56 protein-coding genes, 4 tRNA genes and 1 other annotated feature (1 of these 61 running past the window's edge) are annotated in these 57,671 nt (G+C 53.8%); of the genes, 14 read left to right on the forward strand and 46 right to left on the reverse strand.

Annotation, left to right across the window (positions count from 1 at the left end):
• Positions 1–186: 186 nt before the first annotated feature.
• The 3 genes from clpB to rluD form a co-directional block, all read right to left on the reverse strand.
• Positions 187–2,763 (reverse strand): ATP-dependent chaperone ClpB, encoded by a 2,577-nt coding sequence (gene clpB / locus C8D90_RS19700; RefSeq protein WP_115460183.1) that lies wholly within the window; start codon positions 2,761–2,763, stop codon positions 187–189.
• A gap of 122 nt (positions 2,764–2,885) precedes the next feature.
• Complete coding sequence (gene yfiH, locus C8D90_RS19705) at positions 2,886–3,617, reverse strand: purine nucleoside phosphorylase YfiH (protein ID WP_115460184.1); 732 nt, start codon at positions 3,615–3,617, stop codon at positions 2,886–2,888.
• Positions 3,614–4,594: a 23S rRNA pseudouridine(1911/1915/1917) synthase RluD gene (gene rluD / locus C8D90_RS19710; protein ID WP_115460185.1), complete on the reverse strand. Its 981-nt coding sequence runs from the start codon at positions 4,592–4,594 to the stop codon at positions 3,614–3,616. The genes yfiH and rluD overlap by 4 nt, the downstream gene beginning before the upstream one ends.
• Positions 4,595–4,726: 132 nt before the next feature.
• Here rluD and bamD point away from each other — a divergent pair, with 132 nt between their 5' ends.
• From bamD to pheA, 4 genes are all read left to right on the forward strand, one after another.
• Positions 4,727–5,470 carry an outer membrane protein assembly factor BamD gene (gene bamD, locus C8D90_RS19720; protein ID WP_115460186.1) on the forward strand — a complete coding sequence of 248 codons (744 nt, stop codon included), beginning with the start codon at positions 4,727–4,729 and terminating at the stop codon, positions 5,468–5,470.
• 298 nt (positions 5,471–5,768) lie between these two features.
• On the forward strand, positions 5,769–6,107 hold the full coding sequence (raiA, locus tag C8D90_RS19725; protein WP_115460187.1) for a ribosome-associated translation inhibitor RaiA: 339 nt from the start codon (positions 5,769–5,771) through the stop codon (positions 6,105–6,107).
• Positions 6,108–6,227: 120 nt separating this feature from the next.
• Positions 6,228–6,350 (forward strand) — a sequence feature (Phe leader region).
• Positions 6,229–6,276, forward strand: coding sequence for a pheA operon leader peptide PheL (pheL, locus tag C8D90_RS19730; RefSeq protein ID WP_115460277.1), 48 nt, complete (start codon positions 6,229–6,231; stop codon positions 6,274–6,276). Its footprint overlaps the feature before it by 48 nt.
• Positions 6,351–6,371: 21 nt before the next feature.
• Positions 6,372–7,535 carry a bifunctional chorismate mutase/prephenate dehydratase gene (gene pheA, locus C8D90_RS19735; RefSeq protein ID WP_115460188.1) on the forward strand — a complete coding sequence of 388 codons (1,164 nt, stop codon included), beginning with the start codon at positions 6,372–6,374 and terminating at the stop codon, positions 7,533–7,535.
• A 50-nt stretch (positions 7,536–7,585) separates the two neighbouring features.
• On the opposite strand, the gene tyrA is transcribed toward pheA, so the two are convergent.
• Positions 7,586–8,707, reverse strand: a complete 1,122-nt coding sequence (gene tyrA / locus C8D90_RS19740) for a bifunctional chorismate mutase/prephenate dehydrogenase (RefSeq protein WP_115460189.1) — start codon at positions 8,705–8,707, stop codon at positions 7,586–7,588.
• A gap of 5 nt (positions 8,708–8,712) precedes the next feature.
• Positions 8,713–9,789, reverse strand: a complete 1,077-nt coding sequence (locus C8D90_RS19745) for a 3-deoxy-7-phosphoheptulonate synthase (RefSeq protein ID WP_115460278.1) — start codon at positions 9,787–9,789, stop codon at positions 8,713–8,715.
• Between the two features lie 235 nt (positions 9,790–10,024).
• Between C8D90_RS19745 and btsR the strand changes: the two genes are divergently transcribed.
• The 7 genes from btsR (at position 10,025) to C8D90_RS19780 (ending at position 17,450) form a co-directional block, all read left to right on the forward strand.
• Positions 10,025–10,741 carry a two-component system response regulator BtsR gene (btsR, locus tag C8D90_RS19750; protein ID WP_115460190.1) on the forward strand — a complete coding sequence of 239 codons (717 nt, stop codon included), beginning with the start codon at positions 10,025–10,027 and terminating at the stop codon, positions 10,739–10,741.
• A 31-nt stretch (positions 10,742–10,772) separates the two neighbouring features.
• Complete coding sequence (locus C8D90_RS19755; RefSeq protein WP_115460191.1) at positions 10,773–11,153, forward strand: DUF2799 domain-containing protein; 381 nt, start codon at positions 10,773–10,775, stop codon at positions 11,151–11,153.
• Between the two features lie 207 nt (positions 11,154–11,360).
• Complete coding sequence (locus C8D90_RS19760) at positions 11,361–12,704, forward strand: anaerobic C4-dicarboxylate transporter (protein WP_115460192.1); 1,344 nt, start codon at positions 11,361–11,363, stop codon at positions 12,702–12,704.
• Positions 12,705–12,876: 172 nt separating this feature from the next.
• Positions 12,877–13,632, forward strand: a complete 756-nt coding sequence (locus C8D90_RS19765) for a DUF481 domain-containing protein (RefSeq protein WP_115460193.1) — start codon at positions 12,877–12,879, stop codon at positions 13,630–13,632.
• Between the two features lie 431 nt (positions 13,633–14,063).
• Positions 14,064–14,426 (forward strand): GtrA family protein, encoded by a 363-nt coding sequence (locus C8D90_RS19770; protein WP_115460194.1) that lies wholly within the window; start codon positions 14,064–14,066, stop codon positions 14,424–14,426.
• On the forward strand, positions 14,423–15,445 hold the full coding sequence (locus tag C8D90_RS19775) for a glycosyltransferase family 2 protein (protein ID WP_115460195.1): 1,023 nt from the start codon (positions 14,423–14,425) through the stop codon (positions 15,443–15,445). Before C8D90_RS19770 ends, C8D90_RS19775 begins: the two co-directional genes overlap by 4 nt.
• A complete protein-coding gene (locus C8D90_RS19780) occupies positions 15,432–17,450 on the forward strand; it encodes a hypothetical protein (protein ID WP_115460196.1) in 2,019 nt (672 codons plus the stop codon). Before C8D90_RS19775 ends, C8D90_RS19780 begins: the two co-directional genes overlap by 14 nt.
• A 103-nt stretch (positions 17,451–17,553) precedes the next feature.
• Here C8D90_RS19780 and rplS read toward each other — a convergent pair whose 3' ends face one another.
• The 5 genes from rplS to ffh form a co-directional block, all read right to left on the reverse strand.
• Positions 17,554–17,901: a 50S ribosomal protein L19 gene (gene rplS / locus C8D90_RS19785; RefSeq protein WP_115460197.1), complete on the reverse strand. Its 348-nt coding sequence runs from the start codon at positions 17,899–17,901 to the stop codon at positions 17,554–17,556.
• A 51-nt stretch (positions 17,902–17,952) separates the two neighbouring features.
• Positions 17,953–18,717 carry a tRNA (guanosine(37)-N1)-methyltransferase TrmD gene (trmD, locus tag C8D90_RS19790; RefSeq protein ID WP_115460198.1) on the reverse strand — a complete coding sequence of 255 codons (765 nt, stop codon included), beginning with the start codon at positions 18,715–18,717 and terminating at the stop codon, positions 17,953–17,955.
• Between the two features lie 45 nt (positions 18,718–18,762).
• Positions 18,763–19,293: a ribosome maturation factor RimM gene (gene rimM / locus C8D90_RS19795; protein WP_115460199.1), complete on the reverse strand. Its 531-nt coding sequence runs from the start codon at positions 19,291–19,293 to the stop codon at positions 18,763–18,765.
• Between the two features lie 18 nt (positions 19,294–19,311).
• Positions 19,312–19,560: a 30S ribosomal protein S16 gene (rpsP, locus tag C8D90_RS19800; RefSeq protein ID WP_115460200.1), complete on the reverse strand. Its 249-nt coding sequence runs from the start codon at positions 19,558–19,560 to the stop codon at positions 19,312–19,314.
• Between the two features lie 167 nt (positions 19,561–19,727).
• Positions 19,728–21,089 (reverse strand): signal recognition particle protein, encoded by a 1,362-nt coding sequence (gene ffh, locus C8D90_RS19805; protein ID WP_115460201.1) that lies wholly within the window; start codon positions 21,087–21,089, stop codon positions 19,728–19,730.
• Between the two features lie 217 nt (positions 21,090–21,306).
• On the opposite strand from ffh, the gene C8D90_RS19810 reads away from it, so the two are divergent.
• Both C8D90_RS19810 and C8D90_RS19815 read left to right on the forward strand, forming a co-directional pair.
• Positions 21,307–22,098 carry a cytochrome C assembly family protein gene (locus C8D90_RS19810; protein WP_115460202.1) on the forward strand — a complete coding sequence of 264 codons (792 nt, stop codon included), beginning with the start codon at positions 21,307–21,309 and terminating at the stop codon, positions 22,096–22,098.
• Between the two features lie 69 nt (positions 22,099–22,167).
• The gene (locus tag C8D90_RS19815) at positions 22,168–23,442 is read left to right on the forward strand and encodes an HlyC/CorC family transporter (RefSeq protein ID WP_115460203.1); all 1,275 of its coding nucleotides are present in this window, start codon (positions 22,168–22,170) and stop codon (positions 23,440–23,442) included.
• Positions 23,443–23,493: 51 nt separating this feature from the next.
• Here the strand turns inward: C8D90_RS19815 and C8D90_RS19820 are convergent, their stop codons facing one another.
• From C8D90_RS19820 to mltB, 29 genes are all read right to left on the reverse strand, one after another.
• Positions 23,494–24,945 carry a capsular polysaccharide export protein, LipB/KpsS family gene (locus tag C8D90_RS19820; protein ID WP_115460204.1) on the reverse strand — a complete coding sequence of 484 codons (1,452 nt, stop codon included), beginning with the start codon at positions 24,943–24,945 and terminating at the stop codon, positions 23,494–23,496.
• Between the two features lie 174 nt (positions 24,946–25,119).
• Positions 25,120–26,007, reverse strand: a complete 888-nt coding sequence (locus C8D90_RS19825) for a glycosyltransferase (protein WP_115460205.1) — start codon at positions 26,005–26,007, stop codon at positions 25,120–25,122.
• On the reverse strand, positions 26,004–27,158 hold the full coding sequence (glf, locus tag C8D90_RS19830; protein ID WP_115460206.1) for a UDP-galactopyranose mutase: 1,155 nt from the start codon (positions 27,156–27,158) through the stop codon (positions 26,004–26,006). Before glf ends, C8D90_RS19825 begins: the two co-directional genes overlap by 4 nt.
• A gap of 24 nt (positions 27,159–27,182) precedes the next feature.
• Entirely contained in the window at positions 27,183–29,078 is a 1,896-nt protein-coding gene (locus C8D90_RS19835; protein WP_115460207.1) for a DUF4422 domain-containing protein, read from the reverse strand.
• 101 nt (positions 29,079–29,179) lie between these two features.
• The gene (locus tag C8D90_RS19840) at positions 29,180–29,926 is read right to left on the reverse strand and encodes an ABC transporter ATP-binding protein (protein ID WP_115460208.1); all 747 of its coding nucleotides are present in this window, start codon (positions 29,924–29,926) and stop codon (positions 29,180–29,182) included.
• Positions 29,926–30,693 (reverse strand): ABC transporter permease, encoded by a 768-nt coding sequence (locus tag C8D90_RS19845; RefSeq protein ID WP_115460209.1) that lies wholly within the window; start codon positions 30,691–30,693, stop codon positions 29,926–29,928. Before C8D90_RS19845 ends, C8D90_RS19840 begins: the two co-directional genes overlap by 1 nt.
• Positions 30,694–30,889: 196 nt before the next feature.
• A complete protein-coding gene (locus tag C8D90_RS19850; RefSeq protein WP_115460210.1) occupies positions 30,890–32,035 on the reverse strand; it encodes a glycosyltransferase family 4 protein in 1,146 nt (381 codons plus the stop codon).
• 1,350 nt (positions 32,036–33,385) lie between these two features.
• Positions 33,386–33,901, reverse strand: coding sequence for an S-ribosylhomocysteine lyase (gene luxS / locus C8D90_RS19855; RefSeq protein WP_115460211.1), 516 nt, complete (start codon positions 33,899–33,901; stop codon positions 33,386–33,388).
• Between the two features lie 150 nt (positions 33,902–34,051).
• A complete protein-coding gene (gshA, locus tag C8D90_RS19860) occupies positions 34,052–35,614 on the reverse strand; it encodes a glutamate--cysteine ligase (RefSeq protein ID WP_115460212.1) in 1,563 nt (520 codons plus the stop codon).
• Positions 35,615–35,678: 64 nt separating this feature from the next.
• Positions 35,679–36,116, reverse strand: coding sequence for a YqaA family protein (locus C8D90_RS19865; RefSeq protein WP_115460213.1), 438 nt, complete (start codon positions 36,114–36,116; stop codon positions 35,679–35,681).
• Positions 36,113–36,679, reverse strand: coding sequence for a fructose-1-phosphate/6-phosphogluconate phosphatase (yqaB, locus tag C8D90_RS19870; protein ID WP_115460214.1), 567 nt, complete (start codon positions 36,677–36,679; stop codon positions 36,113–36,115). Before yqaB ends, C8D90_RS19865 begins: the two co-directional genes overlap by 4 nt.
• A gap of 160 nt (positions 36,680–36,839) precedes the next feature.
• Positions 36,840–36,916 (reverse strand) — tRNA-Arg (locus C8D90_RS19875).
• Between the two features lie 106 nt (positions 36,917–37,022).
• Positions 37,023–37,099 (reverse strand) — tRNA-Arg (locus tag C8D90_RS19880).
• A gap of 51 nt (positions 37,100–37,150) precedes the next feature.
• Positions 37,151–37,227, reverse strand: a tRNA-Arg gene (locus tag C8D90_RS19885).
• A 4-nt stretch (positions 37,228–37,231) separates the two neighbouring features.
• Positions 37,232–37,324 (reverse strand) — tRNA-Ser (locus C8D90_RS19890).
• A gap of 327 nt (positions 37,325–37,651) precedes the next feature.
• Positions 37,652–37,837: a carbon storage regulator CsrA gene (gene csrA / locus C8D90_RS19895; RefSeq protein WP_004091602.1), complete on the reverse strand. Its 186-nt coding sequence runs from the start codon at positions 37,835–37,837 to the stop codon at positions 37,652–37,654.
• Positions 37,838–38,092: 255 nt separating this feature from the next.
• The gene (gene alaS / locus C8D90_RS19900; protein WP_115460215.1) at positions 38,093–40,720 is read right to left on the reverse strand and encodes an alanine--tRNA ligase; all 2,628 of its coding nucleotides are present in this window, start codon (positions 40,718–40,720) and stop codon (positions 38,093–38,095) included.
• A gap of 139 nt (positions 40,721–40,859) precedes the next feature.
• Positions 40,860–41,276 carry a regulatory protein RecX gene (locus C8D90_RS19905; RefSeq protein WP_196238526.1) on the reverse strand — a complete coding sequence of 139 codons (417 nt, stop codon included), beginning with the start codon at positions 41,274–41,276 and terminating at the stop codon, positions 40,860–40,862.
• Positions 41,277–41,418: 142 nt separating this feature from the next.
• On the reverse strand, positions 41,419–42,477 hold the full coding sequence (gene recA, locus C8D90_RS19910; protein ID WP_115460217.1) for a recombinase RecA: 1,059 nt from the start codon (positions 42,475–42,477) through the stop codon (positions 41,419–41,421).
• 74 nt (positions 42,478–42,551) lie between these two features.
• Positions 42,552–43,040 (reverse strand): nicotinamide-nucleotide amidase, encoded by a 489-nt coding sequence (gene pncC, locus C8D90_RS19915; RefSeq protein ID WP_115460218.1) that lies wholly within the window; start codon positions 43,038–43,040, stop codon positions 42,552–42,554.
• Between the two features lie 230 nt (positions 43,041–43,270).
• Entirely contained in the window at positions 43,271–43,777 is a 507-nt protein-coding gene (locus C8D90_RS19920; protein ID WP_115460279.1) for a DUF1993 domain-containing protein, read from the reverse strand.
• Between the two features lie 102 nt (positions 43,778–43,879).
• Positions 43,880–45,208, reverse strand: coding sequence for an MATE family efflux transporter (locus tag C8D90_RS19925; protein WP_115460219.1), 1,329 nt, complete (start codon positions 45,206–45,208; stop codon positions 43,880–43,882).
• A 35-nt stretch (positions 45,209–45,243) separates the two neighbouring features.
• Complete coding sequence (locus tag C8D90_RS19930) at positions 45,244–45,669, reverse strand: MarR family winged helix-turn-helix transcriptional regulator (RefSeq protein ID WP_230473063.1); 426 nt, start codon at positions 45,667–45,669, stop codon at positions 45,244–45,246.
• 103 nt (positions 45,670–45,772) lie between these two features.
• Positions 45,773–46,567, reverse strand: a complete 795-nt coding sequence (locus C8D90_RS19935; protein ID WP_115460220.1) for a YdcF family protein — start codon at positions 46,565–46,567, stop codon at positions 45,773–45,775.
• Positions 46,568–46,659: 92 nt separating this feature from the next.
• Entirely contained in the window at positions 46,660–47,277 is a 618-nt protein-coding gene (locus C8D90_RS19940; protein ID WP_115460221.1) for a DUF3156 family protein, read from the reverse strand.
• Positions 47,278–47,614: 337 nt separating this feature from the next.
• Positions 47,615–48,301, reverse strand: coding sequence for a response regulator transcription factor (locus C8D90_RS19945; protein ID WP_115460222.1), 687 nt, complete (start codon positions 48,299–48,301; stop codon positions 47,615–47,617).
• Positions 48,282–49,820 carry a sensor histidine kinase gene (locus C8D90_RS19950; protein ID WP_162844431.1) on the reverse strand — a complete coding sequence of 513 codons (1,539 nt, stop codon included), beginning with the start codon at positions 49,818–49,820 and terminating at the stop codon, positions 48,282–48,284. Before C8D90_RS19950 ends, C8D90_RS19945 begins: the two co-directional genes overlap by 20 nt.
• Positions 49,821–49,880: 60 nt before the next feature.
• Positions 49,881–51,215 (reverse strand): vWA domain-containing protein, encoded by a 1,335-nt coding sequence (locus C8D90_RS19955; protein ID WP_115460223.1) that lies wholly within the window; start codon positions 51,213–51,215, stop codon positions 49,881–49,883.
• Positions 51,216–51,388: 173 nt separating this feature from the next.
• On the reverse strand, positions 51,389–52,465 hold the full coding sequence (gene mltB / locus C8D90_RS19960) for a lytic murein transglycosylase B (RefSeq protein ID WP_115460224.1): 1,077 nt from the start codon (positions 52,463–52,465) through the stop codon (positions 51,389–51,391).
• Positions 52,466–52,715: 250 nt separating this feature from the next.
• Here mltB and gspS point away from each other — a divergent pair, with 250 nt between their 5' ends.
• Positions 52,716–53,081, forward strand: coding sequence for a type II secretion system pilot lipoprotein GspS (gspS, locus tag C8D90_RS19965; RefSeq protein ID WP_115460225.1), 366 nt, complete (start codon positions 52,716–52,718; stop codon positions 53,079–53,081).
• On the opposite strand, the gene C8D90_RS19970 is transcribed toward gspS, so the two are convergent.
• The 7 genes in view from C8D90_RS19970 to gspJ are tightly spaced (at most 1 nt apart) and all read right to left on the reverse strand, a layout consistent with a single transcriptional unit that may run on beyond the window.
• Positions 53,059–53,844, reverse strand: a complete 786-nt coding sequence (locus C8D90_RS19970; RefSeq protein ID WP_115460226.1) for a prepilin peptidase — start codon at positions 53,842–53,844, stop codon at positions 53,059–53,061. The genes gspS and C8D90_RS19970 overlap by 23 nt on opposite strands.
• Positions 53,841–54,287, reverse strand: a complete 447-nt coding sequence (gene gspB, locus C8D90_RS19975; RefSeq protein ID WP_115460227.1) for a type II secretion system assembly factor GspB — start codon at positions 54,285–54,287, stop codon at positions 53,841–53,843. The genes C8D90_RS19970 and gspB overlap by 4 nt, the downstream gene beginning before the upstream one ends.
• A complete protein-coding gene (locus tag C8D90_RS19980; protein WP_115460228.1) occupies positions 54,266–54,997 on the reverse strand; it encodes a type II secretion system protein N in 732 nt (243 codons plus the stop codon). The genes gspB and C8D90_RS19980 overlap by 22 nt, the downstream gene beginning before the upstream one ends.
• A gap of 1 nt (position 54,998) precedes the next feature.
• Positions 54,999–55,439, reverse strand: a complete 441-nt coding sequence (gene gspM, locus C8D90_RS19985; protein ID WP_115460229.1) for a type II secretion system protein GspM — start codon at positions 55,437–55,439, stop codon at positions 54,999–55,001.
• On the reverse strand, positions 55,436–56,551 hold the full coding sequence (gspL, locus tag C8D90_RS19990; protein ID WP_115460230.1) for a type II secretion system protein GspL: 1,116 nt from the start codon (positions 56,549–56,551) through the stop codon (positions 55,436–55,438). The genes gspM and gspL overlap by 4 nt, the downstream gene beginning before the upstream one ends.
• A complete protein-coding gene (gene gspK, locus C8D90_RS19995) occupies positions 56,548–57,474 on the reverse strand; it encodes a type II secretion system minor pseudopilin GspK (RefSeq protein WP_115460231.1) in 927 nt (308 codons plus the stop codon). Before gspK ends, gspL begins: the two co-directional genes overlap by 4 nt.
• A protein-coding gene (gene gspJ, locus C8D90_RS20000; protein ID WP_115460232.1) for a type II secretion system minor pseudopilin GspJ crosses the window boundary here: on the reverse strand, positions 57,471–57,671 show its 3' end. It continues 396 nt past the right edge of the window; only the last 201 of its 597 coding nucleotides appear in the window; its start codon lies beyond the right edge, outside the window — the gene reads right to left on this strand; it ends in the stop codon at positions 57,471–57,473. The genes gspK and gspJ overlap by 4 nt, the downstream gene beginning before the upstream one ends.

Here is a 57,671-nt window from a genome sequence, read left to right on the forward strand (position 1 = left end):
TGGGCTGCCTCGCTGCTGAGCCGTGCTGTTTGCCGGTCAGTGGAGGCGCATTATAGGGACTTCCTGATGGCTGACAAGTGTTAATTTAAAAAAAATGTTTGATCGCTGTTTTTGTGAGCAATAACTCGTTTTAACCCCCTCATAAAACAAAGGCGGCCAACCGGCCGCCTCTCAGGGCAAATACGCTTACTGCTGTTTTGCCACAATCGCATCGTTTTCTACATCCAGGGTAATCACCGGCCCCGGCAACAACTTCCCGGACAGGATTTGCTGCGCCAGCGGGTTTTCGATTTCCTGCTGGATGGCGCGTTTCAGCGGACGCGCGCCATATACCGGATCGAACCCGGTTTTCGCCAGATGATCCAGCGCCGCATCGCTGACTTTGACCAGATACCCTTTCTCTTCCAGGCGCTGATACAGGCGCTGCAACTGGATGTGGGCAATCGCCTTGATATTCTCCTGACCCAGAGGGTGGAAAACCACGGTTTCATCAATACGGTTGATAAACTCAGGGCGGAAGTGGTGCGACACCACGCTCATCACCAGCTCTTTCATCTCGTCGTAGTTCAGTTGACCGAAACGATCCTGAATCATATCGGACCCCAGATTCGAGGTCATGATAACCACCGTATTACGGAAGTCGACGGTCCGGCCCTGCCCGTCGGTAAGACGCCCGTCATCCAACACCTGCAACAGGATATTGAATACGTCAGGATGCGCCTTCTCCACTTCATCAAGCAGAATCACCGAGTATGGACGGCGACGCACGGCCTCCGTCAAATACCCGCCTTCTTCATAACCGACATATCCCGGAGGCGCACCGACCAGACGCGACACCGAATGTTTCTCCATGAATTCAGACATGTCGATACGCACCATCGCATCGTCGCTGTCGAACAGGAAGTTAGCCAACGCTTTGCACAGCTCCGTTTTCCCGACCCCGGTCGGCCCGAGGAACAGGAATGAGCCAATCGGACGGTTGGGATCGGATAACCCGGCACGGCTGCGGCGAATCGCGTTAGATACGGCCTCAACCGCTTCATTCTGCCCGATCACACGTTTATGCAGTTCATCTTCCATACGCAACAGCTTGGCCCGCTCACTCTCCAGCATTCTGGAGACGGGGATACCGGTCCAGCGCGCCAGCACTTCGGCGATTTCCGCGTCGGTGACTTTGTTGCGCAGCAGCTTCATGCTCTTGCCTTCGGCCTGGGTTGCCGCCGCCAGCTGTTTTTCCAGCGCGGGAATTTTGCCGTACTGAATTTCCGACATCCGGGCCAGATCGCCCATACGGCGCGCCTGCTCCAGCGAAATCTTAGTCTGTTCCAGTTCGGCTTTAATGTTTTGCGTGCCGGTCAGCGACGCTTTCTCCGCCTTCCATTCTTCTTCCAGTTCAGAGTAATCGCGCTCTTTTTGCTCTAATTCTTCATTGAGCATATCAAGACGCTTTTTACTCGCCTCATCCGACTCTTTCTTCAGCGCCTGCTGCTCCAGCTTAAGCTGGATAACGCGGCGCTCAAGACGATCCAGCGCTTCTGGTTTAGAGTCGATCTGCATACGGATGCTGGACGCGGCTTCGTCGATCAGGTCGATCGCTTTATCCGGCAGTTGCCGGTCGGCAATATAGCGGTGTGAAAGCGTTGCCGCCGCCACGATGGCCGGATCGGTGATCTGGACATGGTGATGCAGCTCATAACGTTCTTTCAGGCCGCGCAAAATCGCAATGGTGTCTTCGACTGACGGCTCCGCCACAAATACTTTCTGGAAACGGCGTTCCAGCGCGGCGTCTTTCTCGATGTATTGGCGGTATTCGTCCAGCGTCGTCGCGCCGACGCAATGCAGCTCGCCGCGGGCTAACGCGGGTTTGAGCATGTTACCGGCATCCATCGCGCCGTCCGCTTTACCGGCGCCGACCATGGTATGCAGCTCATCAATGAACAAAATGACGCTGCCTTCCTGTTTCGCCAGGTCGTTGAGTACGCCTTTCAGGCGCTCCTCAAACTCGCCGCGATACTTCGCACCGGCCACCAGCGCCCCCATATCCAGCGAAAGAACCCGCTTGTTCTTCAGCCCCTCAGGCACTTCACCGTTGATGATACGCTGGGCCAGTCCTTCAACGATCGCCGTTTTCCCGACGCCCGGCTCCCCGATCAACACCGGGTTGTTCTTGGTACGACGCTGCAATACCTGGATGGTGCGGCGGATTTCTTCATCACGCCCGATCACCGGGTCCAGCTTGCCCATCTCTGCCCTTTCGGTCAGATCGATGGTGTATTTTTTCAATGCCTGGCGTTGATCCTCGGCATTTTGATCTTCCACTTTTTCACCTCCCCGCATTTGATCGATGGCCGCGTTGATTTTGGCTTCAGTCACACCCGCCGCTTTAAGCAAATCGCTTAAGCTGCCGCGATCGTCCAGTGCGGCCAGAACAAACAACTCTGAGGAAATAAAGGTGTCATTACGCTTCTGCGCCAGCTTGTCGCACAGATTCAACACCCTGATTAGTTCGTGGGAGGGCTGAACATCGCCGCCGGTCCCTTCCACCTGTGGCAGGCGACCAATCGCCTGCTCGATTTCGTTACGTAAATTCGCCGCGTTCACGCCGACGGCTGTTAATAACGGGCGAACCGTGCCCCCCTCCTGATTCAGCAATGCGCTCATCAGATGCAACGGTTCTATAAACTGGTTGTCGCGCCCAAGGGCTAAAGATTGGGCGTCAGCGAGGGCAAGCTGGAACTTGTTAGTTAAACGATCCAGACGCATAACTCCTCCAATGGCATGTCAAACTTCTACTGGCTAATAGATGAGGCCGGGCAAAAATTTTTCAAGTTAATTTTGGCACTGAGTCACACTTTTTTTGGCTAAAAAATCACAATTTCTTGAAATTATTTTATCCAGATGAAAGACGCCATGCGGCCGGTCACCCGCTCACGGCGATAAGAGAAGAAGTCCTGCGGTTGGCTCACGGTGCAATATTCGCCCCCGCTGATGGAATGAACGCCGAGCGCCCGCAGGCGCTGGCGCGCCAACAGGTAAATATCGGCCAGATATTTGTCGCCACGCGGAACAAAGGCCTGCGCAGCCTGCGGGTCGCGGTGCACAAAGCCCGCCCTCACTTCCGCGCCGACCTCAAAGGCCGTAGGTCCGATGGCCGGCCCCAGCCAGGCGACGATCTCCTCCGGTAAGGCGGAGAAGCACGACACCGTCTGCTCCAGCACGCCGTCACACAGCCCGCGCCATCCGGCATGCGCCGCCGCTACCTCATCCCCCCGGCGGGAGGCGAACAGTACGGGCAGGCAGTCCGCCGTCATCACCGCGCAAACCTGCCCGGCTAACCGGGTGTAGACGGCGTCGGCACGCGTATCGGCAACCGGCAGCCCGTCCAGCGTCACTACCCGTGTGCCGTGGATCTGCTCCAGCCAGCACGGCTGCGCGGGGAGCGCCGCCATACCTGCCAGCAGACGACGGTTCTCCTCAACATCGTCAGGCTCATCGCCGACATGCGTTCCCAGATTCAATGAATCATAGGGCGGACGGCTGACGCCGCCCCGGCGCGTAGAGCTGTATGCCATCACCCCCGCGGGCGCGTCCCAGACGGGGAAAATCAGCGGACTCATAGCCAGTCAAGCTGATCGCGGAAAGCTTCGGTGTCGGCTTGCAGCGCTTCAATCAGCTCCACCATGTCCTGCGGGAGCGGAGCGTGCCACTCCATTTGAATGCCGCTGATCGGATGATATAAGCGCAGCATGGTGGCATGCAGCGCCTGGCGATCAAACTTGCGCAACACGCTGATAAACTGTTCCGAAGCGCCTTTGGGCGGACGCGGACGACCACCGTAAAGCGGATCGCCCACCAGCGGATGGTTGATATGCGCCATGTGGACGCGGATCTGGTGCGTACGCCCGGTTTCCAGGCGCAGACGCAGGCGGGTATGGGCGCGGAAATGTTCCATGATGCGGTAGTGCGTCACCGCCGGTTTCCCCATCGGATGCACCGACATATGCGTACGCTTCGTCGGGTGGCGCGAAATCGGTTCGTTGACCATACCGCCGGCCGTCATGGTGCCAATAGCCACGGCCTCGTATTCACGGGTGATCTCGCGCTCCTGCAATGATTCCACCAGGCGGGTCTGAGCCGGAACGGTCTTCGCTACCACCATCAGGCCGGTGGTGTCTTTGTCCAGACGGTGCACGATGCCGGCACGCGGCACGTCGGCGATTTCAGGATAGTGATGCAGCAGCGCATTCAGCACGGTGCCGTCCGGGTTACCCGCCCCCGGATGAACCACCAGGTCGCGCGGCTTGTTGATCACGAGAATGTCTTCGTCTTCATATACGATATCGAGCGCGATATCCTGCGGTTCCCAACGCGCTTCTTCTTCAATCAGCGCGTCAATGGCGATATCCTCCCCGCCCAGCACTTTTTCCTTCGGCCGATTGATGATAATGCCGTTAACCGTGACGCGATCGTCTAAAATCCACTCTTTTATGCGTGATCGTGAATAATCAGGGAACAATTCGGCCAAAGCCTGATCTAACCGTTGGCCGAGCTGTGATTCTGTTACCGTCGCGGTAAGCTGTACTTGTTGTGCCATATGTGATTTCTTCAGTTAACGTTGGGTTTTCTCAGCGTTGCCGTTTAAAATAGTGTGCTATTGTAGCTGGTCTTTGTCGGGAGCTTAACGGAGAGACTCCCGGAACAACACAAAAAGGGTAATCGAAACGTCATGACGCGTATGAAATATCTGGTGGCTGCCGCCACATTAAGCCTGATGCTGGCAGGTTGCTCCAGTTCCAAAGATGCGGTGCCTGATAGTCCGCCGGCGGATATCTATGCCACCGCGCAGCAAAAGTTGCAGGACGGTAACTTTAAAGGCGCGATAACGCAACTGGAAGCGTTAGATAACCGCTATCCTTTTGGTCCGTATTCCCAGCAGGTGCAGTTGGATCTGATCTACGCCTACTATAAATCTGCGGATCTGGCGATGGCTCAAGCGTCCATCGATCGCTTCATGCGTCTGAACCCGACTCACCCTAACATTGATTATGTACTCTATATGCGCGGTCTGACCGACATGGCGATGGACGACAGCGCATTACAGGGCTTCTTCGGCATCGATCGCTCCGATCGCGATCCCGAACACGCCCGTCAGGCTTTCCGCGACTTTACTCAGCTGGTGCAGAGCTACCCGAACAGCCAATACCGGGCTGATGCAACCAAGCGCCTGATCTTCCTGAAAAACCGTTTATCAAAGTATGAGCTGTCCGTGGCGGAATACTACACCAAGCGCGGCGCCTACGTCGCCGTCGTTAACCGCGTAGAGCAGATGCTGCGTGATTATCCGGATACCCGGGCAACGCGTGATGCGCTGCCGCTGATGGAAAATGCTTACAAGCAGCTGCATCTGTTCAGTCAGGCAGAGAAAGTGGCGAAAATTATCGCCGCCAACCCGGGCACGTCGGGGAGCTGAAACATCCCCGCTAAAACGCAAAACGGCAGCCATCGCTGCCGTTTTTTATTCTGTACAATTATTATACCCGCAACAGACACAAAAATAACCGGAACCGCGCCGTACCTTTGCTCCAATCCAACCACTATGCGCGATTCCGCGCGTCGGCTCAAGCGCTAAATCATCAGGATTTATGCGGAATCACAATTCAACTTAACTTTGCAAAAACTGAAGAAAATTCGTGATTTTACTCTCACATTTTCGTCCGGGTAGCGCTATGCTGAATTCAACGAGACGGAAAGACAGAGAGGTAGACTCTATGACAATCAATATCACCAGTAAGCAAATGGAAATCACCGCTGCAATTCGCCAACATGTCGAAGACCGTCTGAGTAAACTGGAGAAATGGCAAACGCACCTAATCAATCCACACATAATTTTGTCTAAGGCGCCTGACGGCTTCATCGCCGACGCAACGATCAACACACCGAACGGTACGCTGGTCGCCAAAGCCAAACATGGGGATATGTACACGGCCATCAATGAGCTGCTCAACAAGCTGGAGCGGCAGTTGAACAAGGTACAGCACAAAGGTGAAGCCCGCCGGGCCACCATGAGTGTGAAAGAAGCGAATTTACAAGAGGAAGACGCCGAATAATCCTTTCTTTCCTGACGACGAAACTGTGGATAAACGCGCCAGCCGGCGCGTTTTTTGTTGACACGGCAAAAGCCGGACGGGTAAGTTAAGTGCAGAATTTTATGTAAAGTTAAGATTACCCATGACGCATGTACCGTTTTTCTTCGCATTCTTTTTTACCTTCCCCTGACTGGGAGGCGCTTTTTCGCGTAAGAATGCATGCGAAGAAAAACAAAAAGCCTCCCAAAGGGAGGCTTTTTTTATACCCGGAACAAGGCAGACATTATGACAGATAACCCATTACTTAACCTGCGCGAACGTATCAGCGCCCTGGATAAAAAAATTCTCGCACTGCTGAGCGATCGCCATGGACTGGCGCTGGAGGTTGCCCGGGCCAAGCAGGCAACGCATCGCCCTATTCGCGACAAAGAGCGCGAGAAGGAGCTGCTGAGCACGCTGGTCGAAGAAGGCAGGAAGCTGCACCTCGACGGTCACTACATCACCCGCCTGTTCCAGCTTATCATTGAAGACTCCGTGCTGACCCAGCAGGCCCTGCTGCAGCAACAGCATAACCAGACCACGCTGCGTTCAGCCCGTATCGCCTTCCTCGGCCCGAAAGGCTCTTACTCGCACCTTGCGGCCCGCCAGTACGCTGCGCGCCATTTTGAGCAACTGATTGAATGCGGCTGCCTCCGATTTCAGGATATTTTTTCCCAGGTGGAAACCGGGCAGGCAGACTATGCCGTCGTACCGATCGAAAACACCAGTTCCGGCTCCATCAACGATGTTTACGATCTCCTTCAGAACACCAGTTTGTCCATCGTTGGTGAAATGACGATCCCTATCGATCACTGCGTACTGGTCACCACGCCAACCTCATTGAATGAGATCCGCACCGTTTACAGCCATCCGCAGCCCTTTCAGCAGTGCAGTCAGTTCCTGAACGGTTTTCCGGACTGGAAAATTGAGTATTGTGAAAGCACCGCGGCCGCGATGGAAAAAGTTGCCGCCGAAAACTCCCCTCACGTTGCCGCGCTGGGCAGCGAAGCCGGCGGCGCCCTGTATGGACTGCAGGTGCTAGAGCATAACCTCGCCAATCAGCAACAAAACATCACCCGCTTCATCATTCTGTCGCGTAAAGCCGTCGACGTGGTGTCGCAGGTGCCGGCCAAAACCACACTGCTTATGGCTACCGGACAGCAGTCCGGCGCACTGGTCGACGCGCTGATGGTGTTCCGCAATCACGGTATCGTGATTACCAAGCTGGAGTCCCGCCCGATCTACGGCAACCCCTGGGAAGAGATGTTTTATCTGGACGTACAGGCCAACCTGAATCACAGCGACATGAAGAACACGCTGGAGGATCTCAAGCCCATAACCCGCTCACTGAAGGTGCTCGGCTGCTATCCGAGCGAAAACGTGGTTCCTGTGGAACCCCGCAGAGCATAAAAAAACCCCGGCGATATCGCCGGGGTTTTTGCTTTATTCATCCGCCGCCATTATGCCCGGCTGTCGTTAGCCTGACGCAGCAACGAACGGCTCTCTTCCTGGAAACGGCGCGCATAGTCGCCGAACCAATGCTCCACGCGGGAAAAGCTTTCAACAAACGCAGCCTTGTCGCCGTTTTCCAGCAGGGAAATGGCTTCGCCAAAGCGTTGGTAGTAGCGCTTGATCAGCGCAATGTTATTCCCCGACGACATGATGATATCGGCATAAAGTTGGGGATCCTGCGCAAACAAACGCCCTACCATCGCCAGCTCCAGCCGGTAAATCGGCGAGGAAAGCGCCAGCAACTGCTCCAGTTGAACGTTTTCTTCCGCCAGATGCAGCCCGTAAGCGAACGTGGCGAAGTGACGCAGCGCCTGAATGAACGCCATGTTCTGATCATGCTCGACCGCGCTGATGCGGTGCAGCCGCGCGCCCCAGACCTGCAATTGCTCCAGCAGCCATTGATAAGACTCCGGCTGACGTCCGTCGCAATACACAATGACCTGCTTGGCAAAGCTGCCGACATCGGGGCCGAACATCGGGTGCAGCCCCAGTACCGGCCCGCGGTGAGCCGCCAGCATCGCCTGCAACGGCTGATTCTTCACCGAAGCGAGATCCACCAGCAGGCAATCGTCCGGCAGCGGCGGCAAGCGGGAAATAACCTCCGCCGTCAGGTGAATCGGTACGCTGACGATCACCATGCCGGCATCCGCCAGCAGCGTTTCCGCCTGCGGCCAATCCTCCTGCTCAAGAATACGTACCTGATAACCGGACAGCGTCAGCATACGCTGAAACAGCGCCCCCATCTGCCCGCGGCCGCCGACAATCACCACCGGGCGCAGATCCGGCTTCAGCGTCTTAAAGCCTTTGTCATTTTCGCTGGAGTAGGATTCCCGCATTACGCGCCGCAGCACGTCCTCGATCAGATCGGGCGGCACCCCCATCTGCGCCGCTTCCTGACGGCGCGAAGCCAGCATAGAGGCCTCGCGTTCAGGAACGTAAATCGGCAGACCGTAACGACTTTTAACCTCACCGACTTCCGCGACCAGCTTCAGCCTGCGGGCCAGTAAATCCAGCAATCCTTTATCCACTTCATCGATCTGATCGCGTAGCGCGGTTAATTCAGCCACCATCAGTATTACTCTCCCGCATTGCGTGCACGCAGGGCATTACCCAGTTTCTGGTGCATCTCGCGCAGCAGTTCATCGGTGGAATCCCAGTCGATGCAGGCATCGGTGACCGATACGCCGTAACGCATCTCGCTGCGCGGTTGCTCCGAGCTTTGGTTGCCCTCAAATAAATTGCTCTCCAGCATAACACCGATGATCGATCGGTTCCCTGCGTTAATCTGTTCCACCACCGAGCGCGCCACCGCCGGCTGACGGCGGAAGTCTTTGTTGGAGTTACCGTGGCTGCAATCGACCATCAGGGAAGGACGCAGCCCGGCTTTCTGCATTTGCTGCTCGCAGTCGCTGACGTGCTCTTCCGCGTAATTCGGCGTTTTTCCACCGCGCAGAATCACATGCCCGTCCGGATTCCCCTGCGTTTGCAGCAGACAAACCTGGCCGGATTGGTTGATCCCCATAAAACGATGCCCCATTGAAGCGGCCTTCATCGCATTGATGGCGGTTCCCAGGCTGCCGTCGGTGCCGTTTTTAAAGCCGACCGGCATCGAAAGCCCCGACGCCATCTCGCGATGGGTCTGAGATTCCGTGGTTCTCGCGCCAATCGCCGACCAACTGAACAGGTCGCCGAGGTACTGCGGGGAGTTGGGATCCAGGGCTTCGGTCGCCAGAGGCAGCCCCATTTCCGCTAACGACAGCAGAAGTTGACGGGCGATAATCAACCCGTTTTCCACGTCAAACGAACCATCCATATAAGGGTCGTTGATCAACCCTTTCCAGCCCACGGTCGTTCTGGGCTTTTCAAAATAAACACGCATCACGATATACAGTTGGTCACGCAGTTCAACTGACAAGGCTTGTAAACGACGGGCATAGTCAAGGGCAGCATCAGGGTCATGGATAGAACAAGGGCCACATACCACCAGCAAGCGGTGGTCATCGCCTTTCAGGATGTTGGCGATCGTAGCGCGGGAAGCGGCGATCTGCTGTTGCAGCCCGTCATCCAGAGGGAAGCGGTTCTTCAGTTCTTCCGGCGTAATCAGCACCTGTTCTTCAATGATGTGCACGTTGTTCAGTGCGTCTTTTTGCATAATCATGATAGCGACCTTATTCGTGATGGTTATATGGATGATGACTGCCTGCGTGACAGTAAGAAATACATTACCCACGCCATGTAAAGTTTGCAATCCATATGTGTAAAGAAATAATTACCGTAAACTTTACACTACACTTTTAAACAAAACTTGAAGCGCTGCGCAGAATCATCAGCATGAGCATCACAGCGCCGGGCATCGATGGTAGAATGCTGAATTCTGCGGAGGTTGCATGCTGAAAGTCATCATCGTCGACGACGAACAACCCGCTCGCGACGAGTTGCATAATTTGTTGTCCACTCAAACGGATATTGAGATTGTTGCTCAATGCGGTAATGCGCTGGAGGCTATCCCTGCGATTCACCGCCAGCAGCCCGACGTGGTGTTTCTGGATATTCAGATGCCGAGAATCAGCGGTCTTGAGCTGGTTTCCATGCTGGATCCGGATACCCTGCCCTATATCGTGTTCGTGACGGCCTTTGACGAATACGCCATCCAGGCTTTTGAACGTCATGCTTTTGACTACCTGCTTAAACCCATCGACATGGCCCGCCTGGAGAAAACCCTGGAGCGCCTGCGTAAAGGCCGCAGCCTGAAGCAAAACCTGAGCCCGTTGGCCGGCACCCAGCTTAAGCACATTCCCTGCCACGGAATGAACCGCATTTTCTTGCTGAAGCTGGAAGAGGTGGAATACCTGAGTTCGGAGCTGAGCGGGATCCACGTCGTGGGCAACGGACAAAGCGGCTATACCCAGCTAACGTTGAAAACGCTTGAAGAGAAAACGCCGTTTGTACGCTGCCACCGGCAATATATGGTTAATGCGGATAAACTGCGTGAAATTCAGCTATTGGATAACGGCGCCGCGGAAGTGATCACCGACAGCGGAAAGCGTATACCCGTTAGCCGGCGCTACCTGAAATCATTGAAAGAGTGTCTCGGCATCGCCTGATTGCTTACATTCATGAAGGATATATTTCTGTATGGATACGGGAAAAAAGTTTTTAGGTATCATGTTGTCTGCTCTTTTTCTCAGCGCATGTCATTCCCTGCCCCCGGAATCATCCGGCGATGATGATAAATCCGTCTGGTTCAATATCGGCCGCGAAGATGCCATGCACGGCTATTTTATCCGTGATGATGCCGTATTAACGGAATGGTATGGAATATCAGGCTCAGATACCGGACGGAATGATTACATTCACGGGTATATCGCCGGGCAAAATATATTATGCCGTCCTGCCGAAATACGTAAACGGGGAGCCTCGGGAGAAAACTTTCCTGAAAGCTGTAGCGCCCGTGAAGACACGGAACAACTTTATCAGGAATGGCTGCATGCCGCCGACCAACATCATAAAAACTAAAGAACATGAAAAGAACAAATAAATAACAAATTAAATCATGTTTATTTATTAAATTCGCATTTCATTTTCATTCTCAAAAAAAATTTTTTACCGCCATGATTAAACAGAGAGCGGAATCGCAGAATTAACCAGCCAAATTAATAACTATTAGGCTAGCACGTAAAGTTCCTCTGGATTTAAATAATAAATCAATGAGCAAGGATTCCCATGATTACACTACAATTTGCAATTATCATTCTTTGCCTGTTAGTCGGGACCCGCTATGGCGGTATGGGGCTCGGTCTAATCAGCGGCATTGGTCTTTTTTTACTCACTTTCGTTTTTGGACTGGAACCAGGTAAACCCCCCGTCGATGTCATGCTGACAATTCTGGCCGTTATCGGCTGTGCGTCGGTACTGCAAACGGCTGGCGGCCTTAACGTCATGATGCAGTTTGCCGAGCGGCTGCTGCGTAAACATCCCCAACACATCACCCTGCTCGCCCCTCTCACCACCTGGAGCCTGACGTTTCTGTGCGGAACCGGTCACGTGGTGTACACCATGTTCCCGATCATCGGCGATATCGCGCTGAAAAAGGGTATCCGCCCCGAGCGCCCGATGGCGGTGGCTTCCGTCGCCTCACAGATGGCCATTACCGCATCGCCGGTTTCCGTTGCTGTTGTTTCACTGGTTTCCATCATCGGCGCCGCGCACGGCGTCGGGCATGCTTACAGCATACTGGAGATACTGGCGATTTCCGTTCCCGCCTCACTGTGCGGCGTCATAGTCGCTGCCCTGTGGAGCCTGCGTCGCGGTAAGGATTTGGATAAAGACCCTGAGTTTCAGGAGAAAATTAAAGATCCCAAACAGCGCGAGTTCATCTTCGGCGGCAACGAAACCTTGCTGGATCAGGTTTTCCCCAAGCAGGCTTACTGGGCAACCTGGGTATTCTTCACCGCGATCCTGCTCGTCGTCATACTGGGCGCGTTCTCTGACCTGCGTCCCTCATTTGAGGTGAAAGGCGCGCTGAAGCCGCTGTCCATGAACCTGGTGATTCAGATGATGATGCTGATCGCCGGCGCGGTGATCCTGGTCGGCTGCAAAGTGAAACCTTCTGAAGTTTCTAACGGTGCGGTATTCAAGGCCGGCATGGTCGCGATTTTCTCCGTATTCGGTGTGGCATGGATGAGCGATACGTTTTTCCAGGCGCACATGAGCGAGCTGAAGTTCGTTCTGGAGGACGTGGTTAAAACGCAGCCCTGGACCTACGCGCTGGTGCTGTTCCTGGTGTCCAAGCTGGTAAACAGCCAGGCGGCGGCGCTGACGGCCATCGCTCCGATGGGCCTGCAACTGGGCGTTGACCCCAAAATGCTGATCGCGTTCTTCCCGGCGGCGTACGGCTATTTTATTCTGCCGACCTACCCCAGCGATCTGGCCTGTATCGGCTTTGACCGTTCAGGAACGACCCGTATCGGCAAATTCATTATCAACCACAGCTTCATCATCCCCGGACTGATCGGCGTGCTCTGCTCTTGCTGTATGGGCTACCTGCTGGTTGCTACCTTCCTCTGATTCTTCTCCCCCGTAAGGCTCCCCCGGAGCCTTACGGTACATATGCAAAAAGCATCTAATCCAGAAAACTATTTGCTTAAAATAAGCTAACCGCGAGAGTTCTTCCCCGCAATGCCAATCGCTATAATGTGACGCTCGTCACTCTGTTCTCCCGGTTTCAATTGGATTAATCATGCATGTTTCCCGCGTCTTATACGCACTGCCCGTTTGTTTAAGCATCCTGACCGCCACTCACGCATTTGCCGACACCACGCTGTTTACCGCACTGGACGACCCTTCCAGCGCTAAAAAGCCGTTTGAAGGCAACGCGCAGGCCGGCTACAACGCCCAAAGCGGTAACTCCAGCAACTCAGCGCTGATGGCCAGCACGACCATGACCTGGTTTCATCCCGAAACGGCGTACAGTCTGTGGGGAACCGCAAATAACACCAAATCCGGCGATACCCGCTCATCAGAGAAGTATCAGGCCGGCGGCCGTTCCCGTTACAACGTAAACCCTGACAACTACCTGTTCGGCCAGGCAAACTGGCTCAACGACCGCTACGGCGGGTACGACTCGCGTACGACGGCAACAGCCGGATACGGCCGCCAGATATGGAGTGACCCGGAGCAGGATCTGCGCGTAGAATTCGGCCCTGGCGTACGCCATGACGAATACTACGGCGGGGGACGAAGCACCCGGGGCTTGGCCTACGGCGCCGCCAACTACGCCTATCAGTTAACGAAAAACGCACAGTTTACGCAGGGCGTCTCCGCGCTCGCCAACGATCAAACCACGTTAAACTCAGAAACGGCACTGAATGTCGGGATTAACGACGCCTTCTCCCTGCGCCTCTCTTACAACGTGGTTTACAACACCGAACCGCCGGCCAGCGCGCCGAAAAAGACAGATACGACAACAGCTGTTACGCTGCGTTATAATATGTGAATTCCATCCCGGGCCGGTATTATCGGCCCTCTTTTCTCTCACAAAGAGACACTAACCCTGGGCGGCCACAACCTTTATTTCCATATTCCCAGTATCAATTCGCTCACCAATCTATATTCAACAGAACCGTCTCTGCACACCTCTAATCCCACATAATAAACAAGATTAACAATCTCAAAAAAACAAGAATAATCCCAAACCAAAAACATAAAACAACATAAACCAGAACAGATAAATAAAGAGCAAAAACCATGCATTACTCATTGAATTTAAAGATTAAAATGAGGAGCAAAAGATAAATAACATCATCATCACCCACATAAAAATAAGATTATTCTCTGAATAATAAATAAACAAAACAGGAAAAATCCTTCAAAAGATTTTTTTGATATGCCATAATGCGAAAAATTTAATTTCAGATATATAGATATATGAGCAAGACCTTTTCAAAATATATTATTGTCGGCCTTGCCAATACCGGCTTAACAGCCGCAATCATATTATTACTTACCTACCTAGGAAGGGGGATTTATTTATCAAATGCCACAGGTTATATAGCCGGCATATGTCTTAGCTTTGTTCTCAATACCCTATTCACATTCTCAGCAAAACTCTCCGCGAACAGGCTAATAAAATTCCTTCTTGTCTGTGCAATTAGCTATATCGTAAATCTGGTTGCGATTAAGACAGTGCTATTTATTAATCCCGGCTACATCTATATTGCACAGCTAATCGGGATGGCGCTGTATACCATAACCGGTTTTTATATGAATAAAAAATGGGCCATGAAATGAATCTTGAACCTGCAGCATATCAAGAAAATAAAGCATATTCTCGTTCACTCAACGGGAAGAAAATCCCCAGTCTGTCTATCGTCGTTCCTTGCTATAATGAGTCAGAGGCATTTGACGCCTGTGTAAAGGAACTTGATTCAGTCATTCAGGCGCTTATTTCAGATAATTGCATCAGGCCAGAAAGCGTAATTATTTTTGTCGACGATGGCAGCAAAGATAATACCTGGGCGCTCATCAAACAGGCCTCAATACAGAATTCACGGATTCATGGCGTCAAGCTTTCGCGCAACCGCGGACATCAGTTAGCCTTGATGGCGGGCTTATCTACCGTGACGACGGACATCTGCATCAGCATTGATGCCGACCTGCAGGATGACACAAGCTGCATTCGGGAAATGGTAGAAAAGTATATGCAGGGCAATGAAATTGTTTACGGCGTCCGTAACGATCGTTCCAGCGACAGTTTTTTTAAGCGCTCAACGGCCAACGCTTTCTACAAATTTATGACGGCCATGGGCGTCAGTCAGGTCGCCAATCATGCCGATTACAGGTTACTCAGCAAACGGGCGCTTTCCAGCCTGTTAAAGTACAAAGAAAAAAATATCTATATTCGCGGCATGATCCCGCTTATCGGATTTACCTCTGACAAGGTCTATTACAGCCGCAGCTCACGCGTAGCCGGTGAGTCAAAGTACCCGCTCAAAAAAATGATTGCGTTGGCTATGGAGGGGGTTACCTCTCTGTCCGTAACGCCGCTGCGTATTATTTCCGCCCTGGGTTTTATTACCTGCATTATTGCCGCCATCGCCAGCTTTTATGCCCTGTTTGAAAAAATGCGCGGCAGCACCATTGAAGGCTGGACGTCAGTGATGATCTCCATCTTTTTTCTGGGCGGCGTGCAGTTACTCAGCCTGGGCGTGATCGGTGAATACATCGGAAAGATATACATTGAAACCAAAGACCGGCCCAAATTCTTTATTGAAGAAATGACGTATGAGGATCAAAATGAAAGCGCTTAAGAGGGCTATGCCGCTATTCTTGTTGATCGTCTATACGATGGCCGTTGCCTGTTACTTCATCAGCAAAGAACAAAATATTTATTTTTGGGACTACAACGGATATTGGCGATACTGGCAGAGCTTGTCCCAACTGATTTACCAAGCGCCGCTCGATGCGCTGAACGGCATCCTTAGCTCTGTACGTCATGATGATTACAACGTCATTCCCATCACCATCACGACAATATTCAATGCACTCCCCTTCGGCTCAAGAATGAGCTACATCATTTCTTTATTCGTCGTTTATGTCATCCCGACGGTTTATCTTTTTGCCTTGCTCAGCACATATTTTAACCCACAAGATAAAAAGCTTAACACCGTGCTTTATATGGCGCTGGCCGCAACGTTTACCGCATTCTGGGCGCCCACATTACGCGGGTATCCGGACATTTGCGGGCTCATTTTTGTTATTGCGGCAGTGCTCTATTGCGCCAAAACAAATTTGGCCGAGCGCGTAAAAATCAGACAAGCCATCATACTCGGTATCCTTCTTTGGGCGCCTTTTCTTCTGCGCCGGTGGTATGCCTATACCGTGGTGTCGTTGTACTTCTCTCTGCCCATACTTAACTATTTTCTCTATAAGAACCGGGGTATTGATGTTGAATCGGCCAAGAGGATCATTTTTAACTTCTTTATCTCTGGCGTACTCAGCTGTATTTTTGCACTCATTCTTCAGTGGCCGCTTCTTTTGCGGATTATCTCCACGGACTATGCTTACATCTACTCAGCCTATCAATTCCCGTTTATCGCGTCTTTTCATTCACTGATTAACAGCGTGGGGCGCATGTTCCTCCCGCTCTTTATTGCATCAATAGCGTTGATTTTTTTCAGCAAGAGCAAAGAAAAAATAGTATTCGCCCTATTCTGCACGTTTAACTTATTGTTCAGCTTCTTTCTGTTTACCCGCACGCAAAGCCCGGGGATACAACATAACCTCCCCTTTGCGCTGTGGATGCTCCTTGTGGTCGCACAGGGAATATCGCTGCTGCTGGGAATGATCAAATCTAAAGGAATAAAATATGCCTGCCTCGGCGTAACGCTGCTCTTTGCATGTCTCATTCAGCAACATTCACTGTTCGGCTTAAAGACACCTGACGGATTAAACGCCTGCCTGCCCGCCCAAACGCTCCCGCTCAGGGTACAGAACTACCCCGAGTATTTGGCGCTGAGAGATGATGTCCTCAGGCTCTCCGGAGACGGCAGCAAAGTTGCCGTGTTAAGTTCAAGCAATACCCTTAATGACGACATGCTCAGCACGCTGACCGATCGAAAAATGGGGGAGCGCCTTGTTTTTACTTCGCAAATCGACCTGCGTGACGGCATCAACTTTAATGCATTAAATGCCCGGTACCTCATTGTGGCAAACCCCATCCAAACGCATGTCAGGCCAGAAGGGCAGCGCGTAATAACCCTGCCGGCAAGCGCATTGCTGGAGGGGAAAAACATAGGGAAAGCCTTCCGGCGCCTTGATCGCGAATATAAATTGTCTGATAACGTCAGCGCATGGATTTATGAAAAGAAACGCCCTTTTACCCAGCAGGAATTGGACGAATTTTTAAATTTATTCTATCCATCCTACCCGGAGTGGAAAGGCCGGTACGACAGCGGGGTGTTCTACGCCTTCCTGAGCGCTCAGATTAAAAAAGGCGACATATGGGGGGAGTTCACCGTTGATGGCAATGGGATCATCTACGCACATCCCGGAGAGAACACGCCAACGACCGTGCTCTGGACGCTTCATGGCGTAAACCACCTGAAAATAAAATCAATAAGCACCGCCTGCAACACCGACGATACCATCCTGGTTGAAGTTGGCGGTGATGATTTACCTTCTGAAAAAGCGGAAGTACCAAAGGGCGGAGAGGTGATACTGGATGTTTCTTATCTGCAAGGAAAGCCTTCTGTGCTTTCGATTCGTAAGAACAAGTCTTCGGGATGTGACGCCATCAATATTGAAGGCGAGTAAATCCGGGTATCCGGCTATGCCTGCATAGCCACAAAAAAGGGGGTTGGCATAATGCCAACCCCCTTGTTTCGTATTAACCTTTGGATGTGGCGTGAGCCACTGATTAGTTAAGACGCTCTTTGATACGAGCAGCCTTACCGGTACGCTCACGCAGGTAGTACAGTTTCGCTTTGCGAACGGCGCCACGACGTTTAACGGTGATGCTGTCAACAACCGGTGAGTGCGTCTGGAATACACGCTCAACACCTTCACCGTTAGAAATCTTACGAACAGTGAATGCAGAATGCAGACCGCGGTTACGGATAGCGATAACCACGCCCTCGAATGCCTGCAGACGTTTTTTGGTGCCTTCAACGACCCATACCTTAACTTCCACGGAATCACCCGGACGGAATGAAGGTACGTTTTGCTTCATCTGCTCTTGTTCAATTTGCTTGATAATGTTGCTCATAATATGTCTCTTACCCTAGGTAAACTGATATATGGGGGTTCAAGCCACAGCTCAAACATTCCCCTGATGGTCTTGCTGCTCTGCATGTTCCCGTTGGAACTCTGCCAGCAGCACCGCTTGCTCGTCAGTCAGAGCTAGGCTTTCCAGAAGTTCAGGTCTTCTAAGCCAGGTACGGCCCAACGACTGCTTCAGGCGCCAGCGACGTATCTCCGCATGATTTCCCGACAGCAACACCGGCGGTACTTCCATGCTCTCTAACACTTCAGGGCGGGTATAGTGCGGGCAATCCAGCAACCCGTCGGCAAATGAATCCTCCTCCGCTGACGCCTGATGTCCCAAAACTCCCGGTATAAACCGTGAAACGGAATCAATCAGCGTCATGGCCGGCAATTCACCACCGCTGAGAACGTAATCGCCGACAGACCACTCTTCGTCGATCTCGGTTTGGATCACGCGCTCATCAATACCTTCATAACGGCCGCAAACCAGAATCAGCTTCTCGTTCGTTGCCAGTTCGCAAACACCCTGCTGGTCGAGTTTGCGCCCCTGCGGCGAGAGATAAATCACTTTCGCCCCTTCGCCTGCCGCTGCTTTTGCCGCATGGATGGCTTCCCGTAAAGGTTGCACCATCATCAGCATCCCCGGGCCGCCGCCATAAGGGCGATCGTCCACGGTGCGATGCCGATCGTACGTGAAGTCGCGCGGACTCCAGCACTGCACGCTCAGCAGGCCATTTTTTACTGCCCGGCCAGTCACCCCATGCTCGGTTATGGCGCGAAACATTTCAGGAAACAGGCTGACTACACCAACCCACATCACCTAATCCCCGTCATGTTATTACCCCGCACCAACGTCCGGAGGTTAAAAACCAGGATCCCAATCTACTTCAATCAATTGAGCAGTGAGATCGACTCTCTTGATTACCTGCCCGTCGAGGAACGGAATCAACCGCTCCTTGATGCCAAACGCATCCTTCAGGTTTGCCTTCACGACCATAACGTCGTTAGAACCGGTTTCCATCATGTCAGTGACTTTACCCAGTTCATAACCGGCAACGGTGACTACCTTGCAACCCATCAGGTCGCGCCAGTAGTAATCGCCTTCGCCCAGCTCCGGCAACTGCGACTCATCCACGACAATCTCACGATTCGTCAGGGCATTCGCCGCATCACGATCATCAACACCTTTAATTTTGATGACCATATCCTGATTGTGGTACTTCCAGCCTTCCAGCTCGATCTGTACCCATTGACCCGCCTGCTGGATATACCACGGCTGATAGTCAAAAATGCTTTCGGCTTCTTCGGTGGATGAAAACACTCTGAGCCAACCACGAATGCCATAGGCAGAACCCAGTTTCCCAAGCACCACCTGATTAAGTTGTTTGCTCATTGCGACCACCGCGGCGGATTAAGCTGCTTTCTTAGCTTCTTTGATCAGCGCGGAAACGCGATCAGAAACGGTAGCGCCCTGGCCGACCCAATGTTCGATACGGTCCAGATCCAGACGCAGTGCTTCAGCCTGACCGGAAGCGATCGGGTTGAAGAAGCCTACGCGCTCAATGAAGCGACCGTTGCGCGCATTGCGGCTGTCGCTCACTACTACCTGATAAAACGGACGCTTTTTCGCGCCGTGGCGTGCCAAACGAATTGTTACCATAACATCCTCATTAGTTAATAAAACACCAGACCCCATCGAGGAACGGAGCCCGGTGTCAGTGTTCATACGAACATAAAAAGCCCGAAAATTTTACTCATTTTGCCGCGAAAAGCAACCGCGGCGCACTGGCGCCGCGGTAATTTATCGGAAAAAACGGGAACTTTTCCTCACCGGCCGGGGAATCCCGGCGGCATCATGCCCTTCATTCCGCGCATCATTTTTGCCAGTCCGCCCTTTTTCATCTTCTTCATCATGCGCTGCATGTCGTCAAATTGCTTGAGCAGGCGGTTCACATCCTGAACCTGAACGCCGGAGCCGAGCGCGATGCGCCGTTTACGCGATCCCTTGATAATCTCCGGGCTGGCGCGCTCTTTCAGCGTCATGGAGCTGATAATCGCCTCCATGCGTACCAGAATCTTGTCGTCCATCTGGGACTTCACGTTGTCCGGCAGTTGGCCCATGCCGGGAAGTTTTCCCATCATGCTGGCCATACCGCCCATATTGCGCATTTGCTTCAGTTGGTCCATGAAGTCGCTCAGATCAAAGCCATCGCCTTTTTTCAGCTTTTGCGCCAGTTTCTCCGCCTGGTCGCGGTCAACTTTGCTTTCGATGTCTTCAATCAGCGAAAGCACGTCGCCCATACCGAGAATGCGCGAAGCGACGCGATCCGGATAGAACGGCTCCAGCGCCTCGGTTTTCTCGCCGACACCGAGGAATTTAATCGGCTTACCGGTAATATGACGGATGGAAAGCGCCGCACCGCCGCGCGCATCGCCGTCAACCTTGGTCAGCACCACGCCGGTAAGCGGCAGCGCTTCGTTAAACGCCTTCGCCGTATTGGCCGCGTCCTGGCCGGTCATGGCATCGACCACAAACAGCGTTTCCACCGGGTTAATCGCCGCATGGACCTGCTTGATCTCGTCCATCATCGCTTCGTCAACGTGCAAACGACCGGCGGTATCGACGATCAGAACGTCATAAAACTTCTGTTTGGCATGCTGCAAGGCACGGCTGACGATATCAACCGGTTTTTCCTGAACGTCAGACGGGAAAAAGTCTACGCCGACGCTCCCTGCCAGGGTTTCCAGCTGTTTAATCGCCGCCGGGCGATAAACGTCGGCGGACACCACCAGCACTTTTTTCTTCTGTTTTTCTTTCAGGAATTTACCCAGCTTGCCGACGCTGGTCGTTTTACCCGCTCCCTGCAGGCCCGCCATCAGCACTACCGCCGGCGGCTGAGCGGCCAGGTTCAGTTCCGTGTTCACTTCCCCCATCGCGGAGGTCAGCTCATGGCGGACGATTTTGACGAACTCCTGACCCGGCGTCAGGCTTTTATTGACTTCGTGCCCCACCGCGCTTTCTTTCACGCGGTTGATGAATTCGCGCACCACGGGCAGGGCGACGTCCGCCTCCAGCAGCGCCATGCGCACTTCACGCAGGGTATCTTTAATGTTGTCTTCGGTCAGCCGCCCCCGGCCGCTGATGTTGCGTAACGTGCGCGACAAGCGATCGCTTAAATTTTCAAACATGGTTTTCGCTCAACATGGATATCTATCAACATGGACAGTGGCCCGGCGCACCCACAGGAGCTTCCCGGCTTAGACAAATAATCTGGCGGCGAGTATAACACGAAGCCGCCCTCTTTCTCCCCTGACGTAGCAGGTCAATGCAGATTGGTTGGAGCATCACGCCGCTGGCGGTATACTGCTAACCTCATTTACTTATTCAAGCGACGGCCGACTCGATATGCCTGCATTCGCCATACTGTCCATGATTGCCTATTTACTCAGCCTGGGGCTTATTATCCCCAGTCTGGCACGCAACCACCGCGCTTATCGCCGGCTGGCGCTGTTTTTTGCCGTCATCGCCCTGACAAGCCACGCGGTCGCACTGCAGCAACGGATATTTGACGTCAGCACCGGGCAAAACCTCAGCCTGCTGAATATGGGCTCCATCGTCAGCCTGATCATCTGCGCCGTCATGACCATCGTGGCTTCGCGCGATCGCGGCTGGTTCCTGCTGCCGATTGTGTACAGCTTTGCGCTGATCAACCTGGCATTCGCCAGCTTTGTTCCCGGTGAGTTTATTACCCACCTGGAAGCCACGCCGTCGCTGCTGTTCCACATCGGGCTGGCGCTGTTCTCCTACGCCACGCTGATTATCGCCGCGCTGTACGCCCTGCAACTGGCCTGGCTGGACTACCTGCTGAAGAATAAGAAGCTGACCTTCACCGCGGAGATGCCGCCCCTGATGACCATTGAGCGTAAGATGTTCCATATTACGCAGGTCGGCGTGGTGCTCCTGACCCTGACGCTGTGTACCGGGCTGCTTTACATGGACAACCTGTTCAGTAAAGAGAACGTACACAAGGCGATTCTGTCCATCCTGGCCTGGTTTGTTTATATCGTTCTGCTGTGGGGCCACTACCGTGAAGGCTGGCGGGGCCGCCGCGTGGTGTGGTTCAGCTTCGCCGGCGCTTTTCTGCTGACGCTGGCCTATTTCGGCAGCCGCCTGTTGCAGGAAATCACCCTGCGTTGATTTTTTCTTGCGCCGGCGCGGTTCCCCCACCATGATGAAAGGAGCGTCGGCCACCAAAAGGAAGCTTCCGTGGAGCATGTCTCTACCACGACATTAATTACCATACTGATCGTTATGATCATTGTATCGGCTTACTTTTCCGCCTCCGAAACGGGCATGATGACGCTCAACCGTTATCGTCTCCGTCACCTCGCCAAACAGGGCAACCGCGCCGCCCGCCGGGTGGAAAAACTGCTTAAACGCCCTGACCGCCTAATAAGCCTGGTGCTGATCGGCAATAACCTGGTGAATATCCTCGCCTCAGCGCTGGCGACCATCGTCGGCATCCGTCTGTACGGTAACGCCGGCGTGGCGCTCGCCACCGGTATTCTGACGTTTATCGTCCTGGTCTTCGCCGAAGTGCTGCCGAAAACGTTCGCGGCGCTGTATCCCGAGCGGGTGGCGTTCCCCAGCAGCATCATGTTGTTGCCGTTGCAGAAAATCATGATGCCGCTGGTGTGGCTGCTGAACGGCATCACCAACATATTGCTGCGCATGTTCGGCATTCGTTCCAACGTGCGCCCCAGCGACGCCGTCAGCAAAGAAGAGCTGCGCACTATCGTCAATGAATCCCAGTCACAGATTTCACGCCGCAATCAGGACATGCTGATCTCAGTGCTCGACCTGGAAAAAGTTAACGTTGATGACATCATGGTGCCGCGTAATGAAATCGTCGGCATTGATATCAATGATGACTGGAAGTCCATCCTGCGCCAGCTGACGCATTCTCCCCACGGGCGCATCGTGCTCTACCGTGACTCGCTCGACGATATTATCGGTATGCTGCGCGTGCGCGAAGCGTACCGGCTGATGATTGAGAAAAAAGAGTTTAATAAAGAAAACCTGATTCGCGCAGCGGATGAGATTTATTACATTCCGGAAAGTACCCACCTGAGCGTGCAATTACTGAAATTCCAGCGCAATAAAGAAAAAGTGGGCATTGTGGTGGATGAATACGGTGATATCAAAGGGCTGATATCCGTTGAGGATATTCTGGAGGAAATCGTTGGCGATTTTACGACGTCGATGTCTCCTTCCCTGGCGGAAGAAGTGTTGCCGCAGAGCGATGGTTCCGTCCTGGTTGACGGAACGGCTAACATCCGTGAGCTGAACAAGGCGTTCAACTGGAATCTGCCTTCTGATGGCCCGCGCACAATAAACGGGCTGCTGCTGGAAGAGCTGGAGGATATCCCGTTACCGGATACCCGAGTAACGATCGGGCACTACAATATCGATATTCTGGACGTACAGGATAATATGATCCGGCAGGTAAAAGTAACGACGGCGCTGGCGCCTCATCAATGATTCAACAACGGTACATCGGGGGGAATAACCGCCCCCGATGCGATTCGCCGATTAAAACCACTTTCTCTTTTTGCCGCTGGTCAGGCTTTCCCGCAGTTCTCTCATTCGCGCTTCCATTTGTTCATCCTTGAGGTTCAGCGCTGAATGCAGGCGTTCACTCTCCATCCGGGCATTGGAAAGATCGTTTGCCAATGAAATTAATTGCGCCTGATGTTGCTCCAGCCCGGCTTTCATCCGCGCAATTTCATTTTCTTTCTGCTCAAGCTCACTGTCTTTCTGTTCAATTTCCTGCTGTTTTTGCTGAACCTGCGCTTCAAGGTCGGCGATACGCTGTTCGCTTTCATGACGCAGTTGGGCAATTTGGGCAGCCTGTTCCGCACGCATTCCGTCCAGCCGTTCAATGTTTCCGTTAAGCCCTTCGAAATCAAATATGGCTAATTTGGCACGCCGGGACTCATATTCCAGACGCCCCTGAAGATCGAGCACAATGGGCAAAAATATTTCCGAAACATCGGACAGGGCAGAATCAATACCATAGTCAGGATCGAATTGCGCGATGCTCTGTTCAATCTTACGCTCTATAGCCGCATAGTCCGCAGGCGCGACCCAATAGCTGTCTAACAAAAAAGCAATCAGCTTTTTCTGCCAGCTATCCATGTGACGGGGAGCCTGGCTAAAAATAGCGTCGATATCTTCCAGTGAAGTAATGGCATTGGCGGCCTCAAACCACTCGCTTTTGCCCGACGCATAAACCGCCGCGCCGTCAATCAACGCCTCAATACCCACTCCGGAATTTACCGTCATCACGGCCCTGGCATGCTCAATTAACGTATGGACATTAAGGTTAACGACCCTGACCTGCGGGTTATCTTCCGCCAGTTGCTGAAGTGTTTTCTCCACGGCAACGGACGAGCAAAACGGATGGCGTTTCACCAACAGCGTGATACCGGTTCGGCGGGCTGCTTCTGCCGCCCGTTTCAGCATATCCAGCATATTGAAGGGGCTGAACTGGCTGACGGGATCATTAGAAACCTGAAGGGGGAAAAAGATATATTCAGCCGGCAAATCTACATTCTGTTCATCCGGCTGCGGATATTTTGATATCCGTTTTTCTTTAAACTGCTGGCGATATTTCTCGATCACCTGCTCAGCATGCTCATCACTGACGTCGGAGATATCCTGCCACGCACGCGGTTGATCAGCGATTTCTGCCCAACCGGAATAACCATAACGGTCAATACTGAAAAGCGGCGTTACCGGTGCTTCCTTCAGGTGCCAGACATTCTTCTCTTTGCCAAACGAGTGATAGGAGAAAACCAACGCGCCCTTCTCCGGTTTACGGGCCGCGCTGTCGGCACCAAACGGTACTTTTATCAGATGCAGCGGAACGTTAAACTTGCTAAGTTGAATCAGGAAATTGGCGAAAAAAGCCCGGTTTTTCTCTCCGTCTACCGGATTATCAAACCAGGAAACGGGTACCTCTACCACTATCTTTTTTAGCATACCTATCTCATACTGTTCTATTAATGCACCATTATTCCACAGGATAGCTGACTGAGTGATGCCATCCGTTTTCACCTGCCCCTCAGCCGCCGCGCCGCACGTTCCTAGTGCCTGGCAAAATATCCGTCGCTATGAATTAAACGTCACTATAAATAATAATAGCCATGTCACCGGTTAGTGTCGCATACCGCTTCGCTGACGCAGCCCATCAACGATGCCGCGCCATAAATAAGCAACATAGGCTCTTTTCCCGCTTTGCCCCTTCAGCCAGCAATATTTAATTACCCGAAACCCGATAGATGGCCAGCTGAACGGAGGACGCTCTTTAAAACAGCGCCGGGAAAGAAGCAGGTTTCGGATCAAATAATACACCTTCCACTGCGGGCGGATGTCACGTCCGGCTAAAGAGATGTCATGAACGAAGGTTATTTCGGGAGAATAACGGATGTTGATGCCTGACTGCGTCAGATAATAGCCGAAATAGAGGTCGTCATAATACAGGAATAATTCGTCGTGAATGGCGTGCCAGTGCTCAGCTAATACGCTGCGGGAAAAAATCACGCCGACAAATGACACAGTTTCCACTAAAGATGGCGTATCCGGCGCAGGAATGAAGTCAGCGGGTTTTAATGCATAACGAATATGATCCGCTAACGAGTGGGGAAGATGGCGGAAAGGCAGGTTCATCCGGCAAATATTGCCGTGCGGATCCGTCACACGGCAGCAAAATACCTGATGAGTATCAGAAAGGCCCGGCAAAATGCTCAGCAGATTAGCATCCGGATACGCATCATCATCGTAGAAAACAACCCAGTCGCAATTCAGATGATGAGTGATGTACTCTGCCCCTTTTTTGAATCCTCCTGCCCCGCCGATATTGCTGTCCAGCGTGAGGCAATGTAAACGCTCATCCCTGAGCCCCGCCAACCAGTCACCCGTTCCGTCGCCGGAAGCATTATCAACCACGACGACGCTCCGGAATCCCATGCCCAGCGTTACCGCCAGGCAGGTACGAAGCTTTTCAAGACGGTTAAATGTGACAATCAGCGCAACAACATTCATCGGGCATTAACCACGAATACCGGCATTTTCGAATCATCAGCCAATGATGCCAGATAAGCATCCGCCGTTTTCAGCGCTTCATCAATCGTGACGTCCATATCGAGATAACGATACGTACCGAGGCGTCCGACGAACGTTACAGCAGATTCCTGCTCGGCCAGAGAAAGGTATTTCTCCAGCAATGCCATCTCTCCGACCTGGCGAATAGGATAATAAGGAATATCATCCTCGCCGCAGGCACGGCTGTATTCTTTATAGCACACGGAACCTTCGTGTTTTTCCCACGGAGAGAAGTATTTATGCTCCGTTATCCGGGTATAAGGAACATCGACGGAACCGTAATTCATCACGGCGCATCCCTGATAATCGCCGTCGTAGATGAACTTTTCAAAGTCCAGCGTGCGGTATCCCAGCCGCCCGTGACGGTAGCCATAGAAGGCATCAAGGGGGCCGCTGTAAAATACGTGATCATAATCGCCCGCCTCCTGACGATCGAACTCCGTATTCAACTCAACGCTGATATTCTCGTGTGCGAGGATCTGCTCAACCATTTTGGTATAGCCGTCTCTCGGCATACCCTGATACTTATGGTTAAAGTAGTTATCGTCGTAGTTAAAGCGTACCGGCAAACGCTTTAAAATAGAGGCCGGTAATTCACTGGGCTGCATTCCCCATTGCTTGATGGTGTAGCCCTTGAAGAAAGCCTCATACAATTCCCGGCCAATAAACTTCAGGGCCTGTTCTTCAAAGGTTTGGGGATCGGAGATACTTTTATCGCCTTTCTCCTCAATCAGGCGCCGGGCTTCATCCGGGGAACACGTGGTTTTGAAAAACTGATTAATCGTATGAAGATTGATCGGTAAGGAAAATACCTGGCCGTTAACCGTCGCCTTGACGCGATTAACATAAGGCATCATGTGCCCATAACGATTCACATATTCCCACACCCGTTGATTGTCGGTATGAAAAATATGCGGGCCATAAACATGCACCATTACATCGGTCGCACCATCACGCTCATCAAAGCAGTTTCCCGCAATATGCGCACGGCGTTCAATAATACGAACCTTATGGCCTTGTTCAGCCAGCTGCCGGCCGATAATGGCGCCGGAAAAACCCGCGCCAACGATCAAAATAGATTTATTACTCATAGAAAGACGCTCTTATCGCTTACGTTAACCTAAAATCACACGGCGGACTTTGTAATAGTATTTCGTTAACTGATTACGTCGGGCAGTTCCCTGAGGCGCAACGCGATTCAGATACGGCATAAGACGTCTCTTGATTTTTGTTTGCAGCAGCACAGGGGCATGATGAGCTTCTGCGGCAGGCGCGCCGGCCGGAACCACAGGATTAAGGCGCAGATAAACGTCCCTCTGCCACGGCGTATTGCTGATGTATTTCATAAAGTTTTCGAAGAAATCCACCTTGGTCGTATTCCAGGGTTTATTTTCTCCGGCATAGTGAATCATCTTAGGCTGACAGCGCGCCTCAAGAAACGCCATATAGGTAGAAAACTTCAGGTTCGGGAAGAAGTCATCCGTATTACCGTTGCCGTGATAAACATTCCACGCCAACGGCAGATAATGGACGCGATCGTAGAACACTTTGTTCATGATATCCTGATCGAGGAACCAGTATTTCTTTTCCTTCATCGCGAACATCAGTTTTTCAAACGTGCCTTCCATGTTCATCTGGTGAATGTTAAAGACGATAATCCCGGCCTGAAAATAGGCATCAGGATTAGTCATTCCCAGTGATTTTTGCAGGTATTCCGCTGACGGCATCACGCCATCGGAAGAGTCGGACATCGCACCAAATTTAACGAAGCCTTCCATAACGATATCTTTTACCGCAGCAACCAGATTGTTGCCGATATCAGTATGCATCAGTTCGGCGACGTCGCTTTCCACCACGGTATCCGCATCGATAAACACCACTTTGTCATACCCGCGGAACAAACGGGGAATGAACAAACGGGCGTAGGTCGCGGCGCTAAAATGTGCGCGGGTGAACACCTCTTTAATTTCAGAGAACGCATTCACATCAAAGAAACGTAGCTTGATATTTTCCCGGCCGGCAACCTGCATATTCAAACGCTGCTTGCTTAACGCCGAAACATTGTTCTCCAACACCACGATGTCATAGTTATGCTCCGGGGTGCCATTGGCAACGACAGAATTCAGTAACGCACCGCCGCTCAGGGCATAGTTGTCATCAAAACAGATGACGATCGGCACGTTATTCTTTTCGAAAGCGGGAGACAGGGAACCGTTGAACGTCTCCTGCATAATGAACGTACGTTGCAGTTCCTTGAGCCGGTAGTGATTGTTTTCCTGCTGATGAATCAGGTAGATATTGAACAGCCGCTCAGAAATATGCCCGACGACGCGTTTCTCTTGTGCATTATAGTTATTGAACGCGATGCGATCTTCCAGCTTATCCAGAATAGAGAAAAGCCACTCTGAGTAATGCTCAAAAATGTCACGACGCATCACATACATGTTCGTATAGTAACCGTCAACGGCATGGTTAAACTGCTCGGCGGCCGGCATATACTCAGGATACATTTCATCCAGCACATCGAGCGCCGCCTGGTAATCCTTGATATGCAACGCCTCGCCGCGCTCATAGTGGTCATAGTTATTTTTGCTGTTTGCCGCCGTTACCGCCCATTTTTTAGGTACGATAATATCTGCATCTTGCAAGCAGCGGGCAATGCTCTGATCGTCTAAGCCAAACTGTGCTTCATAGCCATCGTTTAACACCGGGTAATTAACGACGCCCCAGTTATCTTCCGGAAAAGATTGGTTCTCTGAAAAGTTCAGGTGACGACGATAATGCATGAAACCGACAAAATCTGCTGGTTGTTCATTCTTCCACACCCAATAATGCGCCGTGAGCTCACAATAAAACGGGTTTTTAAAGGAAATATTGTCGCCGGTATCATCGCCGATGCAGCCAATTTCATTATAACTGTTGGCCTTGCCAACGTGCAGAGGATGCACCAAGTCAGCGCTCAAAAAGGCGCTGGGCTTATGGTGACAAGTATAGATTTTAATACTTTTCATTAATCTATTCCAAAAATAATAATGACAGGCCACATAGCCATTGATTTATAACAATCTGCTAATCCGTTGAATAGCAGCGCATTCCTTTGCAAGTCTTACTCTTAGGATGAAAGCATGGCGGCTTTGTATTGCGCGATGACCGTCTCAGCATCACCCGTAGCTTTCAATTTGTGATTCTCAATCCAAATCACTTTGTCGCATATTTTTGCAATATCAGACATGTTATGGCTGACAAACAAAATCGTAACGCCTTTGGCCTTAAAATCATTGATTGTATTAATGCACTTCTTTTGGAAGGAAATATCCCCTACCGCCAGAACTTCATCAATAATCAAGATATCAGGATCAACCTGGCTGATAACTGAAAAGCCTAGTTTTGCCAGCATACCGCTTGAATAAACCCGGATAGGCTCATCAATAAACTCGCCTAACTCGGAGAATTCGATAATTTTATCCAAACGGGCATTAACTTCCTTACGCCTTAACCCCAGCAACGTCGCGTTGAGTTTGATATTTTCACGCCCCGTGAGTTCAGGGTGAAATCCACCGCCCAACTCCAGCATAGAGGCAACCCGGCCTTCAACGCTGACGCTTCCCTTACTCGGCTTCAAAACCCCGGCAACCAAGCCCAGCGAGGTACTTTTACCGGCGCCGTTACGGCCGATTAAGGCAACGGCCTCACCTTTATTAACGCTGAAAGAAATATCCTCTATCGCAAGGTACTTGCGCCCACGCAACAAACTCAATGCCCGCCGGGGGTGGAATATCAGATCTTTAACGCCTGACCCGATGTGATGGTAGAGCGGATATTCTTTCGTCACACCGCGAAATTCAATGACTGCACTCATTACAAAATCTCAGCAAAACGATATTTAAGTTTATTGAACGTCCACATGCCTATCAACAGAACAAAAACACCTGATGAATAAAGAAAGGTAATACGCTCATACTCTACGTTTCCGTTCATGAACAGATCCCGCCAGCTCAGGATCATGCTGGCCAGCGGGTTATAATCCACCATCCACGAGAAATTAGCGGGTATCATGTCCGCACCATAAAGAATCGGGGTGCAGTAGAACATCAGCAATATTCCCAGGCTAATAAACCTTTCGAGATCCCTGAAAAACAGGTTCAACGTAGAAAACAGCAGCGCCAGGCCAAAGGTAATAATGATTTGTCCCCCGGCAATAAGCGGGATACCCCATAGCCATGACCATGAAGGAGACATGCCATAAACATAGAGAAAAACGATGATGACGGGAATGGTACACACGAAGTGCAACCCCTCCATCATAACGTTACTCAGAGGGATTACCGAGCGGGGAAAAACAGTTTTCTTAATAATCTGCGCATTGGCAATAAAGGAAAACAGCGAGTTCGTCGCCGAACTTGCAAACCACTGCCACGGAAATAATCCGGTAATCAGGAAGACCGTATAGTTGGGAATTTGTACCCGCATGACCAACTTAAAAATAAAGTAGTAGATCATTGCGAAAAGCAGTGGATTGGCGATGGACCAAAGATAGCCAAGAAAACTACTTTTATAACGAACTTTTAAGTCCTTTTCCGTTATAACAAACACCAAGTCAAACAAATAGCCTAAATTTAACTTCATATTATTGCTCAACATGCCATATCAAATATAAATTGCTGGTATATCACTGTGATACGTCAAGCGTATCTCGCCGGGAATTATCCAGATAGTGATAAATCCTATGAGCAACAAAAAAGATCGCCATAAATCCAACGGCGATACAGAGTCGCTCGAAAATAACCAACGCTAACTATTGTGATAGTAAAAAGGGGAAGCCTCAGATGGTGTGACTACGCAGCAAAGACTCATACACACAAATTGTCTTTTCAATAACGATGTCTTTTGCAAATCGCTGTTTGATGATATTGGAAGAAATGAGACCATAGTTCCTGCGCAGCGTTTCATTAACCGCCAGCTTCTCGATATAGTCAGCTAACTCTGCCGCCGTTCCTTTTTTCAGCACCAGGCCATTAACCTCATCCTGAATCACTGACTTGCATCCCGGTACGTTACTGACGATGCAGGCCCGCCCCATGGAACACGCTTCCAGAATAATTCGCGGCACGCCTTCCGAATACCTTGTCGGCAAGATAACCAAATTCGAGTCCCTGATAAGGTTTTCCACATCTTTGCGCGTTCCCAGCCACTGGATTTTTCCTTCATCATTCCAGGAGCTAATCACGGAGGCATCAATTTTATCAGGGTCATTACTGTCAATAATGCCCGCGACCTTTAGGTTGACAGCGATACCACGTTGCTTAACCAGTTCAACGGCATCAACAAGCACGCCCAACCCCTTTGACCACAGCATCCGGCTGGCAAAAAGGATGTTAAGCACTTTAGCCTCACACTCCGGCTGATACTTATATTTTTCAATATCAATACCGGCGCCGTCGATGATATGAACCTGGTCATCAAGAAAATCAACATATTGGCTCAATGTCTTATAATCATCGACATGCTCAAAAATCGCATGGGCATTCTTGTTTTTTGAAAGAATCACACTGTAGAACGTTGTAATCATGCGTCTCAGAAGGGTGTCAGCGGCCCGGTGCGTATTGTTGAACATACGGCCAAGTCCAACAAAACTCACCACAAAGGGGATGTGGGTAAAGCGCAGGAGTAATCCGCCAAGAAGAATAGGCTTAATCGTTATCAGGTGAACCAGGTCCGGCTTTATCTCTTTAAGTTTCTGGCGGAAAGCCAGAAGTATTTTTATGTTGAGTACCGGATTCTTAGAAAAGCGGGGAACCTCGATGCTCCAACATGTAATGCCATGGTTCTCTATACTTTCTCTTATCGCCTCGTCGGCAACCGACGTTACCACGTGAACTTCGTGGCCCTCTTCAACAAGAGATTTAGCGCGATCAAGCCAATGCAGATCAAAATACCAGGCTGCATTCACAAAAAAGAGAACTTTCATTTTCCACCTCAATGCTAAGCAAACACTTAGACGGGATTTCATTTTTTGTTAAGGGGAATAGCCGTTTACCTTCTCTGCAACCAGCATAGAAGCGGCACTGACTCAAATTGAATGGATTTGCACAACGTAATTTCCAGAGACTGAGTAAAAAAACAGGCTGTCCTTCACCTCATGCCCCGTATCGTCATCAACATGATAAAAACGTGCTTTCCATTTTATTGTGTCTTAACCTTCCCGCTCTCTATCCCTAGTGTGACCTTTCTGCGCCGCTGCTCATCAAACGGCGCCCCAAAGCTGCTTAGCTATACTCAACGTTTAACCTGGCGGGTGTTCATTGCACGAAACGCGATCAACCGGCCTCTATCATTCAGGGGTGAACCACGCAACATCCGGTTTATCCGGGCAGGTACGCTCATTATCCCTTACACAAACATGCCAAGGCCGTAAAGACCACAAAAATACCATCTCAATATCTGGCATCGTCTGGGCAAATAAAACATCCTGTAAGATTTTTCTAAAAATACATCAGAGCGCATGACAAAATATTAAAGCTATGCTACCGCCCTTGGCTCTACAGCTACCAATACACTGACTCTGTTTACCGAAACTATTTGTTTATCAATGACGCCGGCGCTGTACTGAATCGCCCAAACGACTCGCAGGCCAATTAAATCCTATTCTGGTTTATCCTGAATAAAAATAAGCATTTTCCTATAAGCCTTTGATGTAAGGGGAGATGCCTTCCCCTCTGCTTAAGAAAGGAGCCCTCCGCTCAAGCACATAATAAACAAGGATATTTAAACTCCGCCACACGCCGCATATCAGCCTAACCTATCCCGCTTATATTTTTACCCAACAGGCCTTTCGCGCAGTGAGTTTACCCCTATCTATCAAAAATAGAAATGAGTTATAGTTCTTTTCGGTACAGAGATTGATCTTAATTATCTTAGCGACTTCACGCACTAATGATGTGGTTTATATTTACACAAACCACCAGAATCACAGGAAAAACAAATACTAGAATACCCTTATAATAAACAATAATACTTACACAAAGTAAGAATTTTCCAATTTGGCATATATTAAAATTCTCGCATAAAAATACGCTCACTTATACTTCAAATACGGAAAGCCGTGTAAGGACATCAGGGATGGCTGGCAACAAAACGGCGGGAGAACATATGGCCCCCCTGTTCCACACAATCGCCTGAGTCAGTAAAAATAACGTTATTTCAATGAAATGAATCTTACGCAAGCCCGCGGTGTCAGCTCTGGGAATGACACTTTTTGCAACAAAAAAGCCCCGCGCTTTCGCGCAGGGCTGGTATACAACGGCGAATCGCTGTGACGCTATATATGCAGCTCTGCCAGCTTCTCTTTGGGCAGCGCCAGTTCGTCATTCCGGTTGATGCCGACCCCCTGCTCCAGGATATGCCGGGCGATGTCCTGAGCTTCCTCCAGCGAGTGCATCTCATAAGTGCCGCACTGATACTCGTTCAGCTCAGGTATCTTCCGCTGATCCGTTACCTTAAGCACATCCTCCATCGCGGCCTTCCAGGCTTTTGCTACCCGGTTTTCGTCAGGCGTGCCAATCAGGCTCATATAGAAGCCGGTACGGCATCCCATGGGGGATATATCAATAATCTCAACGCCGTCACCGTTCAGATGATCGCGCATGAAACCGGCGAACAGGTGCTCAAGGGTATGGATGCCACGCTCAGGCAGAATTTCTTTGTTCGGGTGACAGAAGCGCAGGTCAAACACCGTGATATTGTCCCCGCCCGGGGTTTTCATGTTTTTAGCTACGCGCACGGCAGGTGCAGCCATGCGTGTATGGTCTACGGTAAAACTATCCAGTAGTGGCATACGTCACCTCCTCACTAAAAAATTTTTCGCTTTTTACGAAACCTTTTCCAATCCAGCGAGTCTTAATTTATGAAAGACGCGCATTTGTTATCATCATCCCTGTTAATAGAGATGCATATTCGGCCACAGGTATTGTGGCCTTTTCTTTTTCTACCGCCCGGCATGCAGCGCCAGGTACTCCTCAAAAGAGATCGTATCCTGCGCTTCCAGCATCGCCTGCTTCTCAACGGACTTCTTCTGTTGCTCGTCCAGCATCGCCGGCGTCAGCACTTCAAACGGCTCGTGGCACAGCGCCTCACGGTATCCTTCCGCCAAAGACAAACCGAATCCCCCGATGCCCTGCGACTTCATCGCTTCCAGCACGCGTGCCGAATAGGTCTGAGATACATCATCGAAGAAAGTGACAAGCTTAGTGCAAACCCGCTGGTATTGCTCATTTCCGTTGATGCTGTCCAATACCTCGGCAACGCGGTACAGATCGGCGAACAGCGACTTACCGACTTTATCCAGCGGCTCGCGCGCCGAATCACAGCCGATCCCAATCGTCTGCCCCGGCTTGCGCCCTTCCAGGATAACCCGGTTCCAGTTCTTGCGGGTGCACATCAGTTCTTCGCTGCTCATCTCCGGCGCATCCGCCAGCACGCACCAAATCAGGAACAGATCCAGGAAACGGGACTGCTCCGCATTCACGCCGATAGCCGTGAAGGGGTTGATGTCCAGTGAGCGGACTTCAATGTATTCAATACCGCCGCGCAACAGGGCATCCGAAGGCGACTCACTGCCCTTCGTCACGCGTTTGGGGCGAATCGGCGCGTACAGTTCATTCTCAATCTGCAAAACGTTGGCGTTTAACTGACGGTAATGTCCGTCCACGTTGACGCCCAGACGGGCAAATTCAGGAGACGGCGTATGAATGGCCTTCTTCAGCGCGGTCACGTAGCCGTCCAGATCGTTGAACGTAATCCCCAGATTACTTTGCGACTTATTGGTATAGCCCAGGTCGCTCAGACGCAGCGACGTCGCATAAGGCAGGTACAGCATCCCTTTTCCGGAACGCTCAAAGGGCAGATTGGTTTCCCGCCCGTTCAGGAAGGAGGAGCAGATCGCCGGAGAAGCCCCGAACAAATAAGGGATCACCCAGCCAAAACGGTAATAGTTGCGGATCAGGCGGAAATAGCCGGCAGAGATTTTTTCCTTGCCGCTTTCTGCGTCCGTTACTCCGGCCCAGGCCTGCCAGAACTCAATCGGCAGGGAGAAATTGTAATGCACCCCGGAAATCGTCTGCATCAGGGCGCCATAACGATTCTTAAGCCCTTCACGGTACAGCGTCTTAAACCGCCCCTGATTGGACGTTCCGTATTGCGCCAGAACGATGTCTTCTTCTTTACCGATAAAGCAAGGCATACTCATCGGCCACATGCGCTCATTTCCCAGATTACGCGCAACGTAACGGTGAATGTCCCTCAGAAAAGCGAGCATGTGATCGATGCTGGCATCGACCGGTGTAATGAACTCCAGCAACGTTTCAGCAAAGTCCGTGGTGATCCAGGGATGCGTAAACGCTTTACCCAATACCGCCGGATGCCCGGTTTGCGCCAGGTGGCCGTCCGGGGTTACGCGCAGTGTTTCACGCTCAATGCCCCGGCGGATGCCGTTAAGGGCGTCGGGATGAGCTTCCAGCCAAGTCAGTGCTTTAGATACGTCCGGGATCAAATTGACCTCCCGCTATGATAATAACAATTAACTGCCAGCATTATTGTTCTGCTTATGGGCCATATCACCCTGGATTACTCCAGCCCTGTATACCGTAAAGCGTCACCACCGCCACAACAACATAGCGCAACGCTTTTCCGACGGTGAGATACACCACCACCGGCATCCACGACAACCGCATCCAACCTGCCAACACGCAAAGTAAATCTCCGATTACCGGTACCCAACTGAGCAAAAGCGCCGGCGCGCCGTACTTCTCAAGCCATCTCCGCGCCGGCGCCAGGCCACGCTGATGCTTGATTTCCGGCAGCAAACGGCCGATAACGACGTTCGTCATCCCGCCCAGCACGTTGCCGACCACGGCAACGCTGACCAATAACCAAGGCGAAAACCGTTCTGCCAGCAGCAGAACGGTCAGCACAATTTCCGAATTTCCCGGCAGCAACGTAGCGCTTAAAAAGCTACTGGCGAACATTCCGCCCAGCGTCAGAAAATCATTCACAACTTACGAACATCAACCCAGTCCATGTTGGCGCTCTGCGCCGCCTGGATGCCGAATTCAGCGTCTTCAAACACCACGCACTGCTCCGGCGGCACGCCTATCAGCGCCGCACAGCGCAGGAACGTATCCGGCGCGGGCTTATGCCGCGTTACATCATCCGCGCCGACGATCGCCTGAAAACAGTCCCGCAGCCCCAAATGGCTCAGCAATGCCTCCGCCATCCGGTGTTCGCTGCCGGTGCCCACCGCCATCGGCCTGCGCCCGTAATAAGCCTTCACCACGTCAATTAACGGGAGCGGCGTTACGGTGTCTAACAACATGTGTTCTACGGCCTGTGTTTTCAAGGTAGCGAGATAATGCGGATCCATATCGGCGGCGTTACTCTCAATAATCGCCTGCGCAATCCGCCAGGTGGGAGAGCCATTCAGTGCAACGATGGCCGGCTCATCATAAAACATGCCATAGCGCGACAATACTTGCTTCCAGGCCAGCCGGTGCGTCGGTTCGGTGTCGAGCAACGTTCCGTCCATATCAAAAATCAATCCCTGGTAACGATCGTACATCGTGCTCTCCGCGCGAATAATCAACATTTGAAGTGATCTACTTTAACGCAAAGTAAATAAATTGTCGCCGATTGCATTAGGAAGAAATAATTAGAAAAATCAACAAGGTGAATGGAAATTGAAGATAGATTGCAGCGAAGGATAACTTTTTTGGGAGGGATGGCGCATCCGGGAGGATTCGAACCTCCGACCGCTCGGTTCGTAGCCGAGTACTCTATCCAGCTGAGCTACGGATGCATCATAAAACAACACTGACATAACGCCGATGGCGTCACACGTCCCTGCAACGAACAAACCAGGGCTTGTTCTACGTTTCACATCCGCTGTTAACGTTGGTATAAGATGGCGCATCCGGGAGGATTCGAACCTCCGACCGCTCGGTTCGTAGCCGAGTACTCTATCCAGCTGAGCTACGGATGCACAAAACTTTTTACTGATACAGCGCGACGTATCCTGTCACACTGTTGAATATGGCGCATCCGGGAGGATTCGAACCTCCGACCGCTCGGTTCGTAGCCGAGTACTCTATCCAGCTGAGCTACGGATGCAAAATGGCGGTGAGGGAGGGATTCGAACCCTCGATGCAGCTTTTGACCGCATACTCCCTTAGCAGGGGAGCGCCTTCAGCCTCTCGGCCACCTCACCGTACGCTATCCCTTCCGGGATGTACCAGAACTTTTTGTTAAGCTCATCGGCACTGCGTGGCGCACATATTACTTTCCCACACTTATAAGTCAAACAATTTTTCCTGCCTCCGGTTTGTTTGAGCAAATCACACACAAAAAGCCCAGATTAACGACAAACCGTTGATTTCATCAGCAGATCGTCAGCATAAAAAACAATCATGCGCCTGCAATGACACAGAGGGAAAAGCAAAAGGATTAAAAACGACGGGGAAGAGAGGGAAAAGAAAGGTGCGGAAGGGGAAAGCAATAGCGCCCCGCAGTATGGCGAGACGCTATAGCCTGCATATCAGTAAGTCGTCTGCTGGGACTTCTCCGCCTGAATGCGTTGATAAATCTCTTCGCGATGCACAGAAACCTCTTTAGGCGCGTTCACCCCGATACGAACCTGGTTTCCTTTTACACCCAGCACGGTGACGGTTACCTCATCGCCAATCATGAGGGTTTCACCAACTCGACGAGTCAGAATAAGCATTCTTTGCTCCTTGAAAATTGAATTAGCGTCGGGTATCTCAACTACCCGCCATTATCCATCATCTACAGTGAAAACGTAAGCCATTACAGATTCACAAAATGTAAACAGACCTAAACCCATTGCACAGTAAATACAAGTCTAGTCTAAATGCCACACACTGTAGTGATATTTATAACACGATTGCGCACAATAAAAACAAAAACGCCATAAAACGTAAAAAGTTACGGCGTTTTCGCTCCTAAGCTATCAGTACAATTACAACTTGCCGGCCACCCAGGCTTCAATACCTGAAAGCGCTTGCGGCAGCGCCGCTACATCCGTGCCTCCGGCCTGAGCCATATCCGGTCGGCCACCACCTTTCCCGCCGACACGCTGAGCTACCATCCCGATAAGCTCACCGGCTTTTACCCTATCCGTCAGGTCCTTGGTCACCCCGGCAATCAGGCTGACCTTGCCTTCCGCCGTCGTCGCCAGCACGATGATACCGGAACCCAACTGATTTTTCAGATCATCAACCATGGTGCGCAGCATTTTGGCTTCCACGTTATCCAACTGGCTCACCAACAGCTTCACACCCTTAACCTCTACCGCTTTACCGGAAAGCGACGCGCTCTCCGACGCAGCCTGCTGATCTTTCAGCTGTTGCAGCTCGCGCTCCAACTGACGTGAACGATCCAGCACCGAACGAATCTTATCCGCCAGAGACACCGTTTCACTTTTTACCAGTCCGGCAGCTTCATGAAGCATATCGCTTTCCTGGTGCATAGCGGCAACGGCGCCCTCGCCGGTAACGGCTTCAATACGACGGATCCCCGCCGCGGTGCCGCCCTCGGAGCTGATGCGGAACAGGCCGATATCACCGGTACGGCTGGCATGTGTACCGCCGCACAGCTCGGTCGAGAAGTCGCCCATGGTCAGGACACGCACGTCGTCGTCGTATTTCTCACCGAACAACGCCATCGCGCCTTTGGCTTTCGCCGCCTCCAGCGCCATCACTTCCGTTTCTACCGGCAGGTTACGACGAATCTGGGCATTGACCATATCCTCCACCAGACGGATCTGCTCCGGCTTCATGGCTTCGAAATGAGAGAAGTCAAAGCGCAGGTAAGCGTCATTAACCAAAGAGCCTTTCTGCGCGACGTGATCGCCCAGTACCTTACGCAGCGCCGCATGCAGCAGGTGCGTAGCGGAGTGATTCAACCGGATGCGGTTACGGCGCGCTTCGTCGATAGTCGCTTCCAGACGTTCGCCGACGCGCAGCGTCCCCTGAGCGACTTTCCCCTGGTGGCCGATGGCCTGACCGTATTTTTGCGTATCGGTCACGGCAAAACGGACGCCTTGCGCGCTCAGTTCGCCTTTATCGCCGACCTGACCGCCCGATTCGGCATAAAACGGCGTCTCGTCCAGAATCACGACGCCCTCTTCCCCCGCCTGCAGCGCTTCCACGGCGACGCCGTCACGGAACAGCGCGCTTACGGTTGATTGCTGGTGCGTATGGTCATAGCCGGAAAACACAGAAGCGCCGTCAACGCGGATCATGTTGCTATAGTCAGCGCCAAAGCCGCTGGACTCACGGGCACGGCGGCGTTGTTCCTCCATCGCACGCTCGAAACCGATTTCATCCACCTTCAGATTGCGCTCGCGGCACACGTCTGCCGTCAGATCCAGCGGGAATCCGTAGGTATCATACAGACGGAAAGCAATCTCGCCGTCCAGGGTATCCCCGTCAAGGTGCGCCAGCTCTTCATCCAGCAATGCCAGGCCACGCTCCAGCGTACGGGCAAACTGCTCTTCTTCAGTGCGCAGCACCTGCTCAACCATCGACTGCTGTTGCTTCAGTTCATCGGCAGCGCTGCCCATCACCTCAATCAGCGGGGCAACCAGCGTGTAGAAAAACGTGTCTTTGGCGCCCAGCATGTGACCATGACGCACGGCCCGGCGAATGATGCGACGCAGAACATAACCACGCCCTTCGTTGGAAGGCAGCACGCCATCGGACACCAGGAATGCGCAGGAACGGATGTGATCGGCGATCACGCGCAGGGACTTGCTGGTCAGATCCGTTACACCGACCGCTTTGGCCGTTGCGCCAATCAGGGTGCGGAACAGATCGATATCGTAGTTGGAGTTCACGTGCTGCATAACCGCGGCGATACGCTCCAGTCCCATACCGGTATCAACCGAAGGCTTCGGCAGCGGCAGCATGGTGCCGTCGCTCTGGCGGTTAAACTGCATGAACACGATGTTCCAGATCTCGATATAACGATCGCCATCTTCTTCCGGCGATCCCGGAGGCCCGCCCCAGATGTGATCGCCATGGTCGAAAAAGATTTCGCTGCACGGACCACACGGGCCGGTATCACCCATCTGCCAGAAGTTATCCGACGCATAAGGCGCGCCCTTGTTATCTCCGATGCGGATGATACGCTCACGCGGCACGCCGACTTCATCCGCCCAGATGTTATAGGCTTCATCATCGGTCTCATACACGGTCACCCACAGCTTCTCTTTCGGCAGGTTGAACCACTGCTCGCTGGTCAGCAATTCCCAGGCATAGCGAATCGCATCACGCTTAAAGTAATCGCCGAAGCTGAAGTTACCCAGCATTTCAAAGAACGTATGGTGACGCGCGGTATAACCGACGTTTTCCAAATCGTTATGCTTGCCCCCGGCACGGACACAGCGCTGCGCCGTAGTCGCACGGGTATAGTTACGTTTATCGATGCCCAGGAATACGTCTTTAAACTGGTTCATCCCGGCATTGGTAAACAGCAATGTCGGATCGTTATTCGGGACCAGCGAGCTGCTCGAGACTACCTGGTGCCCTTTCGTATGGAAAAAATCGAGAAACGCTTGACGGATCTCAGCGGTACTCTTGCTCATAATCGTCCCGGTCAGGATATAAAAGAAGTGGATCGCAAGCAGCAATATATCGTCAATCGATGCCGATAACCGCTCACGAATAGATTAAAGTGGGGATAAGATAAATTTTCTTCACTGCGAAGTAAAATCCCGCGTGCATTCAATCGGCGGAATCAGAGAAAACAGACTGGATTTCTTCCAGGAAGAAGCCGCGGTAAAGCAGAAAACGCTGAACTTTTGCCCGTTCCTGCCACGCTCCCGGCAGTACCGGACCGAATCGTTTATGCGCCGTCTTTCGGGCCAGGTTCTCCCAGTCAACGGCGGACTCTTGCAGGGTATCTCTGATCGTTGTGCGGGATATCCCTTTCATCATCAGCTCTTGCTGAATCCGCTGTGCGCCATAACCTTTTTGGCTGCGCAGAACCACATAACGCTCAGCAAACCGGCCGTCGTCCAGCCAGTGGTGTTCATAACAATAGGCGATGCATTGCTCAACGTCCTCTTCAGCCGCATTTTGCGCCGCGAGCTTGCGGCGTAACTCCACTTCGCTGTGATCACGCTGAGCGAGTAACCGCATTGCCCGATTCAGTACTTCACTCACTGAATTTCCCCTTCACGACACCCAGAAGGCGCATACGCGGTTGATCTACACTTGAATTACCCACCAAAAAAAAGCTCCGGCGGTATTCACCCCGGAGCATAATTATAGCGCAGGCAGATTAGAGCGCTTCGTCTTCCGAAGCATCCTCATCTTCCTCTGCCGGATCAAAATCGGCGCCCTGCTCAGCCGCATGGTTCAACAGCAGCTCCCGCAGTTTGTTTTCCAGCTCGGCGGAAACAGCCGGGTTTTCCTGCAGATATTTCATGGAGTTCGCTTTGCCCTGGCCGATCTTGTCACCGTTGTAGGCATACCAGGCGCCAGATTTATCAACCAGCTTATGCTTAACGCCAAGGTCGATCAGCTCGCTCTCTTTAGAAATACCGGCACCGTACAGAATCTGGAATTCAGCCTGACGGAACGGCGGAGCGACCTTGTTTTTCACCACTTTCACGCGGGTTTCGTTACCCACGACTTCTTCGCCGTCTTTGATCGCGCCGATACGGCGGATATCCAGACGTACGGAGGAGTAGAATTTCAGGGCGTTACCGCCGGTGGTGGTTTCCGGGTTGCCGAACATAACGCCGATCTTCATACGGATCTGGTTGATGAAGATAACCAGGCAGTTGGCGTTCTTGATGTTGGCCGTCAGCTTACGCAGCGCCTGCGACATCAGACGCGCCTGCAGACCCACGTGGGAATCGCCCATTTCACCTTCGATTTCCGCCTTCGGCGTCAAGGCCGCCACGGAGTCAACGATGATGACGTCCACCGCGCCGGAGCGCACCAGGGCATCACAAATTTCCAGCGCCTGTTCACCGGTATCCGGCTGAGATACCAGCAGGTCATCTACCTTAACGCCCAGTTTTCCCGCATAAATCGGGTCCAGCGCGTGCTCCGCATCGATAAACGCACAGGTTTTACCTGCCGCCTGCGCCTGAGCAATCACCGACAGCGTCAACGTGGTTTTACCGGAGGATTCCGGCCCGAAGATCTCAACCACGCGGCCCATCGGCAGGCCGCCAATACCCAGAGCGATGTCCAGACTCAGAGAACCGGTTGATACAGATTCAATATTCAGCGTCTGAGTATCACCGAGACGCATGATAGACCCTTTTCCGAATTGCTTTTCAATTTGTCCCAGCGCAGCGGCCAGTGCTCTCTGTTTGTTGTCGTCCATCGATTACTCCAAGGCATAGCGAATCAGAATTTAACGGTGATTATACTGTATGACCATACAGTATCAAGTCCGTTTTAGAGAAATTTGTCAATTATCGTACGCAACGCGAACTCTGCGGCCCGGAAGCGGACTTCCCGGCGGCTTCCGGGAAAGCGTTGGCAGGAAGCGAAAATTCTGCCTTCTTTATCGGCAAAACCAAACCATACGGTGCCTACCGGCTTATCGGGCGTTCCGCCGTCCGGCCCGGCAATTCCGCTGACCGCAACCGCAATATCCGCCCCCGCCGCGCCCAGCGCGCCCGAGGCCATTTCCTCGACCACCTGTTCGCTGACGGCGCCGTAGCGTTCCAGCACGCTCCGGCTCACCCGCAGCAGTTCGTGCTTCGCCTCATTGCTGTAGGTCACGAACCCCCGGTCGAAATAGGCGGAACTCCCGGCCACGTCCGTCACGGTTTTGGCAATCAGCCCTCCGGTGCAGGATTCCGCGCAGGTAAACCACGCGCCTTTCGCCTTCAGGCGTTCACCCAGCGTAACACTCAATTGGTATAACTCGTCGTTATCCATCCGGTATCTCCCGTTTGTCATTCTGGTATTTCACGGCCGCACGAGCGGGACGTGAAATGTTAGCACTTCCCGTTTTCAGGGAACATGCGTTATCGGCGTTTTATCGCCTGTGCTTTGCAAACGCCGGGGACGATCGAGTAAATCAATGAAAAAAGCCTGGGCATTTCATTTAGTAAGGAATAAACGGTGGCGAAACGGGGAACGCCGGCGCGCTCCCCGTGGGAGGAAGATTACAGCGCGCCCAGGTAGTCCATCTTACCAACGTCTACCCCGCGGTGACGCAGGATGTCATACGCCGTCGTCAGGTGAAAATAGAAGTTAGGAATGGCGAAATTCAGCAAATAGTCCTGCGCGTTAAAAGTCAGCTCACGATCTTTGGCTTTCAGGACGATGGTGCGCCCTTCGCTGTCGGCAAAGTCCTCCGCGCTGAATTCCCGCAGGCAGGCGATGGTCTTCTCAATGCGCTGCTGCAGCTCGGCGAATGAGGTTTCCGTGTCCGGCATCGAAGGCACTTCACGCCCGCTCAGCCGGGCTGCCGCGCCTTTCGAAGTATCACTGACGATTTGCACCTGGCGCAGCAGCGGAAACATATCCGGCGCCAGGCGGGCTTCCAGCAACGTGCCCTCGTCCAGTTGCTTGTCCCTGAGATAAGCCTCCCCCTTGTGCAGCAGCTCGGAAAGAATTCTCAGGCCACGAATAAACTGAGCCGGCGCATGCGCATAAATTGACAGTGACATAATCTGCTCCTCAAAGAATCCGGTGAGATAAATCGGGTAAACGTTATCAATATTACGCCGCCGCCCGGTATCTGTCCCGGTATGGCGCAAAAAACCTCTGCGTTACGCGCCCTGCGGCGCACTCATGCGGCGTACCTGCCGGAACAACATCACGCCCACCAACAATGCCAGGCAAATATTGGAGATCGGCAGCGAAAGCCAGATACCGTTCAGCCCCAACAGCAAGGGCAAAACGCCGAGGAAGGGGAACAGAATCAGCATATTGCTCAACGTGATCAACGTTGCGTTGCGCGCCCGTCCCATGGCCTGGAAGAACGTGGCCGCCAGAATAATGAAACCGTCCAGAAACAGGACGAACAGATGCAGCCGGATGCCCTGAACCGTCACCGCCATCAACGCCTCATCACCCGCAGTAAAGATACCGGCAAACAGCCACGGCATCAGCATGAGCAGGACGACGAAGACCACGCCGAATCCGACGCCGCTCATCAGCCCGAGGCGCAGCACCTTACGCACGTTGCGCGGCTGGCGCGCGCCATGATAATAACTCACCAGCGGCTGCATTCCGCCGCATATCCCCTCGGCCAGCATATAGTAGAAGGCCAGCAGATATCCCGTGATGCCATAAGCCGCTACTTCCAGCGGGCCGCCGTATTTCATGAACAGCAGGTTGTGAAGAACCACCACCAGGCTGATGTAGAGATACATCAGCATGCTGGAAACGCCGGTGCTCAACACCTCGCCGCACAAGCGCGGCTGCGGCGCCGCGTCCTGCGTCTGCGGGCGCAGCCGGTTACGGCGGCTGAAAACGTATGTCAGGCAAATCAGCATCGACGCGCTCTCGCCAATTACCGTCGCCAGCGCGGCCCCTTTCAGCCCGCCATTCAGCACGATAATAAACAGATAGCCCAACGCTACGTTAACGATACAACCGGTAATCATCGCCAGCGTCGCCAGGCGCGGCGCGCCGAGGTTACGTACCAGCAATGGCAACGCGATACTTGCCAGCACCAGCGGCCCCGCCATGCCCACCACCCGCAGGAAATCGACGCCCAGCTGCGCAATACGCCCTTCCGCGCCCTGCATGCGCATAAACGCCGGCGCCAGCCATACCACGACCGCGCCCAGCACCACGCCGAGCACGACGATCAGCAGTAACCCCTGAGCCAGCGCCTGCCGCGCGCGTTCATATTTCCGTGCGCCCTGCGCGATGGAACATACCGCACCGCATCCCATGCCGATCATCATGCCAACGGCAAACAGCATGCCGGACAACGGCCAGGCCATGTTGATCGCCGAAAGCCCTTCCGCCCCCATGCTGCGGCCGATAAACATACCGTCGATAATCTGATATAACCCGCTGACCACCAATGCCGCGACGGCTGGCAAGGTGTAACGCCAGAAATCACGGGTCACATTTTGGCTTAACATCAAAACTCCTGAATGGATGGGTAAAACAAATAGAATCAGTCCGTTTTCAGATTCACGCAGGCCTTTGCCAGCAAACGGGATAACTGCGCCAGTTCGGCGTCATCAAGTTCGGCGGAGAGCGTCCGCGCCATAGCGGCATAAATATCAAGTTCCTCTTTTTCCAGCGCCGCAGCCTTCTTCGTGGCCTGCAAACGCACCGCTCTGCCGTCGTCCGGGCAGGGAACGCGGCGAATGTAGCCCCGCCTTTCCAGCTTGCTGACCATGGCGCTGGCCGAGGCTTTACTCACCTTCATGCACGCCGCCAGCTCTGTCAGGCGCATCCCCTCCCGGCGGGAAATCAGGGCATACAGATAATCAAATTCACTGTTGGTCAGGTCCATACTGCCGCTGCGCCGGGCGCTTTCACGCCACAAATCCCACATATGCCATTGCAGCCACTTCAGGCTTTCGGTCAGTTCCATCGCGGACTCCACACAATTTAGTTAGGCTAACATACTATTTTTTGACATCTCAAGGAAGACGCAAAAAAACCACCGGCCCGTTTAAATGAGGTTCAGTTTCAGGTCAGGCCCGATCGCCGAAAGCTTGCCCGAAATCGGCATTTAACCGGCGATAAGCCTGTTCGACGGCGTCGGGAATATCGACATGAGCGATAAATCCCGCGCCGCGCGGGCCGTAACCACCGGGCGCGTCGCGCAGGCGCGGGATTTCGCCCAGCAACAGGGAGATGAAGCGCGGCCAGGACCACAGTCCGTGTAACGCAGGATCGGCCCATCCGTTCCCGCCGTCATCAATCCGGGGAACAAACGTCGGCCAGTTGGTAAAGCGTACGGCGGGGAAATCGCGCCAGACCTGGCGGAAGCTGGCATCGCTGCGGCGCTGCATCAGCGGGTCCTGCACCAGCAGAATGTGATGCGCAGTGAGCGCCTGCCCGCGCAACACACGGGCGGCCTGGATGGCGTTATCGCCACAGTTGGTGGAAACGTTCTCAATCAGAATACGCTGCGGCGCAATCCGCCAGAAGTTCACGGCAATATCGCGCAGAATGTCGGCCTCGGGCCGCCCCTGCACCGCAATACAGTGATATTGCGGGTGCGCCGCCACGGCCTGGTACAACAGCGGCGTCGAATGCCCGATTCCCCCGGCGATCAACAAGCGGCACGTCAGCCCGTTTTCCATCGCCAGAAAAAGCCGTTCCGCGGTTTCCAGCACCGCGTTCCCCAGCAATATCGCCAGCCCGGGCGCGTCTTCATGCCACTGCGACGCCAGCCGTTCCGGCCGGCTTCCCCCTGTTTGATCGCAGGCAAGGAACGCCGCCAGTGCGTTGATATCGGAAATCTGCCGGGGTGAAAAATTCATCAATTGACCGCCGCTATAGTCCGGAAAAACCTTCCGGCACTATAGCGAACGGGAAGCGGAATGTCTGTGCCGATTGGGTAACCGGGGCACAATCAGGCCGCCATGCTCAGGGAGGAAACGTCCTCCATCAGTTGGCCGGCGCGCCGCATAACGTCAATCATCAGCACGCGCTGATCGTAAGACAGGCGCTGATAGCTGTTGCCGATCGGAATACCGCTGACCAGTTCAGAAGCCGCGAAATGCTCGATATCCAGCACCCACTCGCCCCGATCCGCCTTCACCGTCAGAGCGCGAAATTGTAAGCGCGCCAACAACGCCATAAGCTGAGCGTCGCTGCACAGCACCGCCTGCACATGGCGGGTCGCGTCATTATCGATTTTGGCGCGGCAGCGCGTTTCCTGGCGGCCCAGCAGGTCTCCGTTTTTGAAGCGCAGGGAAACCGGCTGGCGCAGTGAAGTATATCCGCGCAGGCGGAAATGGCAGTTAACGCTGAATGACCGAAACTGGCGGTTTACCCGCTCCTGAACCTCAATTGTCAGTCCGTGCGGGCAATGAACATGCAACAGGCGATCGGAAAGCCGCTTGCACTCATAAGGCTGTAAATTTTGCTCAACCTGGCTCAACGTCATTCCCGGACGATATCCCAGCGGTTCCATCCCCCCGCTCAGCCAGCGCCATACATTATTTAAAAACTGAACATCACTGTTCATGATATTTCTCCTGCTGTCAGATATTTTCGGAATACCAGCCCGCCGCCTCCTTTTTATAAATATTGATGTTTAATTATTTTTCACCAATGAATAACGAACATGCAGCAAAACCTAGCATATTTAAATGAAATTAATTCGTATTGCAGCATATTTCCACGGACTGGTTATTCATAAATGACAGTTTGATGGCACAAATACAACAGGGATAATCATCTTTAATAGTGCGCTTTTCCCCAGAAGTAATAGTAATGATCCACGAAAGACGGGAAAGAAACACTTCCCCGCCCTATTACTATGATTTATTTAAATTAAACTTGGAGTAAGAAACAGCAACCGGCTATTCCGTCTGATAACGGTATCCCGCCCCATGGACGGTACGAATTAATTGCGGATTATTGGCGTCGCGCTCAATCGTTTTACGCAGTTTAGAAATATGTTGATCCAACGTACGGCTGTTCGGAACATAATCATAACCCCACGCTGCATCAAACAGCATATCGCGGGTCACCACCTTGTTACGGTGCTGATACAAGCACTCCAGAATTTTAATCTCGCGCAATGACAGCTCCAGCCGCTGTTCCTGACGCTGAGCGCACAGTTCATTGGGATAGATCGTCAGATCGCCGAAGGCAAAGGCGGCATCCGGCTGCGCCGCCGCGCTGCGCAGGCAGCGGCGGGCGATGGTTTTGATGCGCGCCCGGATTTCATGCATACCGAACGGCTTGCTGATGTAATCATCCGCCCCCAGTTCCAGCCCGACAACCCGGTCGATCTCCTCATCTTTGGCCGATAAAAATACGATGGGGATCTGCTCGTCATGCCGGCGGATTTCGCGGCACACCGAATAACCGTCCAGTTCCGGCATCATAATGTCCAGAATGATAAAGTCCGGCTTTTCATGCTGGTAGCGCTCCAGCGCCACCCGGCCGTTTTCAGCGGCAATCAGCGTATAGCCTTCACGCGACAGCGCTTCCACCAGCCCTTCGCGGATATGATTATCATCCTCAACGATCAGTATTTTCATCCTGTCCTCCCTGATGTTCCTCCGCCCGGCGCGGCAGGCTGAGCGTAAAACGCATGCCGGGGTTTTCGCGCGTTACCGTGATTTCACCGTGCAGACTGTGCGCCAGTTGGCGGGCGATGGTCAGCCCGATACCCGTGCCCGCCACGCCTTCGGTAATCGCTGATTTCACGCGGTAGAAGGGCCTGAAAATCAGCTTCAGCTCTTTTTCCGCCATGCCGGCGCCATAATCACGGACGTGAATGTCCACGCACGACGAGCGCTCTTCCACCGTCACCTCAACCCGTTTCCCCTGCGCGGCATATTTTTCGGCGTTATTGAGAAAGTTGCTGATGATCTGGGTTAAACGATCCAGATCCGTATACAAGGTCACGCCCTGACCGCTGTGAACCTCAATCGTCATACCGCGCGCGTTAAGTGAGGGGGTAAAGATATGCGCGATCTGTGTCATCAGGGCGCTTACGTCCACCGTTTGCCAATGCAACTTCGGCGCGCGGGTAAAGGTCAGAATATTTTGAATCAGCCGCGACAAGCGCTGCCCTTCGCTGGTAATCACATCCACATAGCGCCGTTCTGACGCCTGATCGTCATCCAGCGCTTCGCGCAGCAGCTCGGCATAAAGCGTGATATTGGTGAGCGGCGTTTTCAGCTCATGAGAAACCTGGCTGACGAAGTTAACCTGCTGACGCGCCAACTGCGCGGAACGGGTATATTCCCGGTAAATGCGCCAGATGATTAAGGCCACCGCCGCCAGCAACACCGCAATCAACAACCCGCCCCACAGGTAGATATCGAGCGCGCTGATGCGTTTGCCGTACACGGAAAACTGCCAGGTCGAAAGCGGGTAAGGAAGCGGTTTCGCATCCAGCAGGGTCAGCGCGGAAAGATCGGCCTCCTGATTCTGATACAGCAAGCGCCCGTTTTCCGTCAGAACCACCGTGTCACCGGTCACGCCGATCGCATCATGCAGGCCGTTGGGAATTTCCATCATCAGATTGATGTAAGACACCCGGAAGCCGATGATCACGTCCCCCTGATAGCGCCAGTAAAGTAACAGCGGGTCCTGCGTTTCATGGGTCACGAACCAGCCGACGCGCGGCGTTGCCCGTTCGTCCTGAATATTGTGGCTGTAAAGCAGGCTGGGGTCGTGCGCCAGCGGGGTAATCAGGCGCACCCAGGCTTGTTCGTCCTGATTCAGCGGCTGATTCTCATCGGGGTAAAGGAGACGGTTCTTACGCAGGACGAAAACGTTATCGATATCGCCGTCCTTGCTGACCAGCTCGCGCAGCGCGGCGGCGTCGTTCACCTGCACGTATTCGCTGATGGCGTCCAGGCGCGTGGCCTTCTGCCGTAACGCCCCGGCGATATAAGCTTCCGCCTGTGATGTACGCGACTGCGCCAGGGTTTGCGCCTGATAATGGCGCAGCAAAACTTCATGCTCCAGGGTGCGGAAGCCCAGATAGGCCATCAGGGCCAGAATAGCCAGCGTGATAACGATAAAAATGGTCTGACTTCTGGGCATCCTCTCCTCCGGACCGCCGGCGAATCACCGGCGGCCATCTTTCAACATTCAGGCAGCGCGTTACTTCTTGTTGCTCTGCGATTTGATGTCGAAGCTTTTCTCTTTCACCGACTTACGTACTGCTTCTCTGCTGTCGGTATCCATTTTTTCCACCAGCACCTTGCTCGCTTCCGCGTTTTGCTGAGCCTTCATTCTCGCCTCCGGCTTGCTCACCGGCAAGGACTCCAGCGCTACGGCGTTCTGGTTCAGCACTTCTTTGGCTTCCGCCATTTTTCCTTCATCCATCAGTTTGATGGCGCGCTCATTCTCTACCGCCGCCTTCTGAATGGCGGAATCGACTACCACGTCTTCCACCAGCGCCTGCTTCACCGTCTCGGCGGACCTGGTGTAACGGACCGCGACCTGCTCGTTATACGTGTCTTTTTTGTTGGTGCTCAGGTTATTGTAATTAACGCTCACGTCGGCCAGCGGTTTGTTCTGGTCATTACTGCCCTTGGGCGGAATCACTTCCAGCAGAACATATTTCTCCTGGTTGGCATACAGCTGATTGAGCTTAACCGTCACCGTATTGCCGCGGATCTCGCCGTCACGCCCCAGCAGACGCACCGGCGTTACCTGATCTGCCGTTTTGATGACCACTTCCACGTCCTGCGCCACCACCGACATCACATCGTCAAACTCGCGGGCAAACGCCTTTTCCAGATCGCTGCTCGCCTGCACGAAAGTGTGGTTACCGTCGCTGTACTGCGCGATCGCCGTCATCAGGTCTTCATTGTATCCTTCGCCGATCCCCATCGTGGTGATGGCGACACCCTTTTTAGCCGCGATACGCGCCAGCCCGGCCAGCTCGCTGACCGACGTCGGCCCGGTGTTCGCCTGGCCGTCCGAAAGCAGAATGATGCGGTTAACCTGCTCTTTGTCCAGATGTTTGCCTACCTGATCCAGCCCTTTGCTGACCCCGGCGAACAGCGCCGTCATGCCGCGCGGCTGAACGGTTTCAATCTTCTTGATGAGCTGCGCCTTATTTTTCACCTTTGTCGCCGGGACAATCACTTCCACCACGCTGTCATAAGTGACCACCGACAGCGTGTCGTCCTCATTCAGCATGTTCACCGCCATCACTGCGGCTTCGCGGGCCTTTTTGATGCGTTCGCCGCTCATTGAGGTGGAGCGGTCAATCACCAGCGCCAGGTTGATCGGGCTGCGTTTTTCAACCGCGCGCGGGTATCCCACCAGAGAGATTTTTAAATAGTTTTTATCCTGGGTGTTTTCCAGAATCACCGGCGAAGCCAGTTCAGAACGGATAGTTACTTTGGAAGCCGCCGCGGCCTGTGTACCCGTACCCCAGGGCAGGACGCACAGCGCCAGCAGGGGGAAAAATCGTTTCAGATTCATGTGCTGCTCCTTATCAAAAGAATCGCGTCCAGTGTGTCTCAGGCAGGCGGAGAAGTTGTCTGTTAACTGTATAAAGGTGTCAAAAAGATGTAAAAGTTGCGGAAAAGGCGAAGCGGGAATGACGGGGGCCAACGCCCCCGGCGCCAGAAGGCCGGGAGGCGTATCGTGATTCGTTAGTATCCCTTTCTTGCCCGGCCGACGGCCTCACCCAGTTGCCACACCGCCATCGCATAGTGCGTACTGTGATTGTAACGGGTAATGGCATAGAAGTTAGGCAGTCCGTACCAATACTGGTAGCTGCTTCCCATATCCAGGCGTAACAGACTCGCTTCCGCGTTGCCGTCCAGGGAGCCTTGCGGGCTTAAACCCGCTGCCGCCAGCGTAGCGACGGGGTATTTGGTTTTGAAGCCGTTATCCAGCCCCGGCGCTTGCCCGCTGGCCGGCACCGCGACTTTGCCGCCCTTGATCCAGCCATGCGCTTTAAAATAGTTCGCCACGCTGCCGATCGCGTCTTCCGGATCCCACAGGTTGATGTGCCCGTCGCCGTTAAAATCTACCGCGTAGTTTTTAAACGAGGTCGGCATAAACTGGCCGTATCCCATCGCTCCGGCGTAAGAACCGCGCAGGCTCAGCGGATCGTCCTGTTCCTCCCGCGACATCAGCAAAAACTGCTCCAGCTCGCCGGCAAAATAATCGGCCCGGCGCGGGTAGTCGAAGGCCAGCGTCGCCAGGGCATCGATAATACGTGTTTTCCCCATGATCTTGCCCCAGCGGGTTTCCACCCCGATAATCCCCACAATGATCTCCGGCGGCACGCCATACACCTGCCAGGCCCGCTGCAGCGCGCCCTCATACTGATTCCAGAACACCACGCCGTTTTGGATATTATCCGGGGTGATGAATTTCTTACGGTAGCGCAGCCATGCACCGTTCGGCCCGGATGGACCCGTCGCGGTCGGCGCCTGACGATCCATCAGGCGGATAACCCAGTCCAGCCGCTTTGCCTGTGACAAAACGTCATGCAACTGCTGACGGTTAAAGCCATGCACACTCACCATCTGATTAATGAAACGTTCGGTATTCGGATTCGCAGCAAAATCACCGGCCAGCGGGTGGAAAGCATGTTCTGGCTCCAGCATGAAGCCTCCCGGCGGCGTTTGTGGCGTAGCCGGGGAAGAAACAGGCTCAGGTTTGCTACTACAGGCGGACAATAAAACTAATAACGGCAGGAGTGCGAATGAACGACGCATCAGATATCCATATAATATGCAAAAAACAATAATCACTATGGTAGCGCGTCAGCGGGAATGGACAAGTAAGAATCATGGCAAGATGTGCTTAAATTAACCGGGAGAATTTTGTCTGGCATACCGTGCGCCCGGATATTTACCGGCGAACCTGACCTGATAACCTGCTGAAAAGATTGTTCTCGCCGGGTAATTTAATTAAAATCAGTGGGTAACGGATTTAAACTCACATTTCTGAACAGAGGGATTTGCTATGCGCGGGGCGATAAAATCAACGTTGGTCATTCTTCCCCTGCTGCTCGGCGCCTGCCAGCAACGTGCCCCGCAAACCACGCCGGCAACACAGGAAGCGCAGTCCCACCAAATCGCCGCGCTGATCGCCGGCACCCGTTACCTGAAAACCCAGTGCGCCTACCCCGGCCTGCCCTCTGACGGGCAGATCGAGCAAGCGGCCTACGGCGCCGCCCATCAGCGCGGCTGGACGTTGCCCGGCGGGCTTGGCGATCGCAGCGAAAACCTGTATCAGCAACTGCTGCGCGACAAAACGCCGCAGGCGACCCAATGCGAAGAATTCCGCCAACTGTTGCAACCGTTTATCACCACGTTGCCGCGGGCGTAACAATCAGCCACCAGCCAACCGCCGCCAGGCACGGCCCGAAGGGGAAAGCTTCGCCGCGCCCGGTTTTGCCCTTTAGCCGCAGCAGCATAATCAGGCCAATCCCCGCCAGCGATGCCCCCAGCACCAGCACCGGCAGGCGTTGCCAGCCGCACCAGGCTCCCAGCGCCGCCAGCAGTTTGAAATCGCCGTAGCCCAGCCCTTCCCGTCCGGTCAGCAGCAGGAAGCCCCAATACACGCCCCACAGAGACAAATAGCCGGCAACCGCGCCGATCACCGCGTCCGCCAACGGCGTGACCGCGCCGGAAAGATTCGCCAGCAGCCCCAACCATAGCAGCGGCAGCGTCAGGACATCCGGCAGCAATAAATGGTCGAGATCGATACACAGCAAAGCGATCAAAATCCACGATGCCAACGCCAGCGCCAGCGCGGTTTCTCCGGGCGGCCAGCACCACGCAACCCAGCCGCTGCATAACGCCGCCGCCAGTTCCGTCAACGGATAGCGCAGGCCGATAGACGCCCGGCAGCGATGGCAGCGCCCGCGCAGCAGCAGCCAGCTCAGCAGCGGCACGTTGTGGTAAAACGGGATGGTATGCAGGCATTGCGGGCAGCACGAACGCGGCAAGAACAGATTGAAACGCGCAGGCAAGCCGTCGTTCTCCGTTCTGTTCAGCATCAGCGGCAAACGCCAGATCACGCAGTTCAGCACGCTGCCCGCCAGCAGGCCAAGCAACGTCATCACGGCCACCCAGCCAACGTCAGTCATCCCTCATCTCCCGTGTTTTCCGGCGGGCCGCCGGGCCAGTCCTCCAGCGCATCAAGCAGCACCGTCCGCCCGTCATAGCTCAGTATCGTCAGCGCCTGTTGAATCTCTACGATTTCGCCGCCGCACGTCAGCGTATCGCCCTCGCGGTATTGCCGCCCGTTCAGGGTCACGCTGCGCCGCTGCGGTTCATCCGCATAAACGTGCGCGCTGTAACGCAGCGGCATCAGTTCCCCTTCAGCGCACGGCGGCGGTGTTTCCTGCTGCATCAGCGCGGCAGGAATCGTGATGACGGAGGCGAAGTCGGGTTTTGCGCTGCGCGGCTGCGTCTGATAGTCCGCCCATATTCCGGCGCCGAACCAACCCAGCGCGGTAAACAAAACGCCGTATATCGCCAGCAGCCAGGCCGGGATGCGGTATCCGCTCAGCGGCGGGGAAGTGCCCATGTTCCTGAGATCTCCGTGATACGTTGTCCGTTATCGCCCGGCCGGGTGGCGTTCTCCACCATCTGCCGCCACAGCGGCGGCAGTGCGTCCGGCAAACCGATACGTCCGCTGAACCGATAGCCGGCGGCGTCAAAGCTGCCCTGCCCGGTTAAAAGCGGCGCGTTCCGCATCTGCCGCAGTTCGAACGTCAGTTGCCGCAGTTGGCAGCCGAACTGCGCCCGGGGTTCGCCCAGCGCCACGCGCTGCTCTCCGGCAATCAGAGCAGCGCCCTGCCATGTCAGGGTCGCCGCCAGATCGCGGCATCCTCCGGCGTCAACGCGCATCCGATCCAGCGTTAACACCAAATCACCGCCGCCCCCTACCGGCAGCGGCAACCCCGTCAGGTCCATCACGGCCTGCAACGGCGTCTGCCAGCGACCGTCGGACAAACGCCATGCGCCCGTCCATCCCAGCGTGACGCCGCCGCGCCCCGCGTCACCCTGCGCGGTTATCCTTATGCCGGGCCAGGCCCAGCGCCAGCTGACGTTGTTCAGGCTCAGCGTTTGCCAGCGCAACTGCCCTATATTGCCAGACCACACCGTACCGCTGACCGCCGTTACCTGAACCGGCGGCGGCAGAAAACGAACCAACAGCCGCGCCGGCAGGTTTATCACCAGCGCCGCGCCATACAGCAGCAGAAACCATGCGGCGTAACGCCACCCGCGCGTCATCTTAGCGCTGCTCCAGCAACAGCGTTGCGGTCACCCGCCCGTCCGGCGGCGCAGCGGCACGCAGATCCATGTCCAGAACCCGCAGGCCATCCTGAGCCTCAAGCCGCATCAACCACGCCAGCAGCACATCACCCTGCGTCATTGACGTCGTCAGCCGTACCCGTCCGTCCTGTTGTTCCTGCACGGATGCCAGCGCAATCGCCTCCGCCGCCGCCCGGGCGCGCAGCATTCCCGGCAGATCGGCAATGACCGGCATCTGCGGCGCCAGGCGCTGGAATTGATGTAACTGGCGCAACCGCTGTTGCTGTTCCTCAACCGCGTTTTGCAGCGGCACCCATCCCCCCTTCCACACGCCTGCAGCAACCAAAACGGCGCACAATAACAGCATCAGCCACCGTTCACTCACGCTGCGCTGCGACCAGGCATCCCACAGTCGTTTCATGGCTGCTCCTTCTTTTGCGTCAGCATCAGCGCGCCATCTTCTGCAGGCTGAACGACAAACGCCGCAGCAAGCGCCTGCCGCGCCCTGCCAACCTGCGCCGCCTCGCCGCGCAGGCGGAGCTGCAACTGCGGCGGCGCGGCGCCATAGCGGAGTTGTTCAATCGTTACGCTCTGCGGCAACGCCGGTAACGCCGACAGCCAGGAACTCAGTTCACCGTGATTTCCCCGCCGTAGGGCATTGCGCCAGTCCGCCTCCGTTTTGCCGGGGAAACGCGGCTGAAGCTGTTGATGCAATGCCTCTGCCTGATTCGCCAACTGCCGCCAGGTCACAACCTGCTGCGCGAATAATAAGACGAGAACCGCCACCGCAGCACTCAACGGCGCTCGCCATGCAAAACGGCGCGGCGCAGCCGCCTGCGGCAATAAAGACAACGTCTGCCGCACCGCGCCATACGCCAGCAACGCCAGCGGGTCTGCTTCCGGTGAACTCCGCCACTGCGGCATATCCGCCGGCGGCTTGCCGTAACAGTTCACGTTCACGGCATCCGGGTGTTCGTTCTGCCAGGCGGCGTACCACAACGGCAGCCAGTCCGGCTCAACTTCCGCGCCCTGCCACTGCCCGGTACGCAGCAGCCAGCGATTGTCCCAGCGCAACGCGCTGATGCCGTCGCCGCTCAGCGGTAACGCCAGCGCGTCCGGAATCACCCGGCACAAAGCAACGCCTGCCGCGGTGAAAGGCGCCGTCCACTGCGCCAGCCGGGCGCTCGCCACGCCAGCGACCCAGACGTTCTCCCCGGCGGAAGCCAGCGGAACCAACGTCATACTGTCCGCCGCAACGGCCAGTTTCTCCTCAAGCAGCCACGGCAGCGCACGCATGCCCGCCGCATTATGCCGTCCGGGCAGACGCACGCAGTGAATCGTCACATCGGCCATCGGCACCAGTAAGTGGAACGTATCGCCGGGAAAGCGCGCCGCCAGTTCTTCCGGCGACGATTCCCCGCGCTGGCCGTCAGGTTCGCCGCGCGCATTGACCCGTATCCACGCCAGCGTCTGCGCAGACGCCGCACCGGCATGCAAAACCAGATGATGCCCTTCCCGGACGCCACGCTTCATTCTTCTTCCGCCTCCCAGTAACGCATCACCACGCTGACTTTCCCTCCTTTGCGCTGCAGCAGGCTCTCCTGCCGAAACCCCGCATCCGCCATGCGCGCCGCAATACGCAAGCTGAAGTAATCGCTGTTAAGAACCAGATAACGCCGCTGACCGGCCAACGGTTTTAACCCGGCGAACGCCTGTTCCAGCGTTTCCCAGCCCACTGCTGGGCGCTGCGCCAGCCAGTTGCGAATCTCCGTTTCGCTGGCGTCCTCCGCCAGCGCCGCCGCTAAAGTCCACTGTTCTTCCGTCAGCGTATTAAGGTTGATGCTCAGGTTCTTTTCCGGCAGAACGCACGCCAGCGGGCGCAGCCGGGCCAGCACGGCGGGCGTCACGTCCCGGATCTGACGCAGTTCGCTAACGTGGCGCAACGGCTGGGCCGCGGTCAGATAAGGCGGATCGTAAGCCGCATATTCATTATCCTTCGCGCCGCCGGGGCTTGCTTCATCGCTGTCCGTCATCCAGTCAGTTACGGCGGCGCTGACGTTATGCGCCTGAGCCGGTTCGATCTCCTGCAATTCCAGCAGGCGGGTAAAAATCTTTCGCGCGCCGTCATCGGCGGCCAGCGCATTCAGGTTGAAGCAGGCCTGAGCGTCGTTGATACGCACCTCCAGCTCCGCATCTTCAAGAGGAAAACGCGGCCCGGTGGTGGCCCAGCGCTGCGACAGGTGAGTATGCAGCCCATCATCAGCCGCATCCAGGCGCAGCAGGCCGGCGGCTACATTTTCCACGCCGATGGCGTACCATTTCCCCTGCAAACGCTGGTGCAGATGCAGGCTGTATTGAAAGCTGAAAAACCAGCGCTCCGTCACCACCGCGGCCAGGGCGACCATCACCGCCAGCAGCAACAGCACCGTCAACAACGCCATGCCGCGCTGCTTCATTTTCCCTCCGCCAGAAGAAAGCGGCGCATCACCGTTTTCCCCTCCGTCAGCGACAGCGTAATTTCCACCGCCTGCGGCATGCCCTCATCCTCCTGCCACTGCCGCTGCCACTTTCCCTGATGCCAGTAACGCAGTTGCAGGCCCGTCACTTCGCGCAGCAGGCGCTGACGATGAACGCCGTTTTCCGTCGGCATGTC

Origin of the sequence: Enterobacillus tribolii (genome assembly GCF_003363015.1) — a bacterium.
Lineage (GTDB): Bacteria > Pseudomonadota > Gammaproteobacteria > Enterobacterales > Enterobacteriaceae > Enterobacillus > Enterobacillus tribolii.

Excerpts from the sequence above, each read along its gene's own strand:
- C8D90_RS19945 (WP_115460222.1), bottom strand. The coding sequence starts at position 48,301 with ATGAAAATACTGATCGTTGAGGATGATAATCATATCCGCGAAGGGCTG.
- C8D90_RS19755 (WP_115460191.1), top strand. The coding sequence starts at position 10,773 with ATGGATACGGGAAAAAAGTTTTTAGGTATCATGTTGTCTGCTCTTTTT.
- csrA (WP_004091602.1), bottom strand. The coding sequence starts at position 37,837 with ATGCTTATTCTGACTCGTCGAGTTGGTGAAACCCTCATGATTGGCGAT.
- gspM (WP_115460229.1), bottom strand. The coding sequence starts at position 55,439 with ATGAAACGACTGTGGGATGCCTGGTCGCAGCGCAGCGTGAGTGAACGG.
- gspK (WP_115460231.1), bottom strand. The coding sequence starts at position 57,474 with ATGAAGCAGCGCGGCATGGCGTTGTTGACGGTGCTGTTGCTGCTGGCG.
- C8D90_RS19980 (WP_115460228.1), bottom strand. The coding sequence starts at position 54,997 with ATGACGCGCGGGTGGCGTTACGCCGCATGGTTTCTGCTGCTGTATGGC.
- rimM (WP_115460199.1), bottom strand. The coding sequence starts at position 19,293 with ATGAGCAAACAACTTAATCAGGTGGTGCTTGGGAAACTGGGTTCTGCC.
- yqaB (WP_115460214.1), bottom strand. The coding sequence starts at position 36,679 with ATGTACGATCGTTACCAGGGATTGATTTTTGATATGGACGGAACGTTG.
- C8D90_RS19835 (WP_115460207.1), bottom strand. The coding sequence starts at position 29,078 with ATGAAAAGTATTAAAATCTATACTTGTCACCATAAGCCCAGCGCCTTT.
- glf (WP_115460206.1), bottom strand. The coding sequence starts at position 27,158 with ATGAGTAATAAATCTATTTTGATCGTTGGCGCGGGTTTTTCCGGCGCC.
- C8D90_RS19905 (WP_196238526.1), bottom strand. The coding sequence starts at position 41,276 with ATGCGGTTACTCGCTCAGCGTGATCACAGCGAAGTGGAGTTACGCCGC.
- pncC (WP_115460218.1), bottom strand. The coding sequence starts at position 43,040 with ATGGATAACGACGAGTTATACCAATTGAGTGTTACGCTGGGTGAACGC.
- C8D90_RS19850 (WP_115460210.1), bottom strand. The coding sequence starts at position 32,035 with ATGAAAGTTCTCTTTTTTGTGAATGCAGCCTGGTATTTTGATCTGCAT.
- ffh (WP_115460201.1), bottom strand. The coding sequence starts at position 21,089 with ATGTTTGAAAATTTAAGCGATCGCTTGTCGCGCACGTTACGCAACATC.
- C8D90_RS19820 (WP_115460204.1), bottom strand. The coding sequence starts at position 24,945 with ATGCTAAAAAAGATAGTGGTAGAGGTACCCGTTTCCTGGTTTGATAAT.
- C8D90_RS19925 (WP_115460219.1), bottom strand. The coding sequence starts at position 45,208 with ATGTTAAGCCAAAATGTGACCCGTGATTTCTGGCGTTACACCTTGCCA.
- btsR (WP_115460190.1), top strand. The coding sequence starts at position 10,025 with ATGCTGAAAGTCATCATCGTCGACGACGAACAACCCGCTCGCGACGAG.
- rpsP (WP_115460200.1), bottom strand. The coding sequence starts at position 19,560 with ATGGTAACAATTCGTTTGGCACGCCACGGCGCGAAAAAGCGTCCGTTT.
- gspB (WP_115460227.1), bottom strand. The coding sequence starts at position 54,287 with ATGGGCACTTCCCCGCCGCTGAGCGGATACCGCATCCCGGCCTGGCTG.
- C8D90_RS19780 (WP_115460196.1), top strand. The coding sequence starts at position 15,432 with ATGAAAGCGCTTAAGAGGGCTATGCCGCTATTCTTGTTGATCGTCTAT.
- C8D90_RS19940 (WP_115460221.1), bottom strand. The coding sequence starts at position 47,277 with ATGAACAGTGATGTTCAGTTTTTAAATAATGTATGGCGCTGGCTGAGC.
- C8D90_RS19845 (WP_115460209.1), bottom strand. The coding sequence starts at position 30,693 with ATGAAGTTAAATTTAGGCTATTTGTTTGACTTGGTGTTTGTTATAACG.
- C8D90_RS19930 (WP_230473063.1), bottom strand. The coding sequence starts at position 45,669 with ATGGAACTGACCGAAAGCCTGAAGTGGCTGCAATGGCATATGTGGGAT.
- C8D90_RS19810 (WP_115460202.1), top strand. The coding sequence starts at position 21,307 with ATGCCTGCATTCGCCATACTGTCCATGATTGCCTATTTACTCAGCCTG.
- C8D90_RS19840 (WP_115460208.1), bottom strand. The coding sequence starts at position 29,926 with ATGAGTGCAGTCATTGAATTTCGCGGTGTGACGAAAGAATATCCGCTC.
- C8D90_RS19950 (WP_162844431.1), bottom strand. The coding sequence starts at position 49,820 with ATGCCCAGAAGTCAGACCATTTTTATCGTTATCACGCTGGCTATTCTG.
- C8D90_RS19765 (WP_115460193.1), top strand. The coding sequence starts at position 12,877 with ATGCATGTTTCCCGCGTCTTATACGCACTGCCCGTTTGTTTAAGCATC.
- yfiH (WP_115460184.1), bottom strand. The coding sequence starts at position 3,617 with ATGAGTCCGCTGATTTTCCCCGTCTGGGACGCGCCCGCGGGGGTGATG.
- trmD (WP_115460198.1), bottom strand. The coding sequence starts at position 18,717 with ATGTGGGTTGGTGTAGTCAGCCTGTTTCCTGAAATGTTTCGCGCCATA.
- C8D90_RS19920 (WP_115460279.1), bottom strand. The coding sequence starts at position 43,777 with ATGTCACTGTCAATTTATGCGCATGCGCCGGCTCAGTTTATTCGTGGC.
- C8D90_RS19760 (WP_115460192.1), top strand. The coding sequence starts at position 11,361 with ATGATTACACTACAATTTGCAATTATCATTCTTTGCCTGTTAGTCGGG.
- rluD (WP_115460185.1), bottom strand. The coding sequence starts at position 4,594 with ATGGCACAACAAGTACAGCTTACCGCGACGGTAACAGAATCACAGCTC.
- luxS (WP_115460211.1), bottom strand. The coding sequence starts at position 33,901 with ATGCCACTACTGGATAGTTTTACCGTAGACCATACACGCATGGCTGCA.
- bamD (WP_115460186.1), top strand. The coding sequence starts at position 4,727 with ATGACGCGTATGAAATATCTGGTGGCTGCCGCCACATTAAGCCTGATG.
- tyrA (WP_115460189.1), bottom strand. The coding sequence starts at position 8,707 with ATGGTGGCTGAATTAACCGCGCTACGCGATCAGATCGATGAAGTGGAT.
- gspS (WP_115460225.1), top strand. The coding sequence starts at position 52,716 with ATGCGCGGGGCGATAAAATCAACGTTGGTCATTCTTCCCCTGCTGCTC.
- C8D90_RS19955 (WP_115460223.1), bottom strand. The coding sequence starts at position 51,215 with ATGAATCTGAAACGATTTTTCCCCCTGCTGGCGCTGTGCGTCCTGCCC.
- raiA (WP_115460187.1), top strand. The coding sequence starts at position 5,769 with ATGACAATCAATATCACCAGTAAGCAAATGGAAATCACCGCTGCAATT.
- clpB (WP_115460183.1), bottom strand. The coding sequence starts at position 2,763 with ATGCGTCTGGATCGTTTAACTAACAAGTTCCAGCTTGCCCTCGCTGAC.
- alaS (WP_115460215.1), bottom strand. The coding sequence starts at position 40,720 with ATGAGCAAGAGTACCGCTGAGATCCGTCAAGCGTTTCTCGATTTTTTC.
- mltB (WP_115460224.1), bottom strand. The coding sequence starts at position 52,465 with ATGCGTCGTTCATTCGCACTCCTGCCGTTATTAGTTTTATTGTCCGCC.
- C8D90_RS19775 (WP_115460195.1), top strand. The coding sequence starts at position 14,423 with ATGAATCTTGAACCTGCAGCATATCAAGAAAATAAAGCATATTCTCGT.
- C8D90_RS19970 (WP_115460226.1), bottom strand. The coding sequence starts at position 53,844 with ATGACTGACGTTGGCTGGGTGGCCGTGATGACGTTGCTTGGCCTGCTG.
- C8D90_RS19825 (WP_115460205.1), bottom strand. The coding sequence starts at position 26,007 with ATGAATGTTGTTGCGCTGATTGTCACATTTAACCGTCTTGAAAAGCTT.
- recA (WP_115460217.1), bottom strand. The coding sequence starts at position 42,477 with ATGGACGACAACAAACAGAGAGCACTGGCCGCTGCGCTGGGACAAATT.
- gspL (WP_115460230.1), bottom strand. The coding sequence starts at position 56,551 with ATGAAGCGTGGCGTCCGGGAAGGGCATCATCTGGTTTTGCATGCCGGT.
- rplS (WP_115460197.1), bottom strand. The coding sequence starts at position 17,901 with ATGAGCAACATTATCAAGCAAATTGAACAAGAGCAGATGAAGCAAAAC.
- C8D90_RS19745 (WP_115460278.1), bottom strand. The coding sequence starts at position 9,789 with ATGCAAAAAGACGCACTGAACAACGTGCACATCATTGAAGAACAGGTG.
- pheA (WP_115460188.1), top strand. The coding sequence starts at position 6,372 with ATGACAGATAACCCATTACTTAACCTGCGCGAACGTATCAGCGCCCTG.
- C8D90_RS19770 (WP_115460194.1), top strand. The coding sequence starts at position 14,064 with ATGAGCAAGACCTTTTCAAAATATATTATTGTCGGCCTTGCCAATACC.
- C8D90_RS19935 (WP_115460220.1), bottom strand. The coding sequence starts at position 46,567 with ATGAATTTTTCACCCCGGCAGATTTCCGATATCAACGCACTGGCGGCG.